The sequence below is a fragment of the Mesorhizobium sp. B2-3-10 genome, assembly GCF_006442275.1.
Classification (GTDB): Bacteria; Pseudomonadota; Alphaproteobacteria; order Rhizobiales; family Rhizobiaceae; genus Mesorhizobium; species Mesorhizobium australicum.
This window is the reverse complement of the sequence record NZ_VFVT01000008.1, coordinates 109163-164929: the sequence shown is the minus strand read 5'-3', so window position 1 is coordinate 164929 and position 55767 is coordinate 109163. Positions and strand designations below refer to the sequence as shown.

Below are 55767 nucleotides of genomic sequence, written 5' to 3'. Positions count from 1 at the left end.
AACGGGCGCGAAAACGAATGGATTTTGTTTCGACGGGGGCGGCAAAGGTCACGGCCAGCGAATCCTTACTGAGAGGTAAACGCTAGGGGGTTAATGGTTAACGAATGGTTAACGTGGAGAGGGCAACTCGGCAGCTGGTGCGAGAAATTGGGAGGTCGGCTAAGCGCCTGCGAAGACCGACGGCAGGTGCGGCTCCTCCGAAGCAAGGGCATCAGCGGCGGCGCGAAGCTGATCGAATGGCTGCTACCAGGTGGGCATCTTCGAAGGGCTTGCTGATCAACGCCACGTCGTGAGGGCGGTCCGAGATCTTCTCGGCATCGGCGTAGCCCGTGACGATGAGTGCCGGCCAATCCGCGCGCAGGCTTCGGGCGAAGCGGATGACGTCGATGCCCGAAATCAGCGGCATGGCGAAGTCGGTTACGATGACGTCGAAACGGTCCGGTTCCTTTTCGATGGCGGCCAGTGCCTGGGCGCCGCCGGAAAACGCCGTCACGTCGAAACCCGATTGCCGCAGCGACATCGCCGTCAACTCCCGCAGGGATTGACTGTCGTCGACGAGCAGAACAGTCGGCAACTGATCCTCGGCCGCCGTCGGGAGGTCCGTGCCGGCATTGTCGGCGGCACTGGCTTCGAAAACGAGCTCATCCTTGGCGGTAACGTCTTGCGCCTCGCGTGAACGGGGCAGCCAGAGCTCCATGGTGGTGCCGTGGCCAAGCTCGCTGTCAATCCTGAGCGTGCCACCCGACTGCTTGGCGAAACCATAGACAGTGCTGAGGCCCAGACCCGTGCCCTTCCCGATCGGCTTTGTCGTGAAGAACGGCTCGATCACCTTGCTGATGACATCCGCGGCGATACCTGTCCCGGTGTCCTCGACCGCAAGCCTGACATAGTCGCCCGCGGCAAGCCCCTGGCCGGAATGGCCGACGCTGCGATTGTGGGCCCTGACGCAGATTGTCCCGCCGGAAGGCATCGCGTCGCGGGCATTGAAGACCAGGTTCATCAAAGCAAGCTCAAGCTGCGCCGGGTCCGCATGCACCGGCCATATGTCGTCACCGACATGCCAGTCGAAGCGCACCAGGCCGCCCAGGATCGGTGCCACAAGGCCGGTCATCGTGTCTCCGAGGCTCGACATCCGCACGGCAACCGGTTTCAGATCCTGGCGCCTTGAAAAGGCGAGCATGCGCTGGATGAGGTCCTTGCCTTGGGAAGCGGAGCGGCGCGTCATGTCGAGAACCTGGGCCGCCTTGCCGTCGAGGCTCACTTGCCTTTCGAGCAGGCTCAGCCCGGAGAGGATCGCCGCAAGCAGATTGTTGAAATCGTGGGCAAGTCCGCCGGTCAGCTTGCCGATCGCATCGAGCCGCTGCGATTGCAGCAATTGACTTTCCAGATGGCGCTGCTCGGTGATGTCCTGCATGGTGCCCAGCAGTTCGAGCCCGGCGCCATTCCTGGCGACCACTCCCTGGTCGAGGAATACCCGATATTCCTCATTGGCGCATCGCCAGCGGAACTCACACCCATAAGAGCCGGTCTCGTGGGCGGCCGAAAGCGATCTTGTCACCGCGTCCCGATCAGCCGGATGGACCCGGCTGATGCCGAAATCTGGATCCGCCATGAACCGGTCCGGAGAAAATCCCGTCAACCGCTCGACCCCCTTGGAAACATAGCTTGCGGCGAATGGCGCCTCGGCCGCGCGGGCGTGAAAACAGATCGGCAGCGAAGCGAGGATCGTCTCCTGCCGGGCCTCGGAATGCCGCAGCGCCCGCTCGGCGTCGAGCTTGTCGGAGGTCGCCTTCAGCGCTCGCTCAAGCAGCAGTTGCTCCCTGGCCGCATTCCGTTCGATTTCCCTCGTCTTTTCATAGAGATCGACGAAGACCATGACCTTGGACCGCAGCATCGACGGGTCGAATGGCTTGAACAGATAATCCACCGCGCCGGCGTCATAGCCGCGCAACATATGTGCTTCTTCCTTGTTGATGGCGGTCAGGAAGATGATCGGCGTGGCGTTCGAACGTTCGCGCCTCCGGATCAGCGAAGCGGTTTCGTAGCCGTCGAGACCGGGCATCAGCACATCCAGCAGAATGACGGCGAAGTCGTCCTTGAGCAGAAAGCGCAGCGCCTCGTCGCCCGACTGGGCGCAAATCACCTGCCCGACCCCGTCAAGTGCCTCCTCAATGGCAAGGAGATTTCGCGCGTCGTCGTCGACAGCGAGAACGCGAACCGGCCCCAGCTTTTCGAACGGTTCGCTGCTTTCTGCTTCCATCGCCGCCATTGGCTAAATCCGCCGGGGCGCGATCAGATTGCGGTCGTCGCCGTCTGCCCGCGATGTCCCCGCTCGCGAGCGCGAGCGACCGACCCAAACCCGCAGCAGGGCGAGGAGCAGGTCGAGGTCGACGGGCTTGGCGATGTAGTCGGACGCGCCGGCGTCCAGACATTTCTGGCGATCTCCTTTCATCGCCTTGGCCGTGACGGAAATCAGCGGAATGTGCGCGATTTCCGGCTGGGAGCGGATCCGGCGCATTGTCTCGTACCCGTCCATCTCGGGCATCATGATGTCGATCAGGGCGACATCGACGTCCGGTGCCTCTTCAAGCATGGCTATGCCGTCCCGCCCCCGCTCGGCATGCTGCACCTCGATACCGTAAGTTTCCAGCACGCTGGTCAGCGAATAGATGTTGCGAATGTCGTCGTCGACGATCAGAACCTTGGCCTCGGCCAGATCGGCGTTGTCGAGTTGTTCGGAAGCCAGGATTTCCTTGTCGGGCCTGTCGCCTGGAAGGGCTGCGGACATCAACAAGCCAAGCTGGGCAAAGTTGTCGGCACGCGGAACATCGCTGAGCGGCGGATGCAGGGCGATCTGCTGTTGAAAGGCGTCCGGATGGGGCGTGAAGAAGAGCAGGCGCGGGACAAAATCGCCGAACTGCGACATGATCTCATCGAGCATCTGGGCGTTGTCCTTGGCCGAACGGCCAAAACCGAACACGACGGCATCATATCCGGCAATACCACCCCCGTCGGCATTGGCCGCGACACGGCCGATGGCGGTGACCGATGTGACGCCGTCGCGAATGGCTTCGACCAGCGCCAGGCGACGCTCGGGGTCCGGATCCGCGACCAGCACATTGCGTTGTGTCCTGAGCGTCCTCGACTGAATGTCGTCGAAGACACGCGAAAGTTCGCCGGCGGACACCGGCTTGCTGGAAACGCTTGCGGCGCCTCGGCGCGTGAGGAGCTCGATGTCTTCGGCGCCGGAGATAACGTGGATGGGTATGTTCCTGGTCTTCGGATCGTGCCGTAAAAGGTCGAAAAGCACCCAGCCATCAATGTCCGAAAGGCCGAGATCCAACGTGATCGCATCGGGCATGAGCTTGCGCGTAAGCGCCAGCGTTCCCGAGCCGGCCGTGGAGAGCACGCCTTTCAATCCGGCCGATCGCGCAAGACCAAGCAGCAGCCCGCCAAAAGTGGGGTCGTCCTCCACGATCAGCACCACCCTGTCCGATGGATCGATCGCATCACGGTCGTCGGCGAGTTCCGGCGTTCCTGTCGTGCTGCTGGCCGCAACGGAAACGGCGGCCGGCGAAAGCTCGACCTGCGGTGCAAGACTGCTGCTGCGCGGGCCGTCGAAGGGAATGACAAGCGTGAAGGTCGATCCCGTTCCAGGCTGGCTTTCGACGCGCAACTCGCCGCCGAGCAGGCGGGCGATTTCCCGGCTGATCGAGAGGCCGAGGCCAGTGCCGCCATATTTGCGGCTGGTGGTGCCGTCGGCTTGTTGGAACGCCTCGAAGATCAGCTTTTGCTTGTCCTCCGGAATGCCGATGCCCGTGTCGGTGACGGCGATGGCCAGCGCTTGCGGCAGTGCCGCCGCGCCGTTTGCGCGGCCGGTCCGCTCGGCATGGATGCTGAGCGTCACGTCGCCTTGAGAGGTAAACTTGAAGGCGTTGGACAAAAGGTTGAGGACGATCTGCTGCAGCCGTTTTTCGTCCGTACGGATCGTCTCGGGCAGGATCTGATCGATCTTGATAGTAAACCCAAGCCCCTTGTCGGCCGCAAGCTGCCGGAAGGTTCGCTCCATATGCTGGCGCAGATGTGCGAGCGGCATGTCGTTGAGCTCGATCGAAACCGTGCCGGATTCGATTTTCGAAAGATCCAGTATGTCGTTGATGAGACTGAGCAGGTCCGTGCCCGCCGAGTTGATCGTGCGAGCGAACTCGATCTGCTTGTCGTTCAGGTTGCCCTGCTGGTTGGTCGCGAGCAGGTTGGACAGGATCAGCAGCGAGTTCAGCGGCGTTCTCAGCTCGTGGCTCATATTGGCCAGGAATTCGGACTTGTACTTGGACGTCAGCGCCAGCTGTTCCGCCTTCTCCTCGAGTGCCCGTCTGGCCATTTCGATCTCGAGATTCTTGTTCTCGACCTGCTTTTTCTCGTTCTCGAGAAGCTGCGCCTTCTCCTGCAATTCCTCGTTGGTGGCGTGAAGCTCTTCCTGTTTCTTGGTGAGCTCGGTCTGGCGCGACTGCAGTTCGGACGTCAGAAGCTGTGACTGCTTGAGAAGCCCTTCCGTGCGCATGGTCGCGGCGATCGTGTTGAGCACGATGCCGACCGACTCCATCAATTGCTCGAGGAACAGGCGATGCGTGTCGCTGAAGCGGCTGAACGAAGCGAGTTCGATGACCGCCTTGACCTCTTCCTCGAACAATGCCGGCAGAACGATAGCGCTGGCCGGCGGTGCTTCGCCGAGGCCCGAGCTGATGCGCAGGAAGCTCGAGGGAACCTCGTCGAGCATGATCGCCCGTTTGTCGGCCGCGCTTTGACCGATCAGGCCTTCCCGAAAGTCCACACGCTGGCGGATCTTGGCTTTGCCCTCGGCGGCGTAGGACGCTGCCAGTTCCAGATAGGACTCATCCTCGTCGCGATTGGTTACGTAGAAAACGCCATACTGCGCGTTCACCAGCGGCGCCAGTTCCGATATGATCATGCGCGACACCGTGGCCAGATCGCGCTCGCCCTGCAGCATGCGCGAGAACCGAGCGAGGTTGGTCTTCAGCCAATCCTGCTCGGCATTCTTGAGCGTCTGATCCTTCAGGTTGCGGATCATCTCGTTGATGTTGTCCTTGAGCGCCGCGACCTCCCCGGAAGCCTGGACGCTGATCGAACGCGTAAGATCGCCCTTGGTGACCGCGGTTGACACCTCGGCGATGGCCCGCACCTGGGTGGTCAGGTTCGCCGCCAGCTGATTGACGTTGTCGGTCAGGTCGCGCCACAGGCCGGCGGCGCCAGGCACCCTCGCCTGGCCGCCGAGCTTGCCCTCGATGCCGACCTCGCGGGCGACGTTGGTCACCTGATCGGCGAAGGTCGCCAGCGTTTCGATCATGCCGTTGATGGTGTCTGCCAAGGACGCGATCTCGCCCTTGGCATCGACGGCGAGTTTGCGCTTGAGATTGCCCTGCGCCACGGCGGTGACGACATCGGCGATGCCGCGCACCTGGTTGGTCAGGTTGGTCGCCATGAGGTTGACGTTGTCGGTCAGGTCCTTCCAGGTGCCCGCCACGCCCTCGACCTGTGCCTGGCCGCCGAGCTTTCCCTCCGTGCCGACTTCGCGCGCCACGCGCGTCACCTCGCCCGCGAATGAGTTGAGCTGGTCTACCATGGTGTTGATGGTGGACTTCAGCTCCAGGATCTCGCCCTTGACGTCGACGGTGATCTTCTTCGACAGATCGCCTCGCGCCACAGCGGTCGTCACATCGGCGATGTTGCGCACCTGGCCGGTCAGATTCTCGGCCATCGAATTGACGTTGTCGGTCAGGTCCTTCCAGGTGCCGGCGACACCGCGCACCTGTGCCTGGCCGCCAAGCTTCCCCTCGGTGCCGACTTCGCGCGCGACACGCGTCACTTCCGAGGCGAAAGAGTTGAGCTGATCCACCATCGTGTTGATGGTGTCCTTGAGCTCGAGAATTTCGCCGCGAACGTCGACCGTGATCTTTTTCGACAGGTCGCCCAGCGCAACGGCGGTCGTCACTTCCGCGATGTTGCGGACCTGGCCCGTCAGATTGGCGGCCATGGCGTTGACGTTATCCGTCAGGTCCTTCCACGTGCCGGCGACACCGCGGACCTGTGCCTGGCCGCCAAGCTTGCCGTCCGATCCCACTTCGCGGGCAACGCGCGTCACCTCGGATGCGAAGGAGTTCAGCTGGTCCACCATCGTGTTGATGACGTCCTTGATCTGCAGAATCTCTCCCAGCGCATCGACGGTGATTTTCTGGGTGAGATCGCCGGTCGCGATCGCGGTCGCGACCTTGGAGACATCGCGCAACTGCACGGTCAGGTTGCCGGCCATGGCGTTGACGTTGTCGGTCAGGTCCTTCCAGGTGCCGCCGACCCCCTCGACATGGGCCTGGCCGCCGAGTTTTCCCTCCGAGCCCACTTCGCGGGCAACGCGCGTGACTTCGGAGGCGAATGAGTTGAGCTGGTCCACCATCGTGTTGACGGTGTTCTTGAGCTCGAGGATTTCGCCCTTCACGTCGACCGTGATCTTCTTGGAGAGATCACCCCGCGCGACGGCCGTCGTCACATCGGCGATGTTGCGCACCTGGCCGGTGAGATTGGCGGCCATCAAATTGACGTTGTCGGTCAGGTCTTTCCAGGTGCCTCCGACGCCACGGACTTCCGCCTGACCGCCGAGCTTTCCCTCGGTGCCGACTTCGCGCGCGACGCGCGTCACTTCCGAGGCGAAGGAATTCAGCTGGTCCACCATCGTGTTGATGGTGTTCTTGAGCTCCAGGATCTCGCCCTTCACGTCGACCGTGATCTTCTTCGACAGATCGCCAAGAGCCACCGCGGTGGTCACTTCGGCGATGTTGCGCACCTGGCCGGTCAGGTTGGCCGCCATTGAATTGACGTTATCGGTCAAATCCTTCCAGGTTCCGGCGACACCCCGCACCTGCGCCTGCCCGCCGAGCTTTCCCTCCGTGCCGACCTCGCGTGCAACGCGCGTCACCTCGCCGGCAAATGAGTTGAGCTGGTCGACCATCGTATTGATGGTGGACTTCAGCTCCAAAATCTCTCCCTTCACGTCGACGGTGATCTTCTTCGACAGGTCGCCGAGCGCCACCGCGGTCGTCACATCGGCGATATTGCGGACCTGGCCGGTCAAATTGGCGGCCATCAGGTTCACGCTGTCCGTCAGGTCCTTCCAGGTGCCACCGACGCCCTCGACGCGGGCTTGGCCGCCGAGCTTTCCCTCGGTGCCGACTTCGCGCGCGACGCGCGTCACCTCGCCGGCAAACGAGTTGAGCTGGTCGACCATGGTGTTGATGGTCGACTTCAGCTCCAGGATCTCGCCCTTCACGTCGACGGTGATCTTCTTCGACAAATCGCCCGAAGCGACTGCGGTGGTCACCTCCGCGATGTTGCGCACCTGGCTCGTCAGGTTGGTCGCCATCGCGTTCACATTGTCGGTCAGATCCTTCCAGGTGCCCGCCACCCCCTTGACCCGGGCCTGACCGCCTAGCTTGCCCTCGGTGCCGACCTCGCGCGCCACGCGCGTCACCTCCGAAGTGAACGAGGCGAGTTGCTCGACCATTGTGTTGACGATCTTGCCGATCCGCAGGAATTCGCCGCGCAGCGGCCTGCCGTCGATCTCCACCATCATGGTCTGGGACAGATCGCCCTTGGCGACGGCGCCGATGACCCGGGCCACCTCGGCGGTCGGTTGCACCATGTCCTCGATCAGGTCGTTGACCGATCGGACGCTCGATTCCCAGCTACCTTTGGCGTTCCTGACATGGCCGCGCTCGCTGATGCGCCCGTCCTTGCCGACCACCCGGCTGAGCCGCGCGAATTCCCGCGTCACCTGGTCATTGAGTTCGACGATTTGATTGAACGTGTCTGCAATCTCGCCACTCAGCCCATCATAGACGTTTTCGATGCGGACGGAGAAATCGCCGTTTCGAAAAGCTTTGAGAGCGCTAAGGATTTGTCGAGAGTCCAGTTGTTCTTTTGGTAACCGAGATGCGCCCAAAAACCCCTCCACGCGAACCCCCGGCCGGATCGGGCCGAAGCCCTTAACGCGTGGCCGCGTATTTGGTTCCATATGGCTTGCAAGCGCGGCTGAAAGGTCCGCCGCGCTTTGCTGGCCCCCTAGGAGGACGAAGAAGGCCGGTTGGCCTACAGCGGTCTCGGCCTCTGTGTACCGCTGCGCACTGCGATCCTCATCAATGCCGCTTGAAATACTGCACTTCCCTTTCGTGCTTCTCCGCCGCTTCGCGGCTGTCGAACGTGCCCAGATTTCGCCGCTTGCCCGTCTTCTCGTCCTTTTTCCTTGAATAAAGCCGATATTTTCCGTGTTTCAGCTTCCTGATCATTGGTCTCTCCTCAGGAAAGGACGAAGGGCCCGGCGATCGCCGAGCCCTTCCTATTGTCAGTCGCGGTGTTCGGGCATGGCTTTCAGCTGGTCCTTGGTCCAGCTGGTCACGGCGTGAACGTCGCCGTCCTCGTCGCGCATGAAATCGAGTTCGTTGGCGGCGACGGCGACCGGCTTGGCGCCGATGCCGAGGAAGCCGCCGACGTCGATGACGACCTGGCTGCTGCCATGCATATGGTCGACGGAGCCGATCTTCTCGTCGTTGGGGCCGTAGATGGTCGCGCCTTCAAGCGTATCCGGGGTCAGTTCGGCGCGGCTGAGCCTTACGTGATTGGCGTGGTCCATGAGTGCATCTCCTTTGCGGTGGGACAGGGTGAACCTCCGAGGCGGCCAAGGGTTCCGACATTGTCGGAGATGACCAGGGATAGCGCTCCAAGAGAGCGCCGGCTTCGGGGCGATCATGGTTTTGCGCTCGGTGGCTCGATGAATCATCTTGTCATCGAGTTGCACCAACGCGTTGTTTCGAAAGGCTCGCGCGTTCAGCGCCCGCGCTTTGGCTTGAGGCTGCGCGCGGCTTGCTCGATCGCGGCGCGGTCGGTGCCGAGACGGTCGATCAGCTCCTGCGCCTCCTCGCCCGATATGCCCGCGCGGATCGCCAGTTCCTCCACCGTCAGAACGTCGGAGCTCGCGATCTCGCCGGTTTGTGGCAGCGCGTCATCCGCCGTCAGCGGCAGGGCGGCTTCCCTGTCGATCTCCATCTCGGCCCGGCTCCAGTGCCGCTCATGGTCGCCATGGCCGCCGCCTTCGCGTTGCCAGATCTCGTAGGCGCGGTTCCTGATCTTGTCGTCGCGGTCGTCGCTCATGTCATTCCTCCACTCATGTGAGGCATGAACGCCGCGCCGGTGCGAACGATCCAAAAAATCTGCGTGATCGTCGGGACGACAAGATGCAACCCTTCAGCCAGGCCTGCACGGCAACGGCGGCTACTCGCACTGGCGCCTGGGTCCGCCGGAATATGGCTGATAGCTGTTGTCGTCGGGCCTGTAGGAGCGGTAGCGGCTGAAGCAGGAATCGACATGGTCGGCGGAAAGCGCCGTCGTCGCGACCGCCGGGGCGACACCGCCCTCGACATAGCTGACGGCTGCCGATGGCTGCGCGCCCTGGTCGTCGCCGGCGTCGAGATAGGGCGAGACGCAGGGGCGCTGCTGCCCGCTATAGGACATGTAGCTGTTGTCATCCGGATTGTAGGAGCGGTAGCGGTTCGCGCACCAACTGACATGGGACGCCGGCAGCGCGTCGGCTCCAGCCGCCGGCGCGATCGATCCGGTCGCGGCCGGATCGGGTGCCCGCGGCTTGACGGCGATATCGGGCGGCGCGGGCTGGTCGGCCGGCAAGCGTTGCAGATTTTGCGCCGCCTTGTTCACCGGCCGCGCGTCCCTGGTCCACAGTTCCGCCACGCTGACGGTCGGCCTTGCCTCATGCGCGGGCTTGGCGGCGAGCAACCAGGCGGCAAAGCCCAGCCCGCTGCCGAAGACCGCAAGGGTCAAGACAAAGCCGCCGACCAATGCCAAAATCGCTTTCACGTCACGCTCCTTCAGCCCCTGCTTATAGAATGCGGAGCATCAAGGCTGGTTCCAGCAAAGTACGTGTCGCAGGCGCTTGAACGGGTCGCGCGCGCTCAGCTCCTCCTCAGACCGGCAGCCTCACCTCTGGGAAAACTGGTTCTCGACCGCCAGCAGCGACGCCACCGTTTCCCGATCGCGCTGGCGCTGCTGCAGAGTGCAGGCCAGCAGCCAATCCAGCGAGATCCGGCCGGCGCCGGCTACGGCCAGAACGAACATGCCGCCGGCGATCGCCAGATCCTTTTCGAAATTCAGCAGCTCGCTCTGGCTGGCGAAGTTGGTGTGGAACAGTGTGGCCGTTGCCAGGCAGAAGAGGCCGAGGCCGATCGCCCCCAGCCGCGTCAGCACGCCCGTTGCCACCGAGAGCCCTGCCCCCAGTTGCAACGCGATGGTGGCGACAAACAGCGGCAGACCGACGCCTTGCGCGGCCATCGCCTTGGCGGCGCCGTCGAAATGGGTGGCCAGTGTCACCCCCTCATGCAGGAAGATGAAGGACATGAGCAGGCGCCCGACAAGCAGGGTCAGATCCCTGACATAGAGTTTGATGGCGAGGGCGTGCAGCTTCTCGGCGCGTTCGTTCAGGGTCATGGTCAGCCTCCGATATTTTGACACCGTGCATGCGCCGCGCGAGGACGGCGCCTGCCGAATGTGATGCTTGAAAGGGCCGGAGCCGGCTCGAGGGAGAGGCGCCGGCTCCGGCAATGGGCGCCAGCCACGAGCGCCCGAACTTTGGTGGGTTAGCGCCAAGCCCCTCATCCGGGCGCTTCGCGGCCACCTCTCCCCAGCGGGGAGAAGAGAAAGGCGGCGCTTCCTCTCCCCTCGGGGAGAGGTCGGATGCCCCGAATTGCCCTTCGCAAGTGGGGCAATCCGGGGGGAGAACTTACTTCGTCACCTTGGTATCGATGGCTTTCCGCAGGTCGGAAAGCTCGTCGCAGCCGGTCGGGCACAGTTTCTGCAGCGAGGCCAGTTGCTCATCGGCCTTGGCCATGTCGCCGGTTTCGACATAGAGCTCGCCCAGATATTCGCGGGCGGCCTTGTGGTCGGGTTTCAGCTCCAGCGCCTTGTTGTAGTAGGTCAGCGCGGTGGTGAAGTCGCCGGTCTTGCGCAGCGTGAAGCCGAGCAAATTGTAGACGTCGGCCTGCTGGTTGTCCTGCGCGAGGTCGCGCAGGTCCGCCAGCGCGCCGTTGTAATCTTTTGCGTCGATCTTGGCCTTGACGGCGGTGAGGTCGGGCGCGTCGGCGCCCTCGATGTCGTCGACCGCATAGGCCGGGATGATGGTTGCGACGGGAACCACGGTCAGCACGGCAATGGCGCCGAGCAGGCCGAACAGGGCGTGCTTGCCCAAAAAGGATTGTTTCATTGTCTGTCTCGCTTGGGTTGGGAGCTCGCGCTCAGATTTCGACAGGCGTGAAGCCGTAGGCATTGCCGTCCTTGACGAAGACGCCGGTGCCCGGGAACGGGAAGTGCGAACCGGAAATGCGGATGTTGTCCGCGATCACCCGGTCGATGATCTTGTGGCGCGTGGCGATCGCCGTCGGCCCGTCCTGGTCATAGGCGCCCTGCCATTCCGGATGCGGTGCGAGAAGCGCCGGCACATACATGGTGTCGGCCGAGATCATCAGTTGTTCCTTGCCGGAATTGGCGAGGTACACCGAATGGCCGGGCGTGTGGCCGGGGGCGGCGATGATCTGGATGCCGGGCGCGACCTCGGCGCCGTCCTCGACCAGCTTCCAGTTCTTCCATTTCGGGAAATTCTCCGCGATGCGCTTGCCCGCCGGCTTGCGGCCCTCGGGCAGCTTCGCCAGCCTGCTCGGGTCGGTCCACCACTTGTATTCGGTGGCGTTGACGATCAGCTCGGCATTGGGGAACACCGGCGTGTTGGTGCCCTTCTCCATGAGGCCCCAGACATGGTCGGGGTGGAAATGCGAGATCATGATGGTGTCGATCGCCTTGTAGTCGATGCCGGCGGCGGCCATGTTGGCCGGCAGGTGCGTGGCGTTGGCCTGCCACTGGCCGACGCCCGAGCCGGCATCCATCATGATCAGCCTGCCGCCCATCTTGAGCACGGCTACGGTGAGCGGAATGGGCATGAAGTCGGTCGTCAGCCCCGCCTTGGCGAGCGCTGCCTTGGTATCGTCGACCGAAACATCCTTGATGAAGGCCGGGTCGTGCGGCTTCTTCCAGATGCCGTCATAGACGGCGGTCACCTCGATATCGCCGACTGTGTATTTGTAGAAGCCGACGGTGGGTTCCACCGGCGTCTGCGCGAAAGCGGGACGGGTGAATTCCAGCTTGCCGGCAAGGCCGAAGGCGGCAGCGGCGGCGGCGGATTGAAGCACTGTGCGGCGTGACATGCTGAACATGGTGATCTCCTCTGTTGAGTGGTGGCTAAGGCTAAGGCGAAAGATCGAATGGAATGACGGAGCGCCAAGCCCTGGCCCTCCGTCGCTGATCGCGGATCGGATCGGCGCCGCCGGGATCCGGCGCCGACCCGTGAACTCAGTTGCCCCAGATGCCCTGGCCGGGTTCGTCCGCATCGGATTTGGTCACCGGCCGGCTCGGCCCGGTCGTCACCTTGGTATCGACGCCATGAGGACGTGCCGCGTAGGGGATCGAGGCGGTGGCATTGGTGTCGACGGCGGCGCCCGGCTGGTTGGAGGCATTGGCGTTGAAATGGTCGCTGCCGGCAAAGGCAGAAGTCGAGGCAAGCAACATCGCAGCCGCGCTGAGAGCGAGCTTGGTCATTTCGGTAAATCCTTGTTTCGTTTTCTATGGGTCGCGGACCGCAAGATTGCCCCGCTTGCAGAGAAGACCCGCAAGGGCCGCGCTTTATTCCTGGGCGCTATGAGATTTTTTCTGGAAGGGCTGAAACTGCAGGAAGCGGCCCTACGGAAGGCTGCCCAGACACAATTCAGAAACAAGATTCAACAGTTCGGAAAAACTGGCGAAAAGATCGGATGGCATAAGCATCCCTCAACGGCCGGAAATCTGGCCGCCGCACAAGCGCACGGACACAGGCGCACGGAATTGGGTACGGCAATGCAACGAGGTTCGAACGGATCGATGGGTGCCCCGCCCGGCATGTCGCTCGCCGCCGGCAGCGCCCAGGCAATGCGCGCGCTTGCGCCCTACGCCCATGCTCCCGAAACTGTGAAGACGGGGCGGTCGATTCCGTGATAACCGCCCGGCCAAAGAGGGTGCGGCCGGCGATCGCCGGTCTGAATTCCGGAATCTTCCGTTCTGGAAGCTTCAGTCGTTCCCCCTCCATGAACAACGATCAAATTGCAGCGACGGTATAGCCGGCAATGCCCGCCGGCGCGGCGGCGTGACCGAGATGTGCCTGTAACGGCTTGCCAGGACGAGAAAGTTTGGAAATGGACCACGGTATCGATATCGCCGAACTGGACAGGGAAGCGGCACGATTGGGCGCAGGGCCCGAGACCAGCTCCGACAGCGTCGATGCACTTGCGGGAATTGCCTCCGGAGCGCACGGCCAGGTCCTGGCGGGCGCCGATTTTGCCCGGGCAGGCCAACCGGACGAGCGGCTCGACAAAGTCTTCGAGCAACTCGCCGGAACATTCGCCACGCTGCCGGCGGTGATCTCCGAGGGCCGCACCTGGACCTATCGGGAGCTGGACAAGCGCGCCAACCAATTTGCTCGCCTGCTGGTCAAGCGCGGCGTGCGGCCGGGTCACCGTGTCGGGCTCATCCTCGACCGGTCCGCGGAAACCTATGTGGCCCTGCTCGCCGTGGTGAAGGCGGGTGCCGCCTTCGTGCCGCTGGCCACCGCCTTTCCGCAAGAGCGCATGGCGCTCATCATCGAAGACGCCAGCGTCAGCCTGGTCGTCACCATCGCCACCTACGCTTCGCGGGCCGACCAGCTGCCGGTTCCGCACCTGTTGATCGACAGCGCCGCCGCCGAAATATCAGCCCAGTCCGACGCGCCGCTGAAGCCGCATAAGGCGCCGGCCCCCACGGCGGTCGAAGACATCTGTTACATCCTCTATACGTCCGGCACCACCGGCAGGCCGAAGGGCGTCGCCATCCGCCACCAGAGCTTCGTCAACTTCATCCGCGTCGCCGCCGCATCCTACGGCTACCGGCCGGGCGATCGCGTCTACCAGGGCATGACCATCGCCTTCGACTTTTCCTCCGAGGAGATCTGGGTGCCATTCGTCGCCGGCGCGACGGTCGTGCCGGCACCAGGCCAGATGCCTCTCGTGGGCGAAGAGCTCGCCGATTTCCTGCGCCATCACGACATCACCTGCATGGCCTGCAGCCCGACGCTTCTGTCGTCCATGACATCGGACGTGCCCAGCCTGCGCACGCTGCTGGTCGGCGGCGAGGCCTGCCCGCACAATCTGGTGGTGCGCTGGTCGAAGCCCGGCCGGCAGATCCTCAACACCTATGGCCCCACCGAGGCGACCGTCACGGCAACCATGGGTGCATTGACGCCGGACCGGCCGGTGACGATCGGCGCGCCGCTGCCCACCTACTCGATCGTCATTCTCGACCCTTCGCTGCCGCGGCTCGCCGAACCTGGCGAACTGGGCGAGATCGGCATTGCAGGCATCGGGCTGGCGGTCGGCTATCTCAACCGGCCGGACCTGACCGAACAGAAATTCATCGCCGATTTCCTCGGCCTGCCGAACAACCCGTCGAAGCGCATCTACCGCACCGGCGACCTTGGCCGGATCAGTGACCCCGGCGAGATCGAGTATGCCGGGCGCATCGATACCCAGGTGAAGATCCGCGGCTATCGCATTGAACTCGGCGAGATCGAGGCCGTGCTGCTCGACCAGCCCGAGATCGCGCAGGCCGCCGTCACCACCTGGGAGATCGAGCCCGGCCGCGTCGAACTCGTTGCCTATTACGCGCCCAAGGTCGGCCAGCCGGCGCTCTCGCGCGCCGACATTGCCCAGACGATGAAGCGGCGGCTGCCCGACTACATGGTGCCCTCCTATCTGGAGGAACTGCCGGCGATCCCGATGACGGTCTCCAACAAGGTCGACCTTCGCCAGTTGCCCAAACCAACCAGCGTCCGGCTCTCGGCCGATCGCGCCATGGTGCCGCCCGGCAATGACGACGAGCGTTTCCTGGCCGACGCGCTATGCGCCGTGCTGAAGTTCGACGACGTGTCCGTCGAGGACAATTTCTTCGACGATCTCGGCGCCAACTCGTTGCTGATGGCGCATTTTTGCGCGCGTGTGCGCACCCGCAAGGAATGGGCGACGACGTCGATGCGCGACATCTATCTCTATCCGACGGTGGCGCGCCTGGCCAAGCACCTGAGCGTGGCGGAAGAGATGACGACGGCCACCAACGAGCCCGTTCTCACCCGCCAGGCGTCCAATTTCGTCTACTGGACCTGCGGCGCGGCGCAGTTGCTGTTTTACGCGCTCTACAGCTACGTGGCCTTGTGGGCGATCAATGACGGCCTCAACTGGGTCTATGACACGCTCGACGACCCGCTGCAGCTTTATGTCAGGTGCGTGGTGCTCTCAGCCGGCGTGTTCTTCGGCATGTCGGGCTTCGCCATTGCCGCCAAATGGCTGCTGGTCGGCCGCTGGAAGGCGGAAGCGTTCCCAATCTGGGGCCTGCGCTACTATCGCTTCTGGGTGGTCAAAACCTTGATCCGCACGGCACCCGTCGTGCTGTTCCGCGGAAGCCCGCTCTACAGCCTCTACCTGCAGCTTCTGGGAACCAGGATCGGCAAGAACGTGGTCATCGAATCCCGGGCCGTGCCGGTGTGCACGGACCTGATTTCGATCGGCGACCGAACGATCCTGCGCAAGGAATCATTGATCCTCGGCTATCGCGCCCAGGCCGGCTATATCCACACCGGGCCGCTGACCATCGGCCGCGACGCCTTCGTCGGCGTCGGCTGCACGCTCGACATCGACACCGCGATCGGCGACGGCGGCCAGCTCGGTCATTCCTCCTCGCTGCAGCACGGGCAAAGCATCCCCGACGGCGAACACTGGCATGGATCGCCCGCGGTGCCGACCACGGCGGACTATTGCAAGGTGCGCAACGTCAATCCTCCCCGCATCCGGCGCTTCCTCTATGAGGCCGTGCAGCTGATAGGCCTGTTTGCCATCGTCACCCCGCTGCCGCTTTTGTTCCACAGCTATTGGGAGAATGTCGGCGACGACTATCAGGAGACCATCGGCATTGTGGCGATCGGCACCACGGTCACACTGTTCGGCTACATCGCCGCGGCCTTTTTCGCCGCCACGGTGGTACCGCGCCTGTTCAGCCTGATCCTGAAACCCGGCCGTACCTACACGCTTTATGGCTTCCGCTACTGGCTGCAGACAGTTGCCGAGTTCTCCAGCAACTCCCGCGTGCTCGGGCTGCTGTTCGGTGACAGCTCGGCCATCGTCCATTACATGAGCGCCATCGGCTGGAACCTCAACAAGGTGGTGCAGACGGGCTCCAATTTCGGCTCCAACCAGCAGCACGAAAACCCGCTCCTGTGCGAGATCGGCACCCAGACCATGGTGTCGGACGGGCTTTTCATGATCAACATGCACAAGTCCGCTTCCGCGTTCCGGCTCGAGCCGACCCGGATCGGCGAGCGCAACTATCTCGGCAACAACATCTACTATCCGCCGGATGGACGCACGGGCGACAACGTCCTGCTCGGCACCAAGGTGATGGTCCCCATCGACGGGCCACTGCGCGAGAATGTCGGCCTTCTGGGCTCGCCGCCCTTTGAAATCCCGCGCATGGTGAACCGCGACAAGGAACTCATCGCCGGCATCGACGAGCAAGACCGACGCCAGCGCATCCCGCTCAAGAACCGTCACAATCTGGTGACGATCCTCCTGTTCATGGCAACGCAATGGGTCATGCTGTTCGCCACGCTTGCGATCTGGGACCGGGCACTGAACTACTACACCGAATGGGCTGAGATCGCCCTCTTCGTGGCGGTGCTTTTGACCTCGGCGATCACCATTCCGTTCTACATCTTCGTCGAGCGGGCAAGCCTCGGTTTTCGCAAGCTGAAGCCGCAGATAACGACGATCTACGACGTCACATTCTGGCGCCACGAGCGCCACTGGAAGCTCGCGGATTCGCCTGTTGTGCGCCTGTTCGCCGGCACCCCGTTCCGGCCGATGATCCTGCGCATGCTTGGGGTCAAGGTGGGCAAGCGCGTCTATGACGGCGGCGCCAACCTGACCGAGCGTTCCCTCGTGGTGATCGGCGATGACGTCACGCTCAATGAAGGCTGCGTCATCCAGGCCCACTCGCTGGAAGAAGGTGCGTTCAAGTCCGACTTCATCCGTATCGGCGATGGCTGCACGCTCGGACCTTCCGCCTTCGTCCATTACGGCGTGGTGATGGGCAAGGGGTCGATGGTCGATGCCGATTCCTTCGTGATGAAGGGCGAGGATTTGGAGCCCAACTCGATCTGGCGCGGCAATCCGGCCAAGCTGCACCGGTTCGTCGAGCCGGTCATGGAAGACGGCTCCAGGGCGTCGTCCTGACGCTCGATCCCGATATCGTCGGAGGGCCACGTGGCAGAGCGATCCGGAAGCACCGCGGACATCCGGATCGGCCCGGTGACCCCAGCCAATCGCGCTTTGGTCACCGCATTGCAGCTGGCGCCGGAGCAGATGGATTTCGTCGCCAGCAATGCAGCCTCCCTGCGTGAGGCCAGATCCGATCGGGACGCGCGGCCACGCGCCGTCATGGCAGGCGACCAGATCGTCGGGTTCCTGATGTACGAGGCGCCGCGGGACGATGACGAGGCGCGCATCTACCGCTTCATGATCGACCGTGCCTCGCAAGGCCGGGGTTACGGCAAGGCCGCGTTGCGTGAAGTGCTGGAGGAAATCGACGGGCTCGGCCACATCAGGCACGTGTCGATCTGCTACGAACCGGAGAACGAGGCGGCACGGCAGCTCTATCGCAGTGCCGGTTTCGTCGAACAGGGGCTCGACGAGGACGGCGAAATGATCGCGGATCTCATTCTGCCCACCGGCGACCGATGACGCCGCCCGCCGATCCGTCCGAGGAAATCGCCATGGCGCGCGCCATGGCCGCCATGGCTCCTGCCGGGGTCCGCACCGGTTGCCGGATCATCCGCGAAGGCGACGAGACCCATCTGTTGCCGGCGGAAGCACGCTCCATCCCCGCTCGCCAGCCGTCCATGCGGCGGGCCAGCGGCGCGGCGCGATTGCTCGCGCACCGACTGCTGACGGATGCCGGCTTCGACGGTTTCGCCCTCTTGCGCACGCCGTCCGGTGCACCCGCATGGCCGGACGGGATAACGGGCTCGCTCGCGCATGACGACGACATGGCCGTGGCGGCGGTCGCGCCTGTTGGCCGCATCGCCTCGCTCGGCATCGACGTCGAGCCGGCGCTGCCCCTGCCCGATGAGATTTTCTCGCTCGTGGCAATTCCCGAAGACCGGATCGACGCCGCCGACCGGCAGCTTGCCGGCCGCATCCTTTTCGCCGCCAAGGAAGCGGTCTACAAGGCCGCCTATCCGCTGGATCGCGAGGTGCTGGGCTATGAGGATATCGCCGTGGACCTCGAAACCGGCCATGCGACAACGAGGACGGGCCGCAAGGTCAGCCTCGCACACTGTATCGCCCCGCGCGTGGTCGTGCTGGCGTTTGTTGCCAGATAGGCGTTGGCCTATTCGCCAACCACCTCTCGATAGGCCCTCACCGCACCATCCAGCCCACGTATGCGCCAGCTTTGCCCGTCCTGTTCCTCGACATGGCAAGGTCCGAGCGGCACTTTCCCTCCCCCGTCGGGCAGGTCGAGCACATAGACAGGGTTGCAGATGCCCGACAGGCGCGCGCGCAGCGCTTCCACCAGCGCCTGCCCCTGCGCGATCGTGGTGCGCCTGTGTGCCATGCCGCGTGCGAGATCGCCATGGTGGAGGTAGTAGGGTTTTATCCCCAGCCGGTACATCAGCTCGCGGCAGAGCTCTTCCAGCGCTTCGACCGTATCGTTGACGCCCTTCAGCAGAACGCTCTGGTTGAGCATCACGAAGCCGGCCTGTCGCAAGGCGCGGCAGGCCACTTCGGTGGCGTCGGTGATCTCGCGCGCGTGGTTGAAGTGGGTGACCACCGTCACCATCAGCCGACCCTGCAGCGCCGCGACCAGCCCTGGCGTGATGCGCGACGGCAGTGCCACCGGCACGCGCGTGTGGAGGCGCAGCAACCGCACATGGGCAATGTCCTCGATGCGCGCCCGGATCTCGGCCAGTGCCTTGTCGGGCAGCGACAGCGGATCGCCGCCGGTCAGGATCACTTCGCGGATTTTGGGATGGTCCGATATATAGGCCAGCGCCGGCTCCAGCGCCTCGCGCGTATAACCACGGCCGATCGACGTCAGCGATTCCTTGCGGAAGCAGAACCGGCAATAGACCGCGCATTGATAGGTCGGGAACAACAGTACCCTATCCGCATGGCGATGCGTCAGCCGCGGCACCGGGCTGAATTCATGATCGGCGATCGGGTCGCCAAGCTCACCCTCAGCCTCGTCCAATTCCCCAGGCGACGGGATCACCTGCGCCCGGATCGGATCGGCGGGATCGTTCCAGTCGATCAAGTCGAGATAGGCCTTTGGCGCCCGCACTTTGTGAAGCGCCGCGGCGGCTTGCGCGGCTTCGCGCTCGGCCGGCGAGAGCGGCAGGGAAGCGAGGTCGCGCACATGGCGCACGCCGGCGCGGACATCCTCCTGCCAGGCGCTGTCGGCGGCGCGGGTCGCATCTTTGAGATTGGGCATCGGGCGTCTCGGCTGTTTGCGCGGACCTATCGGCCGGATGGACAGCGCGGTCAACCGCTGTCGCAACGCCAGCCATGTCCGCCGCCTTCACAACCTGTGCCCACCCGCGCCAGCCATCGCCACAAAAGCGCTTTCGATGCTTTCAAACCTCAGCTCCGGATAAAGCGTCCCGGCTTCCGGGGTGGCCGTCTCGAGCGCGGTCTCGCCGCGGATCCAGAATGCGCGCAGCAATCCAAGGCCGGGAACCGCCGCGATCAGCGCCTCCAGCTCCTCGGCGCTCATCTGCTTGACGCGGGGCGAACGGCCGCTCACTTGCCGCCACAGCTCGATCATTTCACCTTGGGTGATCTTGTTTTGCGCGATCCGTATCTCGCTGCGAACAGCATTGGCATCCTCCAGTGCGCGCATGGTGACCGCAGCGATATCCTTCTCGCTGACGAAGGTCGCCGGAACGTTGCCCTCGCCATAGAGCGTCACCTCGTCGGGCGGCAGCGGCGACGAGCCGAAGCGCGTCAGGTCGCCCAGCGTCGCCACCCAGGTCGAGAAGAAGCCGTTGGTGTAGATCACCGTATAGGGCAGGTCGGCCTCCCGGACCGCGTCGAAGACGGCCCGCTTGATGTCGAGCGGTTCGATCGAGCCGGGTGCGGCGGCGGCAAAGTCGAGGCCGAAACCGGCGGACGGCACATAGCGGGAGATACCGGCATCCCTGATGGCGCGCACCAGCGTCATCTCGCTGGCCGACCCCACATGCACCGAGCTGATGACGCGGTCGACCTTGCCGACAGCGCGCACGAGGCTGTCATAGTCGTCGAGATCGCCGACATGCACGGTGGCGCCGAGATCCTTCAGCGGGCGCATCCGCGCTTCATTGGCCGACGTTGCCTGCCGGACCAGAACATGCAGGCTGTCGCCATTGCGCGCGCTGGCCTTGGCCATCTCGCTGCCGAGCAGTCCGGTCGCGCCGATGATCAGGGTGCTGGTCATATCGTCCTCCCATTGGCCAGAATTCCGTTAGCAAGGATGGAACCGTCCCAGTCGCGTTCGAGGCCGATGTCATGCAAACGGCGATCGGAAAGCCGGGAGATCTGGCGCAATGTGCGGCGGCGCTCGAACGCTGCCGCGCTTCGCATGGCAAGGCCGCTCATCGCGGCGCCGATGGGTCGAAGGGTCAAGGTCATAGTCCGTCTCCTGTGTTTCACTGGGCGCAAGCCTGCCGATGTCGCCCGAGTGGGGCGAGCATGACGATTGCTCACACTTGTCTGGTCAATTCAGCGCATCGATGAACCGGAAAGCCGGTGTGGATGCTTGGTACGCCTGAATATTGGGCCATTGAGGGCTGGACGACAAACGACTCTTTGTGCAGGATTTGTGAGTAACACTCACAGGTCGATCCAATGCCGCGCAGACTGCCGCCCCTCACCGCTTTGCCCGCCTTCGACGCGGCAGCCAGGCATTTGAGTTTCTCCAAGGCCGCGGAGGAGCTCAACCTCACCCATGGCGCGGTCAGCCGCGCCATCCGCAACATCGAGGACAGGCTGGGCATCCAGCTCTTCGATCGCGGCACACGCTCCGTGCGCCTTACGGGCGTCGGCGCGGCCTATGCGGCGGAGGTCGGCAAGGCGCTCGACCAGATCGCCGCCGCCACCATCGCCGCCACACCCGACCGCTCGACGCGCATCCTCAATGTCAGCACGTCCGACGGTTTCGCCGGCCGCTGGCTGGTGCCGAGGCTGCATCGTTTCCATCGCGCCAATCCCGACATCGACGTGCGGCTGGCGACTTCGGGCGTGCTGGCCGATTTCGTCAGCGACGGCATCGACATATCCATCCGCTACGGCCGCGGCGGCTATAGCGGGGTGACGGCGGAATTCCTCGCCGACGAGGAGGTTTTCCCCGTCTGCAGCCCGGAACTGCTGCAAGGCGAGCATCCGCTGCATCTGCCAGCGGACCTCAGGCACCACAAACTGATCCACGACGCCTTTCGCATCGACTGGGCGACATGGCTTGAGCAGGCCGGTGTCGAAGGCATCGACCCCACACGCGGCGTGCGCTTCGATTCCGCCACCTTCGCCGTCGAGGCCGCCGTGCATGGCGAAGGCGTGCTGCTCGGCCGCAGCGCGCTGGTCTCGGCCGACCTCGCGGCAGGCCGGCTGGTCCGGCCCTTCGATCTCGCGCTGAAATCGGCGGCCAGCTACTACGTCGTCTATCCCGAAGGCGCGCTGCGCCAGAAAAAGATCAGGGCGTTCCGTGACTGGCTGTTCGCCGAAGTGGCCGCCGACTGGATTGGTGCGAAGAAGAGCGGCTGATCCGAGGAACGCCCACCTGAATTCCCTCTCTTGCCGGCCAGCTATCGCCTTTCGCTCCGGCGCATCCAGTCAGTCCGACGGGCCGTCAGGCAGCTTGGGCATCACGATCCGTATGGGACGGCTCCCGATCGGCGTTCCGGTCCCGCGATCGATGCTGACTGGGTCGATTTCGGTTCCTGTCTCGGCGTCGAAGAACCGGGTGAAATTGCCACCGCCCCGGTGCTTGCTGCCCCAGGCGGCGAGCGAGAACAGCACCGGAAGCAAATCCCGACCGGCCTCGGTCAGCACATATTCATCCCGTGGCGGCCGCTCCGAATATCGCCGTTTCTCCAGCAGCCCTTCCTGAGTCAAGGTCGCCAACCGGCTGGTCAGCATCGTCGGAGCGATGCCGAGGTTCTTGCGAAATTCGTCGAAACGGCTGAGCCCCGCATGGGCATCGCGCATGATCAGCATGCTCCACGTGTCACCCATCGTGCCGAGGCTGCGGGCGATCAAACAGGGCTGGTTGGAAAGATTCTTCACGTCGATACCATTTTGATAGTGACTTACTATTAATTTGATAGTATCTGATATCGCGAGGCCGTTCCACCGAAAAATGATGGTGACGGCCGGTCATCGCGCCGCTGGGAGTCCCAAATGAAATTCTATCTGTGCAAGTACATCCCGCCCCGTGCCGACTTTCTTGCATCCATGACCGGCGACGAGCGGGAATGGATGAGGCAGCATGGCGCCTTCTTGGACGAGTTGCTCGACCGCGGACTGATCGTCGCCCATGGTCCGGTGATGGATCCAGGCGGCGGCTATGGCTTGTCACTATACCGGATCGCCGACGACCAGGACATCCAGGCGATAACCTCACAAGACCCCATCGTGAGAAATGGCGCCGGCCATTACGAACATCACCCCATGCTTCATCTGAGCGTACACGGCTGACAAGTCCGTCGGCACAAACCGTCATGATCATGCATCTCGAAGGATATTGAAATGAACAACAAAAATCGTGGCGTCGCCGTCGTCACCGGAGCAGCGGGCGGCATCGGGCTTGCGACAGCCAAAGCCCTTCAGTCGGCCGGCTACCGCGTCTTCGGCACGAGCCGGAAAGCCGCGACCGGGTCACCGCCCGGGATCACGATGCTGAGCTGCGACGTGACCGACGCGGACTCCGTCGCAAGCATGGTGTCGCAAGTGATAAGCCAGGTCGGGCGCATCGACCTGCTGGTCAACAATGCTGGCAATGCACTGATCGCGGGTGCGGAAGAATCGTCCGTTGAACAGGCAAAGACCCTTTTCGACGTCAACGTCTTCGGTCTCATCCGCGTCACAAACGAGGTGCTGCCGATCATGCGACGTCAGGGCGGCGGCCGGATCGTCAACATCAGCTCGGTTGTCGGCTTTGTCCCCAGCCCGTTCAGCGCGCTCTACACATCCACGAAACATGCCGTCGAGGGCTACTCCGAGTCGCTGGACCATGAGGTCCGCCCCTTCGGTATTCGCGTCCTGCTGGTCGAACCGGCCTTCACCCGTACGGCTCTCGATCACAATGCGACGAAGCCGGACAGGATGATGAGTGTCTATGACCAGGCGCGGGCAACGGCAACCGCGGTCTGGAACAGGGCGATCGAAACCGGCGATGCTCCCGAGGTCGTCGGCCAGGCGGTCGTCACCGCGGCCACCGCGACATCGCCGAAGCTGCGCTATCCCGCCAGCAAGCAGGCGCGTCGCCTATACCTGCTGCGACGGTTTGTTCCCGCGCATGCTTTCGACAAAAGCCTCCGAAAACAGATGAACCTGCCGTCGTGACAAAGGCGCGTAGCCACTGTTCGGCGAGCCGGTTTTGAAACGCCAGACATCCGCTGCTGCGGCCGGACGATTTGAGGCATCACAAGCCGATCCACGACGGTTCCGAGAGGGGAAATTGAGCCGGCGGAGTGGCGCCAAACCGCCTCTGGGCATTCCTGCCCGGTTTCAGGTGGCGCTCGACACTTTCGCGATTGCCGCCAGCACCAGCAGAGCCAGACAGCCAACAAGCGCCATCAGGCCCAGCGACCAGGAAATGCCGATATGGGCCATCGCCAATGCCAGGGCGAACGGCGCGACCGCCGAGACGATCAGGCGGGCGGACATGGCGCGTCCCTGCAGCCGGCCATAGCCTTCGCTGCCGAACAGCATCAGTGGCAGTGCCCCGGTGACGATGCTGAACAGCCCGTTGCCCATTCCGAAGACGATGGCGAACGCCATCGCGCCGGCGATCGAAGGCGCGGTGCCAAGCAGGATGACCACGCCCGCCGTCATCAGCACGGCCGAGATGATGGCGAGCCGCAGCGGCGGCAGGTTGATCCCGAAGACCATATTGATGAAACGGCTGAGCACCTGCGACGGCCCGAACAGCGTTCCAACGATGGCGGCGGCGGCACCCAGACCGAGCCCGGACAGCAGCGGCACCATATGGACCAGCACGGCGGCGCTGACCAGGTTCTGGAGCGAGAAAGCGACAACCATCAAGGCAAAGCCGAGCGGCCGCGCCGGGGCCGGCAGCGATCCCGCGACGTGCCGTGGCGGCTCGATCGCCGCGCGCCTGCTCCTGGCCAGCCCCTGCGAGAGCCAGGCGTGCAGCGGCAGGCAGACCAGCAGGTTCAGCCCGGCAAAGACGAGGTAGACGTCTCGCCAAGGCAAATGCCCATGCAGCGCCGATGTGATCGGCCAGAAGACGGTCGATGCGAAACCGGCGATGAGGGTGAGATAGGTTATGCTGCGCTGCGCGGCACGCGGCCGGATCTGGACCAGCAGCGCGAAGGCCGCGCCGTATTGGACAAGGTTCGATGCTGCCTCCAGGGCAATCAGCGCGGCGACGAAGGCTGGACCGTTGGGCGCATAGGCACAGGCGGCAAGCGCAGCGGCAGCAACGGCCGAGCCGGCGGTCATGATCCGTCCCGCGCCAAAACGGTCGATCCAGCCGCCGAGCAAGGGTGCGGTCAGCCCGCCGGCCAGCAGCGCGGCCGATAGCGCGCCGAATATCCATTCGGTTGGCCAGCCCATATCCTTCGCCATGTCGCCGGCAAGGATGCTGAAACTGTAATAGAGCGTGCCGTAGCCGATAATCTGGGTGATCCCGAGCGCGGCGACAGCCGCTATCGGCGCACGCTCCGCGGTTTCGGCTTTTGCAAGGCTTCCATCATTGCCCACCGCGGTCATGGCTCACCACCTCGCCGTCTTCCTTGGTGAACCGGCTCACCGGGTGGTCGAGCAGATCCAGCACAAGCTCGGACGGACGGCACAGCCGTGTCCCTCTCGGCGTTTCGACGATCGGCCGGTTGATCAGGATCGGATGCTCGAGCATGGCATCGAGCAGTTGGCCGTCGGACCATTTTGGATCGGCCAGGCCCAGTTCGGCGTAGGGGGTGCCCTTTTCACGCAGCAGGGCGCGCACGGGAATTTCGAGCGTCGCTATCAACTGCTCCAGCCGCGCACGTGGCGGCGGATGTTTCAGATATTCGACGATGGTCGGCTCCTCGCCGCTCGCCCTGATCATGGCGAGCGTGTTGCGCGAGGTGCCGCAGTCCGGATTGTGGTAGATGGTGATCGTCATGGCCTGGCCTCGATGGGGAACGGTTGAACGTGCGGCTGCAGCAGCCATGTCGTCAGCGCCAGGGCAATGCCCGCGCCGGCCAGTTCGGCGGCGATGAAGCCCGGCAGGCTTGCCGGACTGATTCCGGAAAAACTGTTCGTCAGTGACCGTGCGGCCGCGACCGCTGGGTTGGCGAACGATGTCGATGCGGTGAACCAGTAGGCGGCGGTGATATAGAGGCCGACTAGCCAGGGGATGGCCGAGCGCTTGAAACGCAGGCCGGCGAGAATGACCGCCAGCAACCCGAAGGTCGCAATCCCTTCCGAAAGCCAGAGCGCGGGTCCCGTTCGGTCATGCGTCGACAAGGCGAGCGGCGAAAGCCCGAACATCAGGTGCGCGCCGACCGTGCCGGCGACGCCGCCCGAGAGTTGGGCGAGCACATACCAGGCGCAGTCGCTCGCCGGCAGCCGGCGCGACAGCGCCAGGACCATTGAAACGGCCGGATTGAAATGAGCGCCCGAGACCGGCCCCAGTATGGTGATGAGCACCACGAGGATCGCGCCCGTCGGCAAAGTGTTGCCAAGCAGCGTCAGTGCGCGATCGGGCGTCAGCGACTGCGCCATGATACCGGAGCCGACCACCGTGGCCACCAGCAAGCCGGTGCCGAGAGCTTCCGCCGTGAGCCGGCGCGGCAAATCAAAACCGGCGATGTCCCTGATGGAGGACGCGCCAGACACAGGGTGGTCGCCAGTCATCGGGCAGGCTCCCGCGTGTCGGCCGCACAGCAGCCCGGCAACACCGCCGGCGCGCAGATTTCCGGCCGGCCGGAGCAACAATCCTCCATCAGGAAGCGGATAAGACCGCTCAGCATGTCATACTCGGCGCTGTAGACCATGGAGCGGGAATCGCGGCGCACGCTCACCAGCCCCGCGCGTTCAAGCTCCTTGAGGTGGAAGCTGACGTTGGACGCCGAAACCTCGACCTTTTCGGCTATCGCCCCGGCGGCGATGCCGTCGGGGCCGGCGATCACCAAATGGCGCAGCACGCGCAGCCGTGTTTCCTGCGACAGCGCCGCGAAGGCCGCCAGTGCTTGACGTTCATTCATATTTCAACAATCCTATGAATATTGAAACAAGGATTATCGCACGTGCTCGCCTCTGACAATCGGGAATTTGATCCCGTGATCACGGCCGACCCGCGGGACATCACCATGGCCGGCTTGCTGGGCTTTCTGGCGGATCACAGGGAAAAGCCACTGGTGTTTTTCCATGAAGGCAGGCCAGTGTTGCCGGGCTACCATGTCACCGAGGTCAAGGCCGGCCGCTTCGACGCGCTCGACTGCGGCGGGAATCCGGAATCATGGTCGGAGATCTTCGTGCAGCTATGGGACGTCAATGAGGACCGCACCCATATGCCGGCTGGAAAATTCGCGGCGATCATCCGGAAAGTGACCGAGCATGTCGGTCTCGACCAGGCGGCCAAGCTGACCTTCGAGGTCAGCGACGGCGTGCGCCCGATGCAGCTCTACCGGGCCGCCCTGCCCCGGCTGGCCGACGGCGCCGTGCATGTCGCGCTTGCGCCACGGCCAGCGAGTTGCAAGCCGCGCGACCGCTGGCTGGAGGAGGAAAAGAAGAGGGTGCTTTTGAGCATGTGAGTACCGGAAGCGCGGGCGTGAGCCATGTGCAGGCCGGCCGGACATCGGCAACCTTAGTCCTTGGCGCGAAAAGCGTCCGGCACCACGAACACTTCGTCGGCGCGGCCATAGCCGCCATCGGCGACTTCCTCCACAAGCACCATCGTGTAGGGCCGCACGCCCTCGCCGAAAAAGTCGACGAACATGGCGGTCGTGCGATGGATGAGGTCTTCTTTCTGTGCCTTGGAGAGCGCCGCCTGCGGCATCTTGATATTGGCGAATGGCATGGTCTTTTCCTTGTCTTCTCAATCGTTTGGGCTAGGTTTCGAATGGAACGGGAGGCAGACCGCCACAGCAGCAGCGGCCAGCCTCCTTCAGATCACGCCGCCATTGGCGCGGATGATTTGCCCGTTGACCCAGGCACTGTCCGGCCCGGCCAGGAACGAGACCACGCCGGCAATGTCGTCGGGCTGGCCGAGCCTGCCGAGCGGGATCATCTTGGCCGTGGCCTCGATCTGCGCCGCGCTCTTGCCATCGGTGAACAGCGCCGTCTCGACCGGTCCGGGCGCCACCGCGTTGACGGTGATGCCGCGCGCGCCAAGCTCCTTGGCCAGAATGTGCGTCATCGCCTCGACCGCCGCCTTGGTGGCGGCATAGACGCCGTAACCCGGCTGGTAGAGGCCGACCACGCTGCTCGAAAAATTGACGATGCGGCCGCCATCGCGAATGCGTTTTGCGCCTTCGCGCATGCCACGGAACACGCCGCCGAGATTGATCGCGACCTGGGTGTCGAAGAAGGCATCATCGGCCTGTGCGATCGGCGAAAGCTTCATGATGCCGGCATTGTTGACCAGTATATCGATGCCTCCGAACGCCTTCTCGCCGGCGTCGAAGAGGCTGGCGATACCGGCCGGAACCGCGATATCGGCTTGCACGGCGATCGCCTTGCCGCCATCGGCTTCGATGGCGCGCACCAGCGCCTCGGCCTCGGCCTGTCCCCGCGCGTAATTGACGACGACGGCGATGCCGTCGCGGGCCAGCCGCCGCGCGATCGCCGCGCCGATGCCCTTGGAGGCGCCGGTCACGATCGCCGCTTTAGTTTGGCCCGTGCTCGTTTGGCCTGAAGTCATGGAAGTCTCTCCTTCTTGTTGGTGAGACGGATATAGGCCGAACCAACTTCCGGATAATCAGCCTTGTCTTGACATCACTATTCGGAAACTGCGAACAAAGACCATGGATCGCCTGGACACGATGCGGCTCTTCGTTCGCGTGCTGGAGCGGCGCAGCTTCACCGCTGCCGCCGCCGATCTCGGCCTGCCGCGCTCGACCGCGACGGAAGCGGTCCGGCGGCTGGAAGAACATCTCGGCGCAAGGCTGCTCGAGCGCACCACGCGCCAGGTGAACGCCACGCAGGATGGCGCGGCCTATTACCGGCGCTGCCTGTCCATCCTGGCCGAGATCGAGGATGCCGAAGCCGCCTTCCGCAATGCCGAACCGTTCGGCCTGCTGCGCATCGACGCCAGCACGCTGCTCACACGCACCTTCCTGTTGCCGCGCCTGCCGGAATTCCTCGCCCGCTATGCCAGGATCGACCTGCAGATCGGCCAGAGCGACCGGCTGGTCGACTTGGTGCGCGAGGGTGTCGACTGCGTCATCCGCGTCGGCGAGCCGCCGGACAGCGGCATGATCATGCGCCGCCTTGGCATGATCCGCGAGATGACCTGCGCCAGCCCCGCCTATCTCTCCCGCCACGGCACGCCCGCCTCCCCCGATGCGCTGGACGGCCACCAGGCGATCGGTTTCGTCTCCTCCCGCACCGGCGAAGTGCTGCCCTTCGAATTCACCGTCGGCGGCAAGACGCGCGAGGTCAGGCTGCCCGGCCGCGTCGCCGCCAACAATTCCGACACCGCCGCCGACCTCGCCCGGCTTGGCCTCGGCCTCATCCAGGCGCCGCGCTATCGCTTCGAGAAGGATTTGGCAGAGGGAACACTGGTCGAGGTGCTGGCCGAGTATCCGCCCTCGCCGACACCGCTGTCGGCGCTCTATCCGCAGAACCGGCAGCTTTCGCCGCGCCTGCGCGTCTTTCTCGACTGGGCGGCACGCATTTTCGCCGAGGCGAACTTGTAAGAGCAATTCCGGGAAAAGTGTGTAGCGGTTTTCCGTCCGGAACGCGTCAGCACAAAGGAACAGGCACTCGCCGTTGCCCATCGGCGCCATCTGATGTCAATGTCGCCGCGACAGCGCGCCATGGGGAGATGGCGCACCGCCAGGGAGGATTTCCATGACCAAGCAGCAAGCCGGCTTGCCGCGCTATGACGATGCCGTTGCAAGCTTTCGTATTGAGGATGAGATCGCGAGACTGCAGGGCGACCCCGCGACCGCCATCAACGCCTATGTCGAATGCTGCGGCCGGAACACCGGCGGAAACCGCCTGGCGCTGCGCGCCATCTCTGCCGGCGGCGAACTCAGCGAATTCAGCTTCGAGGATCTCGCCGACATGTCCGGCCGCGTCGGTACTCTGCTGAAGGAATTGGGCGTCGGCCCGGGCGATGTCGTGGCCGGCATGCTGCCGCGCATCCCCGAACTGGTGGCGCTGATCCTCGGCGCCTGGCGCATCGGCGCGGTCTACCAGCCGCTGTTCACTGCCTTCGGCCCGAAGGCGATCGAACACCGGCTCGGCTACAGCGGCGCCAGGCTGGTGGTGACCAATCCGGCCAATCGCGGCAAGCTCGACGAGGTCGCGAACCCTCCGCAAATCGCCACCATCCTCGGTGCTGGCGACGCCCTGTCCCCGGGCGACATCGATTTCCGTGCTGCGCTTGCCGCCGCCTCACCCAACTGCGACCCGGTGATGCGCAAGGGCGAAGACCTGTTCATGATGATGTCGACCTCGGGCACCACCGGCCTGCCGAAGGGCGTGCCGGTGCCGCTCAACGCGCTGCTCGCCTTCGGCGCCTATATGCGCGACGCGATCGGCCTGCGCCCAGACGACATCTTCTGGAACATCGCCGATCCGGGCTGGGCCTATGGCCTCTACTACGCCATCACGGGACCCCTGCTGCTCGGCATCGCCACGACCTTCAACGAGGGCGCCTTCACCGCCAAAAACACCTATGATGTCATCGAGCGGCTTGGCGTCACCAGCCTTGCCGGCTCGCCCACCGCCTTCCGCCTGCTGCTCGCCGAAGGTCCCGACGCCGCCGCGCGTGCAAAAGGCCGGCTGCGTGTGGTGAGCAGCGCTGGCGAGCCGCTCAACCCGGAAGTGATCCGCTGGTTCGACGCCCATCTCGCCGCGCCCATCCACGACCATTACGGCCAGACCGAGAACGGCATGATGGTCAACAACCATCACGGCCTGGCGCACCCTGTCCGCGCCGGCTCGGCGGGCTTTGCCATGCCGGGCTATCGCATGGTGGTGCTGGACGAGGCCGGCAACGAGCTCGGCCCCAACCAGCCCGGCATCCTCGCCGTCGACATCGCCAACTCGCCGTTGCGCTGGTTCGACGGCTACCACCAGGCCGAAACGCCGGCCATATCGGGCGGCTACTACCGCACCGGCGACACGGTGGAATACGAGCCGGACGGCTCGGTCTCCTTCATCGGCCGCGCCGACGACGTCATCACCTCGTCAGGCTACCGCATCGGCCCCTTCGACGTCGAAAGCGCGCTGATCGAACATCCCGCCGTCAACGAGGCGGCGGTGGTCGGCGTACCCGACCCGCAGCGCACCGAGATCGTCAAGGCCTTCGTCATCCTGGCGCCCGCCTACGAGGGCAGCCCGGAACTCGCCGAAGAATTGGCGCAGCATGTCCGCAAACGCCTCTCGGCCCATGCCTATCCGCGCGAGATCGACTTCGTCGGGGAATTGCCGAAGACCCCTAGCGGCAAGATCCAACGGTTCTTGTTGCGCAAGGCTGAGGTGGAGAAAAGGAACGGGTGAAGGGCGGCGGGAAGATTGGAGTCGGTCCTGCGCCAATTGCTGAGACCTGCGCATTGGAGGCAAAGTTGAGTGCGGGCGATAGGCGCCACCGGTAAGGGCACGTCATGACGGAGCATCGAATCTATTCCACAAGCTTTGCCAGCGTCTATCCGCACTATGTCGCCAAGGCGCAAAGGAAAGGACGCACCAGAGCCGAGGTCGATGAGATCATCTGCTGGCTGACGGGCTACACCGAAAAGGAACTCGACGCCGAACTGGAGAAGAAAACCAGCTTCGAGGATTTCTTTGGTCAGGCCTCCCGACTGAATCCTTTGCGGAATTTGATTACAGGGGTGGTCTGCGGCGTCCGCGTGGAACATATTGAGGATCCACTGATGAAGGAAATTCGCTACCTCGATAAGCTGATCGACGAGCTTGCGAAGGGGAAAGCGATGGAGAAGATACTCCGGAAATGAGGCGAGAGGCTCGAGCGCGCGATATCATCGACCGGGCGCACGGGCGCCAACGCTAATCACGCCTCCTCACACCGCGATCTGCAGGGTCCCGTGGCGCTTCACCTCAGCCTCTATCTCCCGCACCAGCGTCTCCAGCGCGGGATTGCGGACGTTGCGGGCGCGGCGAATGACGTAGGCGAGGTCCGGAGGCTTGGGGAACGACTTGTCGACGATCTCCATGCCGGGCCGCAGATGCCGCTGGCTGAGCAGCGCGACGCCGAGGCCGGAGGTCACGCCGGCGATGATGCCGGCCGCGCTCGAACATTCGAACACGATCTCGAACACCGTTCCCTCGTCCTGGCCGAGATCGAGGCCCCAACGGCGATAGAAGCAGTTCTCGTCGAAGGACAGGAACGGCACCGGGTCGCCTTTCCCAAGGGTCAGCTCGGGCGACTTCACCCAATGCAGGGTCTCGCGGAACAGCAGGACATCGGTGGGGCGGACGTCGTGCTGGAACACCTGGATGATGGCCGCGTCGAGCGCGCCCTCGCCCAACAGCTTCTGCAAGGCCAGGCTCATGCGCACCTGCGTGCGCACGCTCACCTCAGGGTACAGCCGGCGAAACCGGCCAAGGATGCGCGAAAGGTCCGTGCAGGTCGTATCCTCGGTCATCCCCAAAGCGATCTTGCCTTGCAGCGTGCTCTTCGACAGGCTCAGGATCGCCTCGTCATGGATGCCCAGGATCCGCCTGGCATAGCCCAGCAGATCCTGCCCTGAACTGGTGAACATCGGCGCATTCGCCTTGCGGCTGAGGATTTCGCAGTCGAGACTTGCTTCCAGCCGCCTGATCTTGTGGCTGACGGCCGATTGCGACAGGCCGAGCATCTCGGCAGCCCGGGTAACACCGCCATGTTTCTCGATCGCCACCATCGCCCGCAAGGCATCGACATCCAGGCGGCGGCTCATCACTCCAGCCATGACAATCCTCGTTTGAAACGAAAGCAGCGCTCCAGGGTCTCGGCAGAGAACGGGCTTTGAGGCAATCAGATATGCCACATCTCGCGCCTATTTCATGAATACATCGAAATTTGTCATGTGCAAAGGCGCCTGCGCGCCGCCATAAATCCCGCATCCGAGATCGGCCGTAATCCGCTGGCGAACCCGCTTCGACGAAGAGACCGCATGACGCTCCCGAAACCTCCGTCCCGTCGCCTGGCCTGGCCGCTTCTCGCGGCAGCCCTGGTCGTAAGCTGGAGCTCGGGCTTTGTCGGCATCCGTTACGCCAGCGAGAGCGCCGACGTCATGCTGGTGCTGTTCTGGCGAACCCTGATGTCAGGGCTGGTCCTCCTGCCCTTCGCGCTCATGGTCGGGCCGCGCATCGGCGTCCGGGCGCTGCTCCAGCAGATGGCGTTCGGCGTGGCGATGATGTTCCTCTATCTCGGCGGCTTCGCGCTTGCCATCGGCCAGCGCGTGCCGACCGGCCTTGTCGCGCTGATCTCGGACCTCGTCCCCCTCGCCATCGCGGCACTGTCGCAGCCCGTTCTCGGCCACCGGCTGACATCGAGGCAGTGGACCGGAACGGCTCTCGGCGTGCTCGGCGTGCTGGTCGTCTCGCTGAACAGCCTCAGTCTCGGCACCGCGCCGGCCTGGGCGTACGTGGTCACGATCGCTTCCATGATGGTCTTCGCTCTGGCGACCGTGCTGCAGAAGCGGATGGGGACGATCAACATGCCCATCCACCAGAGCCTGTGCATCCAATGCCTGACGGCGGCGCTGTTTTTTGCCGCTTGCGCCGAATGGAAAGGCGGGCTGATGCCGCCCCTTGATGGCCGGTTCGAGTTCGGCATCGCCTGGCTGGTGCTGTTTTCGACCTTCTTCTGCTACGGCGTCTATTATGCGAGCCTGCGCCTCCACAGCGCCGCGCAGGTCAGCAGCATGATCTATCTCAGCCCGCCGGTGACGATGCTCTGGGCCTGGCTGCTCTTCGGCGAGCCCCTTTCTGCGGCGATGGTCCTTGGCCTCGCGGTGACGCTGGTCGGCATCTGGCTGACATCGTCGCGCGGCACCGCACCGAAGGGCGAGGCAGGTTTGCGCCCAGCCGGGCAGCCAGCCGATTGATCACGATCCACGCAAACGCCAGCCAATTATCCAACTCAAGGGAGTGAACCATGAAGCTGACTGATTTCAAGGCCTTGACCTTCGACTGCTACGGTACGCTGATCGATTGGGAATCCGGCATGATCGACGCCCTGAAGCCGCTGACCGGGCGGGTTGGCCGCGGCCTCGGCCGCGACGAGATCCTGCAGGCGCATGCCAGGCACGAATCCAGCCAGCAGGACTGGACGCCGCAAAAGCGCTACTGCGACCTTCTGGCTGTCGTCTACAAGCGGCTCGCCGAGGAATGGGGCGTCGTGACCACGCCGGAGGAATGCATCGCCTATGGCCAAAGCGTGAAGGACTGGCCGGCCTTTGCCGATACCGCCGCCGCCCTGCAATACCTCAAGCAGCACTACAAGCTCGTCATCCTCTCCAACGTCGACAATACGAGCTTCTCCTTCAGCAACAGGAAGCTCGGCGTCGATTTCGATGCGATCTACACGGCGGAGGACATCGGCTCCTACAAGCCGTCGCCCCGGAATTTCGACTATATGCTGGAAAAACTGGCGACGCTCGGGATCGGCGACAAGCAAGTCCTGCACACGGCCGAAAGCCTGTTTCATGACCATGCCGTGACCAACCGCCTGGGCCTTAAATCGTGCTGGATCCACCGCCGGCATGCCGATCAGGGTTTCGGCGCCACGATGCATCCCGGCGAGATGCCGAAGGTGGACTTCCGCTTCGACAGCATGGCCGACCTCGCCAAGGCGCATCAGGAAGAATTGGGCGGCTGATAGAAGGCCATCCCTTGAGCTGAAACCAGAACTCGCCTGAGCGCCATCAACTCTTTTTACGGGCGGCGCCGCGCTTTTCGGCGGAAGTGCCGGAACCCCACAGGGCGCGGCCGAGCAAGCCCCTGCGTTTGCGCGGGGCGAGGTCGATATCGCTGACCAGCTTGGCGCCACCCTTGCGCCGCTCGAGCGTGATCTTGCGGCTGTGGAAGGCCTCCAGCTCGGCGCGGTGCGCCACGCTCAAGATGGTCACATTAGGCAATTCGTGGATGATGGTCTCCATCATCCTGTCCTGGCTCTTCTCGTCGAGTGCCGCCGTCGCCTCGTCCAGCACGATGATATCGGGCGCGTGCAGGAGCAGCCGCGCGAAGGCCAGGCGCTGCTTCTCGCCGCCCGACAGGGTCTGGTCCCACGGCGCGTCTTCCTCGATCCGGTCGCCAAGATGACCGAGCCCAACCTTGTCGAGGGCAGCCCTGATCTGCGGGATCGTCCAATCCCCGGCGGCGCCTGGATAGGCAGCGGCCCGGCGCAGCGTGCCCGAGGGGATGTAGGGGCGCTGCGGCAGCATGAACATGCGCTTGCCCGGGTGGAAATCGACGCTGCCGCCGCCCCACGGCCACAAGCCCGCTATCGCCCGCACCAGCGTGCTCTTGCCCGAACCGGATTCGCCGGCCACCAGCAGCCGCTCGCCCGGCTGGATCACCACCTCGGTTTCCTTGACCACGGCGGTGCCGTCATCGAGCGACACGGACAGATTGTTGAGGTTGAGCATCGTGTCGTCCTTGGTCTCGCCGCGATTGATGCGTCCGAGCGCGTCGCTCTCTTCCGCGCGCTCGAGCCCATCCAGCGACATCATCAGCGAGGCGATGCGCCGTGCCGAGGCGTTCCAGTCGGCCAGGCGCGGGTAATTGTCGACCAGCCATCCGAACGCGCCCTGCACGATGGCAAAGGCGGATGCCGCCTGCATGACCTGCCCAAGCGACATCGAGCCGTCGAGGAATTTTGGCGCGCACAAAAGCACCGGCACCACCGGCGCGAACAGGCTCGATCCCTGCGAGACCAGCGCCGTGCGCATGTGCTGGCCAGCAAGCATCGCCCACTTCCCCAGCACGCCGGCGAAGGTCCTGTCGATGCCGCTGCGCTCCTCCTCCTCGCCGCCGAGCAGGGCGATGCTCTCGCCGTTTTCGCGCACGCGCATCAGCGTGTAGCGAAATTCCGCTTCCGCCTGGTTCTTCTGCTCGGAAAGTTCGACGAAATGCCGGCCGATGACCACCATCGAGGTGGAGGTGATGCCGGCATAGATGACCGCGGTGATGACGAGAAAGCCCGGAATGGTGACGGTCGAGGAGCCGATCGGCAGCGTCAGCGCGCCGCCGATGGTCCACAAGACGACGATGAAGGTCGAGGCCGCCAGGAACGCGTTGAGCACGCCGGAGACGAAATCAACAGGCGATTCGGTGGCGATCCGCAAATCGTCGGCGATGCGGGCTTCCGGGTTCTGGTGATCGCCGCTGACGAGATTGAGCTGGTAGTAGCGGCCGTTGGTGAGCCAGCGGCCGATGATGGATGTAGTGAGCCAGGAGCGCCAGCGGCGCTGGATCGTCATGCGCAGATAGACCTGCGCAACGACAAGGCTGACGCTTCCAAGCACCAGCGGCACGAACACGGCGCTCAGGAAATAGACGGTCGGCGCATTGCGCTGCTCGATGGCGTCGAAGATCGAGCGGTTCCAGACATTGATCCCGTACTGGAAGCCGACATTGACGCAGATCAGGATCAGGAGCGCGATCGTGCATGGCCAGGCGAGCTTGTCGCCCCGCCGGCTCCAATAGCCGCGCGCGCTGATCCAGAAGCGCTTCAGCAGGTATTTCTTGCGCGCCTGTTCGGCCTGTTCGGGGCTCAGCTGCGGATCAGGTTCCACCGCCGCAGGCGGCGGCGCCGCCTCGCCGACGACCTCGGATGCGGCCTCGACATCGGGTACCTTCTCCCGGCGGGGCTTCCTGGCACCGTTTGGCTTGGCGCCGCCGGCCGGCCTCTGTTTGGGTTTGATGTCTGCCACAACGGCCATAACGGCCTGGGTATCGGAAGGTTTCATCATGAGGGCTTGCGACCTTGCCAGGGCTGTCCTGGTGCCCCGATATCCGCCACGTCTCGCCATGAGTTCACCGCCGCACAATCGCCACCAAGCCACGCGAAGAGCTTGTAAAACGGAGGTTTTCACGATGCGTCTGGTCTGGACTTTGGTGTTCGCGCTGGCGAGCGGTGCGGCGTATGCGGCTTCGCCGGAGGACGACTACATCGCCGCGCGCGACAAGGCGATCGCGGCCATCGCCGCGATGGAAAGCGCGAACGCTCCCGTGGAAACGCTCGACGCCGCCAATGAGAAGGCCCGCGCCGATCTCGAACAGCGCCTTTCGACGCTTCTTGGACCTTTCACGGTCAAGGGTTTTCCGGCGGCCGGCAGGATCAATATCGAAAGCCTCAGTTCCTCCGATGTCGGCTTCGGCATGCTGGACGGGCTGCGTCACGGCACCGAGGACGGCCCCAGCATCGTCGCGTCGACACGCGGGCTGGTCGAGCGCTGGCTGCAATCGCGTGCGGCGGAGACGGACGCCGATCTCAAACTGCCCACCAGCTTCGACGCGGCGCTGAAGCTCGATGCGTTCTACACCCAGGCCATCGGCAGCGACGCCGCTTTCACAGGCACGCTCGACTTCACCCTGAAGACGCCCGACGGCGCCGACATGGCGATCGCCCGCCTTGGCGGCTGGGCACAGGATGTCGGACCTAACTACGACCAGGAAATCGTCGTCACGCTAGTCAAGGGCAACAGTGTCATGATCGCCGAGGCGCCCGCGACACCGCCCGTCCCAAGGATCGCGGCCTGCGAGGCGGTCTGGACCGCGGCCGACGCCGCCGCCCAGAAACTGGTCAAGCAGGCCACCGACGACAGCGACGAAAATACATCCGATGCCGCCGACGCCGCCTGGGCAAAAGGCGACAGCGACTTCCGCGCCTGCATGGGCAAGAACCTGCGCGACAACCCGGCCTTCCCCGCGCTGCTTGCCCAGGCGCAGACGCTTGCTGACCAGATGGCTGGGAAGTAGGGCGCGCAAGGCGGACGCGGCGCCGACGCTGCCAATCTCCCCCTCGGGGGGAAAGATTGGCTGTTTCGTCGTCAGCACCGTTTCCACCCCTTGCGGCCTCCGCACCCCATCACGATATTGCCGGCGCGCTGGTCTTGCTGACGGCAGTTGCCAGCACCGTTGAAAATTGATGAAAGGAAGTCCCGATCGCGCATGGCGCGACGGGCGGATGAAAGCGTGGGAAACCCGGAATGACGACAGACACGAAAGCGACGGAAACCAAGGCATTCGAGGCGGATGTTTCGCGGCTGCTGCACATGATGGTGCATTCGGTCTATTCTGATAAGGACGTCTTCCTGCGCGAACTGATTTCCAACGCCGCCGACGCCTGCGAGAAGCTGCGCTTCGAGGCCGTCAGTCGCCCCGAATTGCTGGCCGACGATCCGAAGCCCCGCATCTCGATTGCAGCCGATCCCGACGGCAAGCTGATCACCGTCGAGGACAACGGCATCGGCATGAGCCGCGACGACATGACGGAGGCGCTGGGCACGATCGCGCGCTCGGGCACGCGCGCTTTCATCGAGCGCGTCGGCGCCGGCAATTCGAGCGAGGACACGCAGCTGATCGGCCAGTTCGGCGTCGGCTTCTACTCCGCCTTCATGGTCGCGACCCGCGTCGACGTCATCAGCCGCCTGGCGGGAAGCGAAGAAGCCTGGCGCTGGTCGTCCGACGGCAAGGGTTCCTACGAGATCGCGCCCGCCCCGCTCGAAGCCGCCCCCAAGCGCGGCACCCGCGTCGTGCTGCATCTGATGGACGACGCCGTGTCCTACACCGGATCCTATCGGCTCGAGCAACTGGCCAAGTCGCAGTCGGGCCATGTGCCGGTGCCGATCACGCTCATCGAGAGGCCCGGTGCCGAGGCGCGCGACATTGCCGATGGCACGGCCCTTTGGGTCAGGCCGAAGAGCGAGATCAAGCCCGAGGAATACACCGACTTTTACCGCGGCGTCTCCGGCCAGTATGACGAGCCGGCCGCCACCATCCATTTCCGCGCCGAGGGCCGGCAGGAATATAGCGTGCTGGCCTTCGTGCCCGGCTCGCGTCCCTTCGATCTCTTCGACCAGGACCGCAAGGGCCGCATGAAGCTCTATGTGCGCCGCGTCTTCATCACCGACGATGCCGATCTGTTGCCGCGCTACCTGCGCTTCATGCGCGGGCTGGTCGATTCCGCCGACCTGCCGCTCAACGTCTCGCGCGAGATGATCCAGGAAAGCCCGCTGCTGGCCGCGATCCGCAAGGGCCTGACCAACCGCGTGCTTGGCGATCTCGCCAAGCTGGCGGAGAACGAGACCGAGGCCTATGCGAAAATCTGGGAAAACTTCGGCGTCGTCCTCAAGGAAGGACTCTACGAGGACCATGAGCGGCGCGAGCAGCTCTTGAAGCTCGCCCGCTTCCGCTCAACCGCCTCCGGCGAAGGCTGGCGCGGCCTTGCCGACTACGTCTCGGCGATGAAGGAAGGCCAGAAGGCGATCTTCTTCATGGCCGGCGACGACCGTGCACGGCTCGAAGCCTCGCCGCAGCTCGAAGGCTTCAAGGCACGCGGCATCGAGGTGCTGCTGCTCACCGACCCGGTCGACAGTTTCTGGACGTCGATGGCGCCCGAATTCGACGGCAAGCCGTTCAAGTCGGTGACGCAGGGCGTGGCCGAACTGTCCGAGATCCCGCTGCTCGACGAGGCGAACAAGCCGGATGCGGCGGCGGCGCCCGAGGTCGATGGCTTCCTGGCCTTCGTCAAGGCGGCGCTTGGCGATGCCGTGTCGGACGTGAAGGCCTCCGACCGCCTCACCGAAAGCGCGGTCTGCCTGGTCGCGCCCGAACACGGTCCCGACCGGCAGTTCGAGCGGCTGCTCAACGCCGCCGGCCGCCTCGACAAGACAGCCAAACCGATCCTCGAGATCAACCCCCGCCACCAGCGCGTCCTGGCGCTCGCCAGCCTCGGCGAAGACGAGCAGGCCTTCAAGGAGGATGCCGCCCACCTTCTCTACGACGAGGCTCGCGTCCTCGACGGCGACAAGCCGGCCGACGCAAGGGCGTTTTCGGAGCGCCTCGCCCGGCTGATCGCGCGCGGTATTTCGAAGGGCTGAGGAGACGCCGGCCAGCCGTTCCCGACGTGTGGTCGAACGGGGTTGCGTGGCGACCCCGTCTCCCGACAAATTTCGGCATCTCTCGCACCCGGCAACGCGCTGAAGTCCGCTGGCTCAATCGCCGACTGTGGACATCGCGCCTGCAATCCCTCAATCTTGGCCCGGGAACAAAACAGGCGCTTCAAAGAGAGCGCACCGGGTGCTCATGAAACGACGATGGACATTGTATGATCCACGGCTGGCCTGGATGCTGGTCGCGCCGGTGCTCTTGCTGCTGATCTTTTTCCTGGTGCTGCCGATCGCCGTGATGGCCGGCTATACCTTCTTCACCTTTGTCACCGCCGGCGTGGAAACGAGCGCGCTCACGACCGCGAACTGGCACGAATTCCTCACCGACAGCTACTATCACGGCTTCCTCCTGAAGACCTTGAGAGTCGGAGCCATGACGGCGCTGCTGTGCGGCGTGCTCGGCTACTTCCCTGCCTATTTCATCTGGGCCACGACCTTCAAGCACAAATGGCTGCTGCTGCTTTTGCTGATCGTGCCGTTCTGGATCAGCTTCACCATCCGCACCTTTTCCTGGATCAACATCCTGGGGGAACAGGGCGTCATCAACGTCGCGCTGCTCAAAATGGGCATCATCCATGAGCCGCTGCAGATGCTCTACAACGAAGGCGCGGTCATCCTGGGCATGCTGCACTTCCTGCTGCCCTACACGATCCTCAATGTCTATGTCAGCCTGGAGAGCATTGATCGGACGTTGATTTCGGCGGCCCGCTCGATGGGCTGCACGAGCGCGCAGGCGTTCCGGGAGGTCACGCTACCGCTGTCGCTGCCCGGCCTGGCTGCGGGCCTGCTGCTCTGCTTCGTGCTGGCCGCCGGCAGCTATGTGACGCCGCAGCTTCTCGGCTCGGGCCGCGACGCTCTGTTCGGCAACCTGATCTACGACACCATCATGGGCGAATTGAACTGGCCGATGGGAGCCACGCTTTCGATCGTGCTGTTCATCGTGCTCGGCTTCTTCGCCGCCGTCTACACGCGCTACATGGGCATGTCGCAGATCGTCAAAGGGCTTGGCGGATGACGGGGCTTGCAGGATGAGGGGAACACGGCGCAGGCAGGAAGGCAGATGGGCCTGGCGGCTGACCGGCTTCGTCACGGTCTGCGTCTACGTCTTCATGTTCGCGCCGATCGTGGCGACAGTGGTCCTGTCGTTCAACGCCTCGATGTTCGGCGGATTCCCGATGACCGGCTTCAGCCTGCAATGGTACGGCAAGCTGATGGCCAACGAGGCGGTGCTGGCTGCCTTTCGAACATCCTTGTGGATCGCATTGGTCACCGCCATCGTCACCACCGCCATCGGCGTCACCACGGCGTTTGCCTTGGTCCGCTTCGAATTTCGCGGCAAGCAGGCGCTGAGCACCCTGGTGATCCTGCCGGCATTGGTGCCGGAAACCATCCTCGGCGTCGGCCTGCTGGTGCTGATCAAGGCCGTCGACCAGCCGAGGACCATGCTGCTCCTGGTGCTTGGCCATATCCTGCTCGCCGTGCCCTATGTGGTGCTGATCGCCCAGGCGCGCATGATCGGCATCCGGCGCGTCTACGAGGAGGCCGCACTGTCGCTTGGCGCCTCTCGCTTCTCGTCCTTCCGCGAGATCACGCTGCCGCTGCTCATCCCGGCCGTTGTCGGCGGCGCCCTGCTCGCCTTCACCATTTCGTTCGACAACACCTCGGCCAGCCTGTTCTGGCGGCCGGCCGGCGTCGAGACCATGCCGACCCAGATCCTTTCCATGCTCAAGATTTCGATCAGCCCGGAGATCAACGCGCTCGGCACCGTGATGATCCTGGTGACCGTCGGCATCCCGCTGATCGGTGGCCTGATCCTGCAAAGCCTGACAAAACTGAGAAGACGTGGCGAACCAAAGGAGGAAATACAATGAAACTCACCACCACCAAGCGGCTGGAACGGCTGCACGATCGATACGCCAATGGCGACCTGAGCCGCCGCACGTTCCTGACGCTGACCGCAGCAGCGGCAGCATCGGCGGGCCTTTCGATGCCCTGGATGGGCCGGGCGCTCGCCGCGGTCCAGGAGGTTCGCTTCGACGGCTGGGGCGGCACGGTGCAGGACGCGATCGACAAGTTCGCCTTCCAGCCCTACACGACCAAGACCAAGATCAAGGTGGTCCAGGGCACGTTCGGCGACGAGGACGAGATCATCACCAAGATCAAGACCGCCAAGCCCGGCGACTACCAGGTCATCCATTCCTCCGGCGTGAACTACTACATCAAATACGTGAACGCCGGCCTGACCTCGGAAATCAACGAGGCCAACATTCCCAACATGGCGAACGTGCTGCAGCCGATGATCGAGCCGTTCCGCAAGCTGACGCCAAAGCTATCGGCCGTGCCCTACGACTACGGCACCACCGGCATCGCCTACAACACCAAGGTGATCTCGCCGGAGGAAGCCAAGGAAAAGGGCGCCGGGCTCCTGCTCGACAAGAAATATGCCGGCAAGGTCGGCGGCTATTCCGACATGACGACGCGCGTCTGGTATGCGGCGCTCGCCACCGGGCAGGACCCCAACAACCTCAAGGACATGGACGCCATCTGGGCCAAGGTGCGCGAAACGCGCGACCTCGCCAAGAAGTTCTGGAGTTCCGGCGCGGAGCTGATGGACCTGCTTTCCAAGGGTGAGATCGTGGTGACCGATGCCTGGTCGGGCCGCGTCGCCGCGCTGCAGGACCAGGGCCATCCTATCGGCTATCTCGATCCGGCCGGCTCCTACGCCTGGATGGAGGACATGCTGATCCTGAAGGGTTCGCCCATGGCCGAATGCGAGGAACTCATCAACTTCATGCTCGACCCGGCGACCTCGATCGCGGTGGCCGAAGGCCAGAGCTATCCGCCGTCGCTCGATCCTAACAAGGTCAAGCTGACCGAGAAGATCGAGAAGCTGCCGGCATTCGACAAGACGGGCACGATGAAGTCGCTGACCTTTGCCGATCCGACCTACTGGGCGACCAACGAGGACGCCTGGACCAAGCAGTGGAACAGGATCTCGAAGGGTGCCTGACAGCCAGGAAACGACACTCCATCCCCGGCCTGTTCAGGCCGGGGCAGCCGGCGCGAGCGCGGCCGCCGAGGCGAACAGCCCGGCGGTCGAGTTCCGCGACATCGACATCGCCTACGGCAAGTTCGTCGCGGTGCGCGATTTCTCGCTCTCGATCCGCAAGGGCAGCTTCGTCACCCTGCTCGGGCCCTCGGGTTGCGGCAAGACCACGATCCTGCGCTCCATCGCCGGCCTGGTCGATATTTCGGGCGGCCAAATCATGATCGACGGGCGGCGCGTCGACGACGTCCCGATCTACAAGCGCAACATCGGGCTGGTCTTCCAGAGCTACGCGCTCTTCCCGCACAAGAACGTATTCGACAACGTCGCCTTCGGCCTGAAGTACCGCAACGTGCCGAAGCCCGAGATCGTGCGCAAGGTCGGCAAGGCGCTCGAAATGGTGCGGCTGCCGGGCAGCGAGAAGAAGCTGCCGTCGCAACTGTCAGGCGGGCAGCAGCAGCGCATCGCGCTCGCCCGCGCCATCGTCTTCGAGCCGCAGGTGCTGCTGCTGGATGAGCCGTTGTCGGCGCTGGACGCCAACATGCGCGAGGAGATGCGCGTCGAGATCAAGAAGATCCAGAAGGAAACCGGCATCACCGCCATTTTCGTCACGCACGACCAGGAAGAAGCCCTTTCCATGTCGGATCGCATCGTGGTGATGAACGCGGGCGCGGTGGAGCAGATCGGCACTCCGGAGGAGGTCTACGAGGCGCCGGCGACAGCCTTCGTCGCCGACTTCCTCGGCAAGGCCAACATGCTTGCCGGGACCGTGAGCCGGTCCGGCCAAGGAACGGTAACGGTGGTGCTTGGCACCAGCCAGACGGTCAGCGTGGCTTGTCCAAGGCCGCTTGCCGACGGCAGCAAGGTCACCGTCGTGGTGCGGCCGCAGAAATTTTCGGTCGGTGCTGGAACGAGCGCCAATCGGCTGTCCGGCCGCGTGATCTCGGCCTCCTATCTGGGCGGCAGCGCGATCTACGAGATCGACATCGGCGGCAAGACCAGCCTCCGCGCCAATACACCGATCACTGGCCGCGTGCTTCGCGAAGGCGAGACGATCGAGTTGGGTTTTGCCCCGGACGGCTGCGTGCTGCTGGACGGGGCCGGGAAGCGGATTTCCTGAAGGTCGCGGGCGCTTGGTGCGGTTCAGCCACCATTTGACGCGCCCGTGCCGTCTCGCGCAACAGCCCAGATCCCAGCCGCCTGAAGGCGTGGGGTCTGCAGATCCCCATCGGGGCTCTAAACGCTTGTTTCCGCAATTCCGGCAGCGCCGGTCTGGTTTCAACTCGCACCGGTCAGTGATCGACTTTGCGGATGTTGCGCTCCGCCGTGGGTGCAAGGCTCCCGGCTCCGGGCACTGAAGCCGGCGCGCCTTGAAGAACCCAATCCGCCGCGATCTGCCCGATCACCGGCGCCAGCTGGATGCCATAGCCGCCGGCGCCGGCGGCGGTGACCAATGCCGGTTCCGAGGCATCGATCGGTCCGACGAGCGGCCGATGATCGGCCGTGACAGGATAAAGGCCGGCCCAGCCACGGCCAAGCCGCGCGCCCGGCAGATCGGGCAGCCGTTCCAGCAGCAGTTCGGCCAGGTGGACCTTCGATTGCTCCTCGCACTGATCGTTGTAATTGTCCGGATCCTCGGGAGCGATGGACGTCACCTTGTGGATCTCGGCAATCAGCGCGCCAGGCTTGTCGTGGCGGAAATTAAGGCCGCTGCCCTCGCCGTCCACGAGGTCCATGACCATCGGCATCGTATAGTCGAGCGGCCTGTCCAGATGGATGACGACCGCCTCATGGCGCTCGGGCCAAATGTGCAGGCGCTGGCCGAAGAGCTCGGCGACCCGCGGCGCCCATGCGCCGCCTGTGTTGACCACGGCATCGCATTCGACCGGATCGCCATTGGTCTCCAGCCTGTAGCCGCCTGGCCGCCTTCCCACCCCGAGCACCTTGCGGTACTGGCGAATGTCGCCGCCCTTTTCACGGATGATCCGCGCCAGGAAATTGCACATGTCATAGGGATCGAGAAAGCCGTTGTCGGGTCCGAACAAACCGCCTTCGAGCCCGTCGGGGCTAAGGTGGGGAACAAGGTCCCTGAGTTCGTTCGCACGGATCAGGCGCGACTTCAGGCCGGCCCCGCCCTGAATCTCGACTGATTTCGCGAACAGCTCCATCTGCGCGGGCGTGCGCGCGAGCCGAAGATAACCGATGTGGTTGAATTGAAGCCCCTGCCCCTCCCACTGGCGAAACCGGCGGAACGAATGAACGCGAAGCATGATCTCGAACGGATCGGTAAATTGCGACCCGACAACGCCGACCGACCTGCCGCTCGAGCCTGAAGCGATCGACTGCGCTTCCAGCACCGTCACGCGCGCGCCCTGTTCGAGGAGGGTGAGCGCCGTGCATAGGCCCAGCGTGCCCGCACCGATCACCACGACATGGAAGGAAGCTGTCATATAGGGTCACCTGCTTTCAGGCATGATCCCCGATGTTCCAGAGCTCATGCTTCGACAAAGAGATAGGGAGGCGAATCGACCAAACGTCATCCTGATCCACGCTGCGCGGCGATCTCGCCCAAGGTGTCGTCGATCGCATGCAGAATGCTGCGCGCGTCCGCCTGTGTCATGGGCGTCGAGAGCGCGAACAGGCCGTAGCTGGCAGACAGGACGCCGCGGCCGAGCAAGCCCTTGTGGAATGTCTCGAACCTCCGGTGCTCGGCCTGGTCCGGATAGACGGATCTATAGTCCGTAACCGGATGCGAGGTAAAATGAACCTTGAACAGCGAACCGAGGCCCACGCATTGGCCGGCAAGGCCATGCCTGTCGAACGAGGCGGACACCCCTTCGCGCAGGAATGCGCCCAGTGTATCGAGATGGGCAAAGCTCTCCTTCGTCAGCGCCCGCATCGAGGCGAGCCCGGCCCGCATGGTCACCGGATTGGCGGTGAACGTGCCGCCATGGGGAAGAGCGGGCTTGCCCCTGGTCGGATCGAACACCGCCATGACATCGGCGCGCCCGCCAACGGCGCCCACGGGGAAGCCGCCGCCGATGATCTTTCCGAGCGCGGTCAGGTCGGGCTCGATGCCCCACAACCCCTGCGCGCCCGACCAGCCAAGGCGAAACGAGATGACTTCGTCGAAGACAATCAGGGCCCCGGCCGCCCAGGCGATCTCGACCATTGCGTGCAGATAGTCCCGGCGTGCCGGGATGAGGCCGGCACGATTGGGTATCGGGTCGATCAGCACGCCTGCTATGCTGTCGCCCTGGGTGGCGAAGACGGCGCGAAGCGCCTCGACATCGTTGAAGGGCACGGCAATCACATCGTCCAGCACCCCGCGCGGCGTTCCCTTTGCGTAAGGCGTCGAGCTTGGCATGTCGCCCCAATTGGACGGGGAACTGTCCAGGCTCACCTCGGCGAAATCATACGACCCATGGTAGGCGCCTTCGATCTTGACGATCTTCGGCCGCCCGGTGAAGGCGCGCGCGGCCTTGATGGCCATCATCACCCCCTCCGTGCCAGAGTTGGTGAAGCGGATCCGGTCGACGGAGGGCAGCCGGTCGACGAGAAGCTCGGCAAGCTCGATCTCGCTGAGCGTCGGGGCGCCGAAGGCCGTGCCGAACGGCAGTTGCTCGACCACGGCGGCAGCGACATCGGGATGCGTGTAGCCATGGATCATCGAGGTGAAATTGTTGATGCAGTCATAGTAGACGTTGCCGTCGACATCCCAGACCCTGCACCCCTCGCCTCGCGCGGCATAGATCGGAAACGGATCGACAAAGACGGTGGTGCGCGTATTGCCGCCCGGCATCACCTTCTTGGCGCGCTCGAAGAGGCTCTTTGATCCAGGCATGGCGTCGGGATAATGCGGCATGGCTCTCGCTGGCGAATTTGACCGTCAAGGCAGCGGCGGCACCGCCGCTCGTCGCAATGCTATGGCCAGCTTCTGCACCGACGCAATCGGCCAGGCGGAGTATGCGACACGACCAGGCCGTCACTGACCATTATCCTCCCGCCGCCACTGCCCGGTTCGGATGCCTGAGGTGGGTTGGCGTGATGCCGGTCTGCTGGCGGAACACACGGCTGAAATGGCCGGCATTGGTGAAGCCGCAGCGGTAGGCGATGTCGCCGATCTGCAAGTCGCTGCCTTCCAGCAGCGACTTCGCATGATGCACCCTGAGCGCCAGATATGCCGCCATCGGGCCGATTCCCAGTTCCAACCCGAAGAGCCGTTCGAGCTGGCGCCGCGAGCAGTTCAGGCGGCTTGCGATCTCGGCCACCGACAGCGTCTCCTGCAGGTTGCTCTCCATCAACAGCAAGGCCCGCTTCACCGCCCGGCTCGACGCCGCCGGAAACAGGTCGCCGACGGGCTGCACGTCGCGGCTGCTCCTGATCCGGTCGAGCACCAGGATCTTGGCGGCCTTCTCGGCCGCCTTCTGGCCGATGAACTGGGACACGAAATGGCCCGCGAGGTCGGCGGCACCCGTGCCGCCCGCGCATGTCGCGCGGCCCCGGTCGACGGTAAAAAGGCTGTCGGCATGGGCGTTGACCTCCGGGAACCGGCTGCGGAAATCCTTGATGTGGAACCAGCTGACGGCAGCGCTGTAGCCGTCGAGCAACCCGTAGCGCGCCAGCACGAAGCTTCCCGTGCAGAGCGCCGTCAGCGGCACGCCCTTGCCGGCGGCACGCAAAAGAAACGCCTCCTTCTCGGAACTCAGGCTGCGGTTTGTGTCGAGCAGGCCGCCGACCACGACCACGTTATCGAAATCCTCGGGGTTGCCGATCCCCCCAGTCGGCAGCAATTCGACGCCGCAACTTGCCCGGATCGGCAGGCCGCGTTCGCCGACGATCTCCCAGTCGAACTCTATCCTGCGGCTGCGGTCGCCCTCATCGCCCGCCAGCCGCAGCGTGTCGATGAACAACGATAGCGGCGACAGCGTGAAGTCGCGAACGAGGAGAAACGCAAAACGCCTGGCCATTGTTGTTCGGAACCGTCCTCGTGCCCTCTGATTGCACCCTGTTGCGCATCACTCGCCACCCCTTATATAGCCCGTGTCGGAAAAGGCAGAGTTGGTTTGGTAAGCCCAACTCCTTTCGCCAGCGAATTCCTTTCGCCGGGAAAGTTCTGGTCTTCGGCTTCGTGCACGAGATCCCCGCGACGAACATCGGACGCTGCTCAAGGGCCCGTCGCGTCCGACATGAAGGCGAGCGCAACCCTTCTCGCCGCGCGATCAGCGCCGAGATCAGGCGCGGCCTCGGAGTCGAGGACTTCGAGCAGTCGGATGAGCACGACCGTCCGCGCCGGCGGCGAGACACTTCGCGCGCGCTGGCTTATTGGCTGCGGTGGCGGCCCCAGGGCCACCGACGCTGATCCGGACCTCGAGGGAATTGCCAAGGCCGCGGCGCGGTAATTTGGCGAACCCGAATGAAGCGTGTCCATCGGGCGGCGAATCCAACTGCCCCGCCGATGAAGCCGAACACCCGCCGGGTCCCATGCTAGGGGAACTGATCGAGCCTGATTTCGGTTGTCTGTTGTGCGAACGATCGTTGCACGGCAGGCACCTGACGAGCGAAGATAAAATATGAAACCTGCAGCCAAGCGGCGCGGTTCCCTGCGGAAGGTCCTAGGTGGCATCGCAGCGGCGATTGCGACCACCCCTGACCGGAGGGCCGAGCAAGGCGCGAGCACCGCGTCAATGGTTGCCGAATGGCCGCTGCCGCCGTCGACGACGCTTGGCTCCTCCTTGCGCCTGAAAGGGATCGAACGCGAAGTACGAGCCAGGCTGCCCTGGACAGTGAGGAAATTTGCCAAGGCCGAGACCGGCCGCATCGTCTTGCGCATGCTGCAAGCCGACGCGGATGCGTTCCGGGCCGCCTCGGCAACCATCTCCAGGATGCTGGAGGGGATCGAAGCGCTGGCCGTGCTTCCGCGAGAAGCGGAGGACATTCTCACCATCTCGTCGCGCGAGCGGCACAAGTGGCTCAGGGACGGTCGCCTGAAAAGCATCGGCACGCGCACCGTGAAGATGCGCGGGCGATCCAAGGCCGTGACCTTCCATGTCTTCGATCCACGCCACATCGAGGACGTTCTTGATCGTGACCTGGCGACCGCCTGGCGGGAGGAGGACGCGCGGGAAACATCCGAAAACAGGAGGCGCGGAGCTGGCAAGGCCGCGCTGACGCGAGCAGGCAAGCGGACGGGCAACGCCCGCAAGACCAGGAATTCGGGAAAAGACGATGCGCCAAAGCTCGAGGGCTGGGACACGTTCGAGGCGGAAGGATTGCTGCGGTAGAGCAACCCCAGGAAACGATTTTCCGGCGACGATCGCGCTCGCGCCCCATTCCCGTCTACGGATATTGCGCCTTACCGGGGCCGGAAGCGCCGAGATCGCCCTGCAATTCCTTGGGCAGGGGAAGGCTCGAACATTGCAGATGGACGTCGCGGGCGAGCAGCTTTCGCTGCTTCTGCTCGTGCTCCTTGGTGGCCGCTATGATCCCCAATCCATACGGGCCAAGTGCAACGAATTCCCAACCCGGATGCGTTTTTTCGCGGACCGCGTAGTCCGAAGCCGCCGCTCGAGCTTGCTGGCATTGCGGCGTCGCCCATTTCTGGTCCTGCTGCGAAAGCGAGGCTCCGTAATCGACTGGAGAGGTCGCGCATCCGGCCATCGTCGCGGCCAATGCGGACGTTGCAAGCCCCACCGCAATTTTCATCCAGAAGCCCTTTGCCAACCACCGTGGAGAGTACATGGACGCCTTCATCTCACAAGGGAAGCGTTGCGACCAGAGAGCCCGGCCTCGTTTCCTGGGGCCCGCCCGTCGCCAGATTTGGACCGCAGCTGGGAACCAATGATGGGCGAGACTGTTCAGTTGTAACTTGATACGACGCTGACATTCTTGCGGGCGGGCAAGGCGGCCATCTTCAGGAGTTCCCATCATGACTATTTCGTCCGGATTTCGTTCAATCGCCATTGCCGCGATCGCCGCTGCGGGCGTCAGCCTGGCCAGCGCCGCGCATGCCGACAGCGGTAAAATCCGCTTCTCCGTCTACAAGGCGGCCTTCTTTGTCGGAGGCTCCGGTGGCGAGGGCACGCTGACTTTCCATGGCCGCAAATACCCGATCTCGATCGGCGGTGTCTCGGGCGGCCTCGCCTTCGGCGTCTCCAAGACTTATTTCCAGGGCACCGTGCGCCACATCAAGCGCGTCCGGGACGTGACTGGCGTGTACGGCGCCGCCGGCGGCGGCGGCACGCTCGGCAAAGGCGCCCAGGTGATCGTGATGACCAACGACAAGGGCGCCCAGCTTGAACTCACGGGCCGACAGGTAGGCCTGCAGGTCAACGCCGATCTGAGCGGGCTCGCCATCTCGATGAGATAAGCCTCGTGGCGTGAAGCGCGTCGCCATGACCGTGCGACGCGCTCCGGCGCACATTTTGAAACTGGAAATCAGCTCCTCAACCCCGGCGCTTCCTGTCCAGTGCGCTCGACATATTCCGTATAGCCGCCACCATAGGTGTGGATGCCTTCCGGCGTCAGTTCGAGCACACGGTTCGACAGCGCGGCCAGGAAATGCCGGTCGTGCGAGACGAACAGCATCGTGCCTTCATACTGCGACAGCGCCTCGATCAGCATCTGCTTGGTGGTGATGTCCAGATGGTTGGTCGGTTCGTCCAGCACCAGGAGGTTGGGCGGGTCGAACAGCATCAGCGCCATCACCAGCCGCGCCTTCTCGCCGCCTGACAGCACCCGGCATTTCTTCTCGATCTCGTCGCCGGAAAAGCCGAAACAGCCGGCAAGTGCCCGAAGCGGCGCCTGGCCGGCCTGCGGAAAATTATCCTCCAGCGTCTGGAACACGGTGCGCTCGCCTTCGAGCAACTCCATGGCGTGCTGGGCGAAATAGCCCATTTTCACACTCGGTCCCCGCGCCACCGTACCGGTATCGGGATCGGAAGCACCGGCCACCAGCTTCAGCAGCGTCGATTTCCCCGCGCCATTGACGCCCATGATGCACCAGCGCTCGCGGCGGCGGACCTGGAAGTCGAGCCCTTCATAGATGGTGCGGCTGCCATAGGCCTTGTGCACGTTCTTCAAGGTGACGACGTCCTCGCCACAGCGCGGCGCTGGCTGGAACTCGAAATTCACCACCTGGCGGCGCTTTGGCGGCTCGACGCGGTCGATTTTGTCTAGCTTCTTCACCCGGCTCTGCACCTGCGCGGCATGCGAGGCACGCGCCTTGAAGCGCTCGATGAAGGCGATCTCCTTGGCCAGCATCGCCTGCTGACGTTCGAACTGAGCCTGCTGCTGCTTGTCGGCGATCGCCCGCTGCTGCTGGTAGAATTCGTAATTGCCGGAATAGGCGGTGAGCGATCCCGCATCGATCTCGACGATCTTGTTGACGATGCGGTTCATGAACTCGCGGTCGTGCGAGGTCATCAGCAGCGCGCCGTCATAGCCTTTCAGGAACTGCTCCAGCCAGATCAGGCTTTCCAGGTCGAGATGGTTCGACGGTTCGTCGAGCAGCATGGCGTCTGGCCGCATCAGCAGGATGCGGGCCAGCGCCACGCGCATCTTCCAGCCGCCCGAGAGTTTGCCGACGTCGCCGTCCATCATCTCCTGGCTGAAGCCCAGACCGTCCAGCACCTCGCGGGCACGCCCGTCCAGCGCATAACCGTCGAGTTCCTCGAAGCGATGCTGCGCCTCGCCATACTTTTCGATGATCTCATCCATCCGGTCGGCCTGGTCGGGGTCGGCCATCGCAGCCTCGAGTTCCGCCATTTCGGCCGCCACGTCGCTCACCGGCCCAGCACCGTTCATCACTTCCGCGACCGCGCTGTGGCCGGCCATGTCGCCGACATCCTGGCTGAAATAGCCGATGGTGACGCCACGATCGACCTGCACCTGGCCCTCGTCAGGCTGCTCCTGGCCGGTGATCATGCGAAACAAGGTCGTCTTGCCGGCGCCGTTCGGCCCGACGAGGCCGATCTTCTCGCCCTTCTGCAGCGTGGCCGACGCCTCGATGAAGACAAGCTGACGGCCGTTCTGTTTGCCGATGTTTTCAAGTCTGATCATGGTGATCCGGGGAGGCTCAAAGGAGATTGGAGGATTTGCCCGCGCCCTTACGCGAATGAAGATGCCAGGGGAAGAGGCAGAAGCGCCGCAGATGCCTGGCGGAGTACGAGGCGCCGATCTCCTCAGCCAGGGGAAATCGGCGGTTTGCATGGCTGCTCCTGCCTGCCGGCGCCCATGAAAATCGGCGGGCGGTCGAAATTCGCGATTGTCGAACGACTTCGGTTTGGCGGCCTTTACGGCCTGACCAGCAACGCCAACAGGACAGGACCATGGCAATGGCCAAGATGCTCGTGATCTACAAAACCCCGGCCGATCCGGCCGCCTTCGACCGCCACTATTTCGACGTTCACATACCGCTTGCCAAGAAGCTTCCCGGGCTGCGGCGCTATGATGTCAGCAGGCGGCCCATCGTCAAGCTCTCGGCGGGCGAGATGCCTTATCTGGTGGGAACATTGTATTTCGACAGCCTCGACGACATCCGCACCGCCTTCGCCTCGGAAGTCGGCGTCGCCTGCGCCGCCGACCGGCGGATACTGGCTCCGGGCGACGACGATCTGACGATGCTGTTGTTCGACGCCGACGAGGTGTGATCCCGACCGCCAGAAACACTCCAGAAACAAGATTCAACATCCGGGAAAAACTGAGGAAAACATCGTCGGGCATAACATGCTCGTGGCAACCGGACAGCGGTCGCCACCAATGCAAAGGGATGCTGCCAGCGATGCAACGACATTCGACCGGATGGATGAGTGCCCTCGCAGGCATTTCGCTGGCCATGCTCGCGGGCGCACAGTCGGGTGCGGAGGCGGCGGTCACCCGTAGCGAATATTGCAGCCGGCTCGGTCTTCAACTCGACGGCGCCATCCAGACCAAGCCCAGGCCCGGTGCCAGTGCGAGCCAGATCGCGCAGGCAACGGCACTGCAGGACAAGGCGAACCGGTTCTGTGCCGAGAGCAAGCAGGCGCAAGGCATCCGGACCTACGCCAACGCCCTGAAGCTCCTCGGTGTGACACCGGTCGACCTCAACCAGTGACGAGCAGTCATCACCCTTGAAGACCCGTCACGAAAGGGCGGCCTTTTCCTGCGAGCAATGCGGGAGCGGTCCGCCCTCGCACAGCGTGTCTTGCCCTTGCTGGATGGCGGCAAAGTCCTGATGACGGATCTGGATGGAATCCGGGTAGAACGCGGTCGAGGAATTCTGCACGCCATCACCACGGCAGTCCTGCCGTCACCACGGCAATCTCTCGCCATCGCGAAAAAAGCCGCCGGTCGGGCCGTCGTCCGGCAAGGTCGCGGCCCAGACGATGCCGGCCGCCCCTTGCGCGACCGGGCGTCCGCCCGGTCCCCCCATGTCGGTGGCGACCCAGCCAGGGCAGACGGCATTGACCAGCACGCCGGAGCCGCGCAGCTCCGCCGCCAGCACGCGCGTCAGCGCGTTGAGCGTCGCCTTCGAGGTCGAATAGGCCGGCGTCCCCGCCCCCATCGAGGCTAGCGAACCGCCTTCGGACGACACATTGACCAGTCGGCCATGGCCGCCCGCCCCGAGCAGCGGCGCGAAGGCGGCGGCCGCTCGCCAGGCGCCGAAGACGTTGGTCTCGAACGCCTCGCGGATGACGGTCCAGTCGGGCCGCGAGGCGCGCGAGCCGGTGTCGTAATGGATGGCGGTATTGTTGATCAGCACGTCGAGCCGGCCGAACCGCCGCTGCACCTCTTCGGCTGCCGTCTGAGCCGCGTCAGGCGCGGCGACATCGAGCGCGATGACCTCGACATGGCCATCGAGCGCCTTGGCCGCCGCCTCGCCCTTGGCGATATCGCGCACGCCGAGCAGTACGGTGAAGCCGAGCTTGGCCAATTGCCGGCCGGTTTCCTGACCGATGCCGCGATTGGCACCTGTGACGAGGGCGACTTTGTCGGAATGGGTGTTCATCTGTCATGCCTTTGTGGCTGCCGATCATCGAAGCGAAGATGGCACGGAGGGAATTGATTTATTAGGCGGCGGAGATCGCAGTCATTGTGCGATCGATTGCATGGATTGGTTTGCGCAGGAATCGGGTGTCGGCCGGCGCTGCGCCATGCGATCGTTGATCCATCATGAGGACCGGTCATGCTCACGCTCCACGATTATCTGCCATCGCAGAACGGCTGGAAGGTCCGGGTCCTGCTCGGATTGCTTGAGATTCCCTACGACAGTCATCCCGTCTCGATTTTCGAGGGCGAGAGCCATACCGACGCCTTCCTGGCGCTCAACCCGGCAGGCGCTGTTCCCGTACTTCAACTCCGAGACGGCAGCGCCATTGCTGAATCCAATGCGATCCTCACCTACCTCGCCGAAGGCACGTCCTTCCTGCCGTCGGACCGCTATCGGCGTGCCAAGGTCATGCAATGGCTGTTCTTCGAACAGTACAATATCGAGCCCGTCATCGGCTCGCTGCGCTTCTGGACCTTGACCGGACGGCTCGAGCGCAACCAGGCCATGGTTGCCGGAAAACGCGAAGCCGCAGCCCGGACGCTCGCCGCCCTGGACCGCAGCCTTGGCGAGACGCCGTTCCTCGCCGGCAGCGACTTCACCGTCGCCGACATCGCCGTCTATGCCTACAGCCATCGCGCCGGGGATTGCGGCTTTTCGCTGCCTGAGTATCCGGCGTTTGCCGCATGGGCGGAGCGCGTGCGCGATGCCATCGGACCCGGCTACCCCGTCCATCCCTACAGCATCGATCCGCATTCCGGAGCCTGAGCGCATGTGCTGACGGATCTGGCTCCCGCCAGAATCCGTCTCTGTTTACACCACGGTGGAATAGGGATACTTTTTATCCTTAATAAGTCGGTCGGTACCGACCCGGGAACCCGTGGATGATCCTGAAAAGCCAAGTCGAATGGGCACTGCACTGCTGCGCCATTCTCGCCGGTCTGCCCGAGGGGCGGTATCTCTCCACAAAAGCGCTTGCCGAGTTCCACGGCCTTCCCAAGGAATATCTCTCCAAGGCACTGCAAAGCCTGTCGCAGGCGGGACTGGTGCACACGACGCTGGGGCCGTCGGGTGGATACCGGTTGGCGCGGACGCCGGCAGAGCTGACCTTCCTCGACATCGTGGAGGCGGTTGAGGGCAAGGCGCGGACGTTTGTCTGCAACAATATCCGCGAGAACAATCCGTGTCGTCCCCAGGGCTATTGCGAAAGCAATCCTTGCCCGGTGGCGCGCATCATGTGGGAGGCCGATGAGGCCTGGCGCGCAAAATTGCGCGCCGTCAGGCTTTCCGACCTCACCGAAGCGTTGGCGCTCGACATCCCCGCGGAGCTTTGGAAAAACAGCTTCGAATGGGTGCTAGAGCGCGCCGGATGAACGTGGCCGCATGACCGTCGCGGGCGGCCGGTCCCCCGTCGCCGGCATGCAGGCGGCTAGCCATGCCCGCATCGTTCCGGGCGCCCGTTATCGACAGCGCCACGCCGAGATAGATGGCGGCGACCACCAGGTCCTGGAGCAGGCGCGCTTCTCGCGGCCTCAGGCGTGCCATGGGACGCCCACGGCCCTGGAAATACCAGACACGATGCCGGCAAGCCCGAGAAGGTTGATCAAGACCAGAGCCAGGAAATGATGATCGCCGAACATGGGCTCACCGACAGTATTTTGGCTGGCGGCAGGGCCGGACGCGAGGAAGGGCGACCGGCCTTGCGCCCCTATTTCTTGGCCGGATAGGTCATTTCCTTCTGGGCGCTATCGACCACGAACACCGCCAGCAGCTTCGCGGGCTTCGTCTCGCTGCCGTTTTCGCTAACACTGTGGCGATCACCCGGCATCTCCGAAAAGCTCTCGCCGGCCTTGTAGACCTTGACCGGGTCGTCGTTGACCTGGCTGCGGATGGAGCCTTCCAGAA

General features: G+C 64.0%; 55 protein-coding genes and 1 pseudogene (2 of these 56 only partly in view). 25 read left to right on the top strand and 31 right to left on the bottom strand.

Annotation, left to right across the window (positions count from 1 at the left end):
• From minC to FJ943_RS23125, 11 genes are all read right to left on the bottom strand, one after another.
• Positions 1-52 carry the 5' end (the start) of a septum site-determining protein MinC gene (gene minC, locus FJ943_RS23175; protein WP_140725205.1) on the bottom strand. 812 nt of this gene lie to the left of the window's left edge, so the window shows 52 of its 864 coding nt (coding positions 1-52); its start codon is at positions 50-52; its stop codon lies beyond the left edge, outside the window.
• Between the two features lie 159 nt (positions 53-211).
• Complete coding sequence (locus FJ943_RS23170) at positions 212-2269, bottom strand: response regulator (protein WP_140725202.1); 2058 nt, start codon at positions 2267-2269, stop codon at positions 212-214.
• 3 nt (positions 2270-2272) lie between these two features.
• Positions 2273-8023, bottom strand: coding sequence for a HAMP domain-containing protein (locus FJ943_RS23165; RefSeq protein ID WP_246671925.1), 5751 nt, complete (start codon positions 8021-8023; stop codon positions 2273-2275).
• A gap of 181 nt (positions 8024-8204) precedes the next feature.
• Positions 8205-8354 (bottom strand): hypothetical protein, encoded by a 150-nt coding sequence (locus FJ943_RS23160; RefSeq protein ID WP_015316917.1) that lies wholly within the window; start codon positions 8352-8354, stop codon positions 8205-8207.
• 56 nt (positions 8355-8410) lie between these two features.
• Positions 8411-8698, bottom strand: coding sequence for a hypothetical protein (locus FJ943_RS23155; RefSeq protein ID WP_015316916.1), 288 nt, complete (start codon positions 8696-8698; stop codon positions 8411-8413).
• Between the two features lie 194 nt (positions 8699-8892).
• Positions 8893-9216: a DUF2934 domain-containing protein gene (locus FJ943_RS23150; RefSeq protein WP_015316915.1), complete on the bottom strand. Its 324-nt coding sequence runs from the start codon at positions 9214-9216 to the stop codon at positions 8893-8895.
• Positions 9217-9336: 120 nt separating this feature from the next.
• Complete coding sequence (locus tag FJ943_RS23145) at positions 9337-9936, bottom strand: BA14K family protein (RefSeq protein ID WP_140663394.1); 600 nt, start codon at positions 9934-9936, stop codon at positions 9337-9339.
• A gap of 120 nt (positions 9937-10056) precedes the next feature.
• Positions 10057-10563: a DoxX family protein gene (locus FJ943_RS23140; RefSeq protein WP_140725199.1), complete on the bottom strand. Its 507-nt coding sequence runs from the start codon at positions 10561-10563 to the stop codon at positions 10057-10059.
• Between the two features lie 292 nt (positions 10564-10855).
• Positions 10856-11335 (bottom strand): tetratricopeptide repeat protein, encoded by a 480-nt coding sequence (locus tag FJ943_RS23135; RefSeq protein ID WP_140716363.1) that lies wholly within the window; start codon positions 11333-11335, stop codon positions 10856-10858.
• A gap of 31 nt (positions 11336-11366) precedes the next feature.
• Positions 11367-12338 carry an MBL fold metallo-hydrolase gene (locus tag FJ943_RS23130; RefSeq protein WP_015316911.1) on the bottom strand — a complete coding sequence of 324 codons (972 nt, stop codon included), beginning with the start codon at positions 12336-12338 and terminating at the stop codon, positions 11367-11369.
• Positions 12339-12474: 136 nt separating this feature from the next.
• The gene (locus FJ943_RS23125) at positions 12475-12720 is read right to left on the bottom strand and encodes a DUF680 domain-containing protein (protein ID WP_140725197.1); all 246 of its coding nucleotides are present in this window, start codon (positions 12718-12720) and stop codon (positions 12475-12477) included.
• A 12-nt stretch (positions 12721-12732) separates the two neighbouring features.
• Between FJ943_RS23125 and FJ943_RS23120 the strand changes: the two genes are divergently transcribed.
• The 4 genes from FJ943_RS23120 (at position 12733) to FJ943_RS23105 (ending at position 18616) form a co-directional block, all read left to right on the top strand.
• Positions 12733-13152 (top strand): hypothetical protein, encoded by a 420-nt coding sequence (locus tag FJ943_RS23120; RefSeq protein ID WP_140725194.1) that lies wholly within the window; start codon positions 12733-12735, stop codon positions 13150-13152.
• A gap of 197 nt (positions 13153-13349) precedes the next feature.
• Positions 13350-17468 carry a Pls/PosA family non-ribosomal peptide synthetase gene (locus tag FJ943_RS23115; RefSeq protein WP_181174611.1) on the top strand — a complete coding sequence of 1373 codons (4119 nt, stop codon included), beginning with the start codon at positions 13350-13352 and terminating at the stop codon, positions 17466-17468.
• A gap of 30 nt (positions 17469-17498) precedes the next feature.
• Positions 17499-17975: a GNAT family N-acetyltransferase gene (locus FJ943_RS23110; protein ID WP_140663404.1), complete on the top strand. Its 477-nt coding sequence runs from the start codon at positions 17499-17501 to the stop codon at positions 17973-17975.
• A complete protein-coding gene (locus tag FJ943_RS23105; protein ID WP_140663406.1) occupies positions 17972-18616 on the top strand; it encodes a 4'-phosphopantetheinyl transferase superfamily protein in 645 nt (214 codons plus the stop codon). The genes FJ943_RS23110 and FJ943_RS23105 overlap by 4 nt, the downstream gene beginning before the upstream one ends.
• Positions 18617-18624: 8 nt before the next feature.
• Here the strand turns inward: FJ943_RS23105 and FJ943_RS23100 are convergent, their stop codons facing one another.
• The 3 genes from FJ943_RS23100 to FJ943_RS23090 form a co-directional block, all read right to left on the bottom strand.
• A complete protein-coding gene (locus FJ943_RS23100; RefSeq protein WP_140725189.1) occupies positions 18625-19725 on the bottom strand; it encodes a KamA family radical SAM protein in 1101 nt (366 codons plus the stop codon).
• A gap of 87 nt (positions 19726-19812) precedes the next feature.
• Positions 19813-20709 carry an NmrA family NAD(P)-binding protein gene (locus tag FJ943_RS23095; RefSeq protein WP_140663407.1) on the bottom strand — a complete coding sequence of 299 codons (897 nt, stop codon included), beginning with the start codon at positions 20707-20709 and terminating at the stop codon, positions 19813-19815.
• On the bottom strand, positions 20706-20903 hold the full coding sequence (locus FJ943_RS23090; RefSeq protein ID WP_140725186.1) for a DUF1127 domain-containing protein: 198 nt from the start codon (positions 20901-20903) through the stop codon (positions 20706-20708). The genes FJ943_RS23095 and FJ943_RS23090 overlap by 4 nt, the downstream gene beginning before the upstream one ends.
• A 216-nt stretch (positions 20904-21119) precedes the next feature.
• Here FJ943_RS23090 and FJ943_RS23085 point away from each other — a divergent pair, with 216 nt between their 5' ends.
• Positions 21120-22031 (top strand): transcriptional regulator GcvA, encoded by a 912-nt coding sequence (locus FJ943_RS23085; RefSeq protein WP_015316903.1) that lies wholly within the window; start codon positions 21120-21122, stop codon positions 22029-22031.
• 69 nt (positions 22032-22100) lie between these two features.
• Here the strand turns inward: FJ943_RS23085 and FJ943_RS23080 are convergent, their stop codons facing one another.
• The gene (locus FJ943_RS23080) at positions 22101-22553 is read right to left on the bottom strand and encodes a helix-turn-helix domain-containing protein (protein WP_140725183.1); all 453 of its coding nucleotides are present in this window, start codon (positions 22551-22553) and stop codon (positions 22101-22103) included.
• A gap of 114 nt (positions 22554-22667) precedes the next feature.
• On the opposite strand from FJ943_RS23080, the gene FJ943_RS23075 reads away from it, so the two are divergent.
• Positions 22668-22964, top strand: coding sequence for a YciI family protein (locus tag FJ943_RS23075; protein WP_015316901.1), 297 nt, complete (start codon positions 22668-22670; stop codon positions 22962-22964).
• A gap of 51 nt (positions 22965-23015) precedes the next feature.
• Entirely contained in the window at positions 23016-23831 is an 816-nt protein-coding gene (locus FJ943_RS23070; protein WP_140716380.1) for an oxidoreductase, read from the top strand.
• Between the two features lie 165 nt (positions 23832-23996).
• Here the strand turns inward: FJ943_RS23070 and arsK are convergent, their stop codons facing one another.
• Genes arsK through FJ943_RS23050 form a run of 4 tightly spaced genes read right to left on the bottom strand, consistent with a single transcriptional unit; the run spans position 23997 to position 26701 of the window.
• A complete protein-coding gene (arsK, locus tag FJ943_RS23065; RefSeq protein ID WP_140725180.1) occupies positions 23997-25223 on the bottom strand; it encodes an arsenite efflux MFS transporter ArsK in 1227 nt (408 codons plus the stop codon).
• Positions 25204-25617, bottom strand: coding sequence for an arsenate reductase (glutaredoxin) (gene arsC, locus FJ943_RS23060; protein ID WP_140617965.1), 414 nt, complete (start codon positions 25615-25617; stop codon positions 25204-25206). The genes arsK and arsC overlap by 20 nt, the downstream gene beginning before the upstream one ends.
• Positions 25614-26306, bottom strand: coding sequence for an MIP/aquaporin family protein (locus tag FJ943_RS23055; protein WP_140725535.1), 693 nt, complete (start codon positions 26304-26306; stop codon positions 25614-25616). The genes arsC and FJ943_RS23055 overlap by 4 nt, the downstream gene beginning before the upstream one ends.
• A 41-nt stretch (positions 26307-26347) precedes the next feature.
• Positions 26348-26701, bottom strand: coding sequence for a metalloregulator ArsR/SmtB family transcription factor (locus tag FJ943_RS23050; RefSeq protein ID WP_140617964.1), 354 nt, complete (start codon positions 26699-26701; stop codon positions 26348-26350).
• 105 nt (positions 26702-26806) lie between these two features.
• Here FJ943_RS23050 and FJ943_RS23045 point away from each other — a divergent pair, with 105 nt between their 5' ends.
• Positions 26807-27250, top strand: a complete 444-nt coding sequence (locus FJ943_RS23045; RefSeq protein ID WP_140725532.1) for a DUF6428 family protein — start codon at positions 26807-26809, stop codon at positions 27248-27250.
• Between the two features lie 53 nt (positions 27251-27303).
• Here FJ943_RS23045 and FJ943_RS23040 read toward each other — a convergent pair whose 3' ends face one another.
• Together FJ943_RS23040 and FJ943_RS23035 are read right to left on the bottom strand one after the other, a co-directional pair.
• Positions 27304-27516: a 4-oxalocrotonate tautomerase family protein gene (locus tag FJ943_RS23040; RefSeq protein WP_015316894.1), complete on the bottom strand. Its 213-nt coding sequence runs from the start codon at positions 27514-27516 to the stop codon at positions 27304-27306.
• Positions 27517-27603: 87 nt separating this feature from the next.
• Positions 27604-28359 (bottom strand): SDR family oxidoreductase, encoded by a 756-nt coding sequence (locus FJ943_RS23035; protein WP_140725177.1) that lies wholly within the window; start codon positions 28357-28359, stop codon positions 27604-27606.
• Positions 28360-28462: 103 nt separating this feature from the next.
• On the opposite strand from FJ943_RS23035, the gene FJ943_RS23030 reads away from it, so the two are divergent.
• From FJ943_RS23030 to FJ943_RS23020, 3 genes are all read left to right on the top strand, one after another.
• Positions 28463-29356, top strand: coding sequence for a LysR family transcriptional regulator (locus tag FJ943_RS23030; protein ID WP_140725174.1), 894 nt, complete (start codon positions 28463-28465; stop codon positions 29354-29356).
• A gap of 154 nt (positions 29357-29510) precedes the next feature.
• Positions 29511-31169: an acyl-CoA synthetase gene (locus tag FJ943_RS23025; protein WP_140725171.1), complete on the top strand. Its 1659-nt coding sequence runs from the start codon at positions 29511-29513 to the stop codon at positions 31167-31169.
• A 104-nt stretch (positions 31170-31273) separates the two neighbouring features.
• Positions 31274-31624 carry a DUF2200 domain-containing protein gene (locus FJ943_RS23020; protein ID WP_140725168.1) on the top strand — a complete coding sequence of 117 codons (351 nt, stop codon included), beginning with the start codon at positions 31274-31276 and terminating at the stop codon, positions 31622-31624.
• A 66-nt stretch (positions 31625-31690) separates the two neighbouring features.
• Here the strand turns inward: FJ943_RS23020 and FJ943_RS23015 are convergent, their stop codons facing one another.
• Positions 31691-32581, bottom strand: coding sequence for a LysR family transcriptional regulator (locus FJ943_RS23015; RefSeq protein ID WP_140725165.1), 891 nt, complete (start codon positions 32579-32581; stop codon positions 31691-31693).
• Positions 32582-32785: 204 nt separating this feature from the next.
• On the opposite strand from FJ943_RS23015, the gene FJ943_RS23010 reads away from it, so the two are divergent.
• Together FJ943_RS23010 and FJ943_RS23005 are read left to right on the top strand one after the other, a co-directional pair.
• Positions 32786-33721, top strand: a complete 936-nt coding sequence (locus FJ943_RS23010) for a DMT family transporter (protein ID WP_015316888.1) — start codon at positions 32786-32788, stop codon at positions 33719-33721.
• A gap of 50 nt (positions 33722-33771) precedes the next feature.
• Positions 33772-34494, top strand: coding sequence for a haloacid dehalogenase type II (locus FJ943_RS23005; RefSeq protein WP_015316887.1), 723 nt, complete (start codon positions 33772-33774; stop codon positions 34492-34494).
• Positions 34495-34540: 46 nt separating this feature from the next.
• On the opposite strand, the gene FJ943_RS23000 is transcribed toward FJ943_RS23005, so the two are convergent.
• Positions 34541-36550 (bottom strand): ABC transporter ATP-binding protein/permease, encoded by a 2010-nt coding sequence (locus FJ943_RS23000; protein WP_140725529.1) that lies wholly within the window; start codon positions 36548-36550, stop codon positions 34541-34543.
• 163 nt (positions 36551-36713) lie between these two features.
• Between FJ943_RS23000 and FJ943_RS22995 the strand changes: the two genes are divergently transcribed.
• The 6 genes from FJ943_RS22995 (at position 36714) to FJ943_RS22970 (ending at position 43956) form a co-directional block, all read left to right on the top strand.
• The gene (locus tag FJ943_RS22995; protein ID WP_140725162.1) at positions 36714-37598 is read left to right on the top strand and encodes a hypothetical protein; all 885 of its coding nucleotides are present in this window, start codon (positions 36714-36716) and stop codon (positions 37596-37598) included.
• Positions 37599-37828: 230 nt separating this feature from the next.
• A complete protein-coding gene (htpG, locus tag FJ943_RS22990) occupies positions 37829-39721 on the top strand; it encodes a molecular chaperone HtpG (protein WP_140725159.1) in 1893 nt (630 codons plus the stop codon).
• Positions 39722-39926: 205 nt separating this feature from the next.
• Positions 39927-40805 carry an ABC transporter permease gene (locus FJ943_RS22985; RefSeq protein ID WP_140725156.1) on the top strand — a complete coding sequence of 293 codons (879 nt, stop codon included), beginning with the start codon at positions 39927-39929 and terminating at the stop codon, positions 40803-40805.
• A gap of 13 nt (positions 40806-40818) precedes the next feature.
• A complete protein-coding gene (locus FJ943_RS22980; protein ID WP_140725153.1) occupies positions 40819-41661 on the top strand; it encodes an ABC transporter permease in 843 nt (280 codons plus the stop codon).
• Positions 41658-42800: an ABC transporter substrate-binding protein gene (locus FJ943_RS22975; RefSeq protein ID WP_140617953.1), complete on the top strand. Its 1143-nt coding sequence runs from the start codon at positions 41658-41660 to the stop codon at positions 42798-42800. Before FJ943_RS22980 ends, FJ943_RS22975 begins: the two co-directional genes overlap by 4 nt.
• Complete coding sequence (locus tag FJ943_RS22970; RefSeq protein ID WP_140617952.1) at positions 42793-43956, top strand: ABC transporter ATP-binding protein; 1164 nt, start codon at positions 42793-42795, stop codon at positions 43954-43956. Before FJ943_RS22975 ends, FJ943_RS22970 begins: the two co-directional genes overlap by 8 nt.
• 172 nt (positions 43957-44128) lie before the next feature.
• Here FJ943_RS22970 and FJ943_RS22965 read toward each other — a convergent pair whose 3' ends face one another.
• The 3 genes from FJ943_RS22965 to FJ943_RS22955 form a co-directional block, all read right to left on the bottom strand.
• On the bottom strand, positions 44129-45286 hold the full coding sequence (locus FJ943_RS22965) for an FAD-dependent oxidoreductase (RefSeq protein ID WP_140725150.1): 1158 nt from the start codon (positions 45284-45286) through the stop codon (positions 44129-44131).
• A gap of 86 nt (positions 45287-45372) precedes the next feature.
• Positions 45373-46701 (bottom strand): aspartate aminotransferase family protein, encoded by a 1329-nt coding sequence (locus tag FJ943_RS22960; protein WP_140725147.1) that lies wholly within the window; start codon positions 46699-46701, stop codon positions 45373-45375.
• Positions 46702-46831: 130 nt separating this feature from the next.
• Positions 46832-47806, bottom strand: a complete 975-nt coding sequence (locus tag FJ943_RS22955; RefSeq protein ID WP_015316877.1) for a GlxA family transcriptional regulator — start codon at positions 47804-47806, stop codon at positions 46832-46834.
• 603 nt (positions 47807-48409) lie between these two features.
• Between FJ943_RS22955 and FJ943_RS22950 the strand changes: the two genes are divergently transcribed.
• A complete protein-coding gene (locus tag FJ943_RS22950; RefSeq protein WP_140725145.1) occupies positions 48410-49120 on the top strand; it encodes a hypothetical protein in 711 nt (236 codons plus the stop codon).
• A 55-nt stretch (positions 49121-49175) separates the two neighbouring features.
• On the opposite strand, the gene FJ943_RS22945 is transcribed toward FJ943_RS22950, so the two are convergent.
• Positions 49176-49541 (bottom strand): hypothetical protein, encoded by a 366-nt coding sequence (locus FJ943_RS22945; protein WP_140725526.1) that lies wholly within the window; start codon positions 49539-49541, stop codon positions 49176-49178.
• Between the two features lie 223 nt (positions 49542-49764).
• Here FJ943_RS22945 and FJ943_RS22940 point away from each other — a divergent pair, with 223 nt between their 5' ends.
• Positions 49765-50205 carry a hypothetical protein gene (locus FJ943_RS22940; RefSeq protein WP_140725142.1) on the top strand — a complete coding sequence of 147 codons (441 nt, stop codon included), beginning with the start codon at positions 49765-49767 and terminating at the stop codon, positions 50203-50205.
• Between the two features lie 68 nt (positions 50206-50273).
• Here the strand turns inward: FJ943_RS22940 and FJ943_RS22935 are convergent, their stop codons facing one another.
• Positions 50274-51896: an ABC-F family ATP-binding cassette domain-containing protein gene (locus FJ943_RS22935; RefSeq protein WP_140663454.1), complete on the bottom strand. Its 1623-nt coding sequence runs from the start codon at positions 51894-51896 to the stop codon at positions 50274-50276.
• A gap of 275 nt (positions 51897-52171) precedes the next feature.
• On the opposite strand from FJ943_RS22935, the gene FJ943_RS22930 reads away from it, so the two are divergent.
• On the top strand, positions 52172-52486 hold the full coding sequence (locus tag FJ943_RS22930) for an EthD family reductase (RefSeq protein ID WP_023775080.1): 315 nt from the start codon (positions 52172-52174) through the stop codon (positions 52484-52486).
• Between the two features lie 155 nt (positions 52487-52641).
• Positions 52642-52929, top strand: coding sequence for a hypothetical protein (locus tag FJ943_RS22925; protein WP_140725139.1), 288 nt, complete (start codon positions 52642-52644; stop codon positions 52927-52929).
• A 195-nt stretch (positions 52930-53124) separates the two neighbouring features.
• Here FJ943_RS22925 and FJ943_RS22920 read toward each other — a convergent pair whose 3' ends face one another.
• Positions 53125-53823 (bottom strand): SDR family NAD(P)-dependent oxidoreductase, encoded by a 699-nt coding sequence (locus tag FJ943_RS22920; protein ID WP_140725136.1) that lies wholly within the window; start codon positions 53821-53823, stop codon positions 53125-53127.
• A gap of 177 nt (positions 53824-54000) precedes the next feature.
• Here FJ943_RS22920 and FJ943_RS22915 point away from each other — a divergent pair, with 177 nt between their 5' ends.
• Together FJ943_RS22915 and FJ943_RS22910 are read left to right on the top strand one after the other, a co-directional pair.
• The gene (locus FJ943_RS22915; RefSeq protein WP_140725133.1) at positions 54001-54630 is read left to right on the top strand and encodes a glutathione S-transferase family protein; all 630 of its coding nucleotides are present in this window, start codon (positions 54001-54003) and stop codon (positions 54628-54630) included.
• A gap of 116 nt (positions 54631-54746) precedes the next feature.
• A complete protein-coding gene (locus tag FJ943_RS22910) occupies positions 54747-55235 on the top strand; it encodes an Rrf2 family transcriptional regulator (RefSeq protein WP_015316869.1) in 489 nt (162 codons plus the stop codon).
• An 82-nt stretch (positions 55236-55317) separates the two neighbouring features.
• On the opposite strand, the pseudogene FJ943_RS30055 reads toward FJ943_RS22910, so the two are convergent.
• Positions 55318-55502, bottom strand: a pseudogene (locus tag FJ943_RS30055) (hypothetical protein); the annotation flags it as partial.
• 68 nt (positions 55503-55570) lie between these two features.
• Positions 55571-55767 carry the 3' end of a cupin domain-containing protein gene (locus FJ943_RS22900; RefSeq protein WP_140725130.1) on the bottom strand. It continues 232 nt past the right edge of the window, so 197 of the gene's 429 nt are visible here — the last part of the coding sequence; the start codon falls outside the window, past its right edge; it ends in the stop codon at positions 55571-55573.

What these genes read in the sequence shown, in the direction of transcription:
- FJ943_RS23160 (WP_015316917.1), bottom strand. Translation starts at nt 8,354, where the DNA reads ATGATCAGGAAGCTGAAACACGGAAAATATCGGCTTTATTCAAGGAAA.
- FJ943_RS23025 (WP_140725171.1), top strand. Translation starts at nt 29,511, where the DNA reads ATGACCAAGCAGCAAGCCGGCTTGCCGCGCTATGACGATGCCGTTGCA.
- FJ943_RS23100 (WP_140725189.1), bottom strand. Translation starts at nt 19,725, where the DNA reads ATGCCCAATCTCAAAGATGCGACCCGCGCCGCCGACAGCGCCTGGCAG.
- FJ943_RS22985 (WP_140725156.1), top strand. Translation starts at nt 39,927, where the DNA reads ATGAAACGACGATGGACATTGTATGATCCACGGCTGGCCTGGATGCTG.
- FJ943_RS23085 (WP_015316903.1), top strand. Translation starts at nt 21,120, where the DNA reads ATGCCGCGCAGACTGCCGCCCCTCACCGCTTTGCCCGCCTTCGACGCG.
- FJ943_RS22945 (WP_140725526.1), bottom strand. Translation starts at nt 49,541, where the DNA reads ATGAAAATTGCGGTGGGGCTTGCAACGTCCGCATTGGCCGCGACGATG.
- FJ943_RS23170 (WP_140725202.1), bottom strand. Translation starts at nt 2,269, where the DNA reads ATGGCGGCGATGGAAGCAGAAAGCAGCGAACCGTTCGAAAAGCTGGGG.
- htpG (WP_140725159.1), top strand. Translation starts at nt 37,829, where the DNA reads ATGACGACAGACACGAAAGCGACGGAAACCAAGGCATTCGAGGCGGAT.
- FJ943_RS22910 (WP_015316869.1), top strand. Translation starts at nt 54,747, where the DNA reads ATGATCCTGAAAAGCCAAGTCGAATGGGCACTGCACTGCTGCGCCATT.
- FJ943_RS22965 (WP_140725150.1), bottom strand. Translation starts at nt 45,286, where the DNA reads ATGACAGCTTCCTTCCATGTCGTGGTGATCGGTGCGGGCACGCTGGGC.
- FJ943_RS23095 (WP_140663407.1), bottom strand. Translation starts at nt 20,709, where the DNA reads ATGACCAGCACCCTGATCATCGGCGCGACCGGACTGCTCGGCAGCGAG.
- FJ943_RS22950 (WP_140725145.1), top strand. Translation starts at nt 48,410, where the DNA reads ATGAAACCTGCAGCCAAGCGGCGCGGTTCCCTGCGGAAGGTCCTAGGT.
- FJ943_RS23115 (WP_181174611.1), top strand. Translation starts at nt 13,350, where the DNA reads ATGGACCACGGTATCGATATCGCCGAACTGGACAGGGAAGCGGCACGA.
- FJ943_RS23150 (WP_015316915.1), bottom strand. Translation starts at nt 9,216, where the DNA reads ATGAGCGACGACCGCGACGACAAGATCAGGAACCGCGCCTACGAGATC.
- FJ943_RS22935 (WP_140663454.1), bottom strand. Translation starts at nt 51,896, where the DNA reads ATGATCAGACTTGAAAACATCGGCAAACAGAACGGCCGTCAGCTTGTC.
- FJ943_RS23070 (WP_140716380.1), top strand. Translation starts at nt 23,016, where the DNA reads ATGAACAACAAAAATCGTGGCGTCGCCGTCGTCACCGGAGCAGCGGGC.
- FJ943_RS22980 (WP_140725153.1), top strand. Translation starts at nt 40,819, where the DNA reads ATGAGGGGAACACGGCGCAGGCAGGAAGGCAGATGGGCCTGGCGGCTG.
- FJ943_RS23010 (WP_015316888.1), top strand. Translation starts at nt 32,786, where the DNA reads ATGACGCTCCCGAAACCTCCGTCCCGTCGCCTGGCCTGGCCGCTTCTC.
- FJ943_RS22920 (WP_140725136.1), bottom strand. Translation starts at nt 53,823, where the DNA reads ATGAACACCCATTCCGACAAAGTCGCCCTCGTCACAGGTGCCAATCGC.
- FJ943_RS22960 (WP_140725147.1), bottom strand. Translation starts at nt 46,701, where the DNA reads ATGCCGCATTATCCCGACGCCATGCCTGGATCAAAGAGCCTCTTCGAG.
- FJ943_RS23015 (WP_140725165.1), bottom strand. Translation starts at nt 32,581, where the DNA reads ATGGCTGGAGTGATGAGCCGCCGCCTGGATGTCGATGCCTTGCGGGCG.
- FJ943_RS23035 (WP_140725177.1), bottom strand. Translation starts at nt 28,359, where the DNA reads ATGACTTCAGGCCAAACGAGCACGGGCCAAACTAAAGCGGCGATCGTG.
- FJ943_RS23135 (WP_140716363.1), bottom strand. Translation starts at nt 11,335, where the DNA reads ATGAAACAATCCTTTTTGGGCAAGCACGCCCTGTTCGGCCTGCTCGGC.
- FJ943_RS23050 (WP_140617964.1), bottom strand. Translation starts at nt 26,701, where the DNA reads ATGAATGAACGTCAAGCACTGGCGGCCTTCGCGGCGCTGTCGCAGGAA.
- FJ943_RS22930 (WP_023775080.1), top strand. Translation starts at nt 52,172, where the DNA reads ATGGCCAAGATGCTCGTGATCTACAAAACCCCGGCCGATCCGGCCGCC.
- FJ943_RS22925 (WP_140725139.1), top strand. Translation starts at nt 52,642, where the DNA reads ATGAGTGCCCTCGCAGGCATTTCGCTGGCCATGCTCGCGGGCGCACAG.
- FJ943_RS23130 (WP_015316911.1), bottom strand. Translation starts at nt 12,338, where the DNA reads ATGTTCAGCATGTCACGCCGCACAGTGCTTCAATCCGCCGCCGCCGCT.
- FJ943_RS22995 (WP_140725162.1), top strand. Translation starts at nt 36,714, where the DNA reads ATGCGTCTGGTCTGGACTTTGGTGTTCGCGCTGGCGAGCGGTGCGGCG.
- FJ943_RS22915 (WP_140725133.1), top strand. Translation starts at nt 54,001, where the DNA reads ATGCTCACGCTCCACGATTATCTGCCATCGCAGAACGGCTGGAAGGTC.
- FJ943_RS22955 (WP_015316877.1), bottom strand. Translation starts at nt 47,806, where the DNA reads ATGGCCAGGCGTTTTGCGTTTCTCCTCGTTCGCGACTTCACGCTGTCG.
- FJ943_RS23020 (WP_140725168.1), top strand. Translation starts at nt 31,274, where the DNA reads ATGACGGAGCATCGAATCTATTCCACAAGCTTTGCCAGCGTCTATCCG.
- FJ943_RS23155 (WP_015316916.1), bottom strand. Translation starts at nt 8,698, where the DNA reads ATGGACCACGCCAATCACGTAAGGCTCAGCCGCGCCGAACTGACCCCG.
- FJ943_RS22940 (WP_140725142.1), top strand. Translation starts at nt 49,765, where the DNA reads ATGACTATTTCGTCCGGATTTCGTTCAATCGCCATTGCCGCGATCGCC.
- FJ943_RS23030 (WP_140725174.1), top strand. Translation starts at nt 28,463, where the DNA reads ATGGATCGCCTGGACACGATGCGGCTCTTCGTTCGCGTGCTGGAGCGG.
- FJ943_RS23090 (WP_140725186.1), bottom strand. Translation starts at nt 20,903, where the DNA reads ATGACCTTGACCCTTCGACCCATCGGCGCCGCGATGAGCGGCCTTGCC.
- FJ943_RS23045 (WP_140725532.1), top strand. Translation starts at nt 26,807, where the DNA reads ATGGCCGGCTTGCTGGGCTTTCTGGCGGATCACAGGGAAAAGCCACTG.
- FJ943_RS23040 (WP_015316894.1), bottom strand. Translation starts at nt 27,516, where the DNA reads ATGCCATTCGCCAATATCAAGATGCCGCAGGCGGCGCTCTCCAAGGCA.
- FJ943_RS23005 (WP_015316887.1), top strand. Translation starts at nt 33,772, where the DNA reads ATGAAGCTGACTGATTTCAAGGCCTTGACCTTCGACTGCTACGGTACG.
- arsK (WP_140725180.1), bottom strand. Translation starts at nt 25,223, where the DNA reads ATGACCGCGGTGGGCAATGATGGAAGCCTTGCAAAAGCCGAAACCGCG.
- arsC (WP_140617965.1), bottom strand. Translation starts at nt 25,617, where the DNA reads ATGACGATCACCATCTACCACAATCCGGACTGCGGCACCTCGCGCAAC.
- FJ943_RS23140 (WP_140725199.1), bottom strand. Translation starts at nt 10,563, where the DNA reads ATGACCCTGAACGAACGCGCCGAGAAGCTGCACGCCCTCGCCATCAAA.
- FJ943_RS23075 (WP_015316901.1), top strand. Translation starts at nt 22,668, where the DNA reads ATGAAATTCTATCTGTGCAAGTACATCCCGCCCCGTGCCGACTTTCTT.
- FJ943_RS23125 (WP_140725197.1), bottom strand. Translation starts at nt 12,720, where the DNA reads ATGACCAAGCTCGCTCTCAGCGCGGCTGCGATGTTGCTTGCCTCGACT.
- FJ943_RS23105 (WP_140663406.1), top strand. Translation starts at nt 17,972, where the DNA reads ATGACGCCGCCCGCCGATCCGTCCGAGGAAATCGCCATGGCGCGCGCC.
- FJ943_RS22975 (WP_140617953.1), top strand. Translation starts at nt 41,658, where the DNA reads ATGAAACTCACCACCACCAAGCGGCTGGAACGGCTGCACGATCGATAC.